Origin of the sequence: Micromonospora sp. MH33 (assembly GCF_003013775.1) — a bacterium.
Taxonomy (GTDB): Bacteria; Actinomycetota; Actinomycetes; order Mycobacteriales; family Micromonosporaceae; genus Micromonospora; species Micromonospora fulviviridis.
The window spans coordinates 1-44,190 of record NZ_MUYZ01000023.1 but is presented as its reverse complement, the minus strand read 5'-3'; the positions used below and the strand labels follow the sequence as shown (position 1 = coordinate 44,190).

The following is a 44,190-nucleotide window of genomic DNA, read 5'->3' as shown; positions in this document are numbered from 1 at the left end:
ACGGGGCCGGGGTGGCGCTGCCCGACGGGGCCGGGGTGGCGCTGGCGGTCGGGGCCGGCGCGGCGGCGGCGCCGCTGCCGTCGGTGGCCTTGAGCACCTTGCGGAAGCGCAGCTCGGCGGCGCTGCCGACGTCGGTCAGGTCCCGGTTCTCACCGGGCAGGGAGATGACGATGTTGCGGTTGCCCTCGGTGATCACCTCGGCCTCGGCCACGCCGTAGGCGTTGACCCGGTTCTCGATGATCTGGCGCGCTTCCTCAAGGTTGGCGGCAGTCGGGGGCTTGCCGTCCACGCTGTTGGTGGCCTCGAGCGTCACGCGGGTGCCGCCGATCAGGTCCAGGCCGAGCCGGGGCTCCAGCCGATCCTTCCAGCCACCGCTGGCGCCGCCCGAGAAGAACACCAAAAGATAGAGGACGACGAAGATGTACCCGAGCACGGCGAGCTGCCGTCCGGGGCGCATCTGTCCCTGAGGTGGTGCCACGGCTGTCCTGTCTCCCTGTACGGTCGCGCCGCTTCGACAGCGGCGGGAATGTCGGGCCGGGGGTGTCCGCCCGACTGCTCCGGCGGGTCGGCGCCGCCGGACGGCACGCCTTCCCGGCACACGACGCGGCGGCGTCGCGCGGGGTTCCTCGCGTGCCGGCGTCGGACGCCGACCCAACTATCCACTTGTGTGAGTGAATCCGCTGCCCCGTCCGGGGCCGGCGGTCACTCCTTGACCGACTCGGCTTCCTCGGTGATCGTCTCGGCCTCCGGGGCCTCGACCCGCTTCACCACACGGGCGATCGCCGGACGCGCGTACCGGGTCTGCACGCCCGGGGCGACCTCGAGCAGGACCGTCTCGTCCTCGACCCCGGTGACCGTGCCGTAGAGCCCGCCGATGGTGACCACCTCGTCGCCCACGCCGAGCGCGGACTGCATCTGCTCGGCCTCACGGCGACGCTTCTGCTGGGGGCGGATCATCATGAAGTACATGACGCCGAAGAGCAGAGCGATCATGAGGATCGGCGTCAGGCCGCCGGCCCCTCCACCACCCGCTGCAAGGTTTTGCACGGTTGTCGACCTTCCCATTGGCCTCCACTCCCACCCCTGCGGGGTGCCGGAGCGGAGGCGGATTCTCACGTCCTGTACAAGCCGCGGCGAAGTCTAATCCCTGCACCTGAGAACACCGAATGCGGCACAGATCACGTTCGGATCACGGCTGATCGGTCTGGGCCGAGAACAGATCGGGCACCGGCGGGGCATCCGCGCCAAATGTACCATTCGGCGGCGTACGCCCCAGATGGTGCCAGGCGGCCGCGGTGGCGACCCGGCCACGCGGCGTACGGGCCAGCAACCCGGCCCGGACCAGGAAGGGCTCGCAGACCTCCTCGACCGTGTCCGGCTGCTCCCCCACCGCCACGGCGAGGGTGGAGAGCCCGACCGGGCCGCCCCGGAAGGAGTCGACCAGGGCGCTGAGCACCGCCCGGTCCAGCCGGTCCAGGCCCAGCGCGTCGACGTCGTAGACGGTGAGGGCGGCCCGGGCGGTCGCCAGGTTGACCACCCCGTCGGCGCGGACCTCGGCGAAGTCGCGCACCCGGCGCAGCAGCCGGTTGGCGATCCGGGGGGTGCCCCGGGACCGCCCGGCGATCTCCGCCGCCCCCTCCTCGGTGATCGGCACGCCGAGGATCCGGGCGGACCGGTGCAGCAACGTCTCCAGGTCGGCCGGAGAGTAGAAGTCGAGGTGCGCCACGAAGCCGAACCGGTCCCGCATCGGACCGGTGAGCAGGCCGGACCGGGTGGTCGCGCCGACCAGGGTGAACGGCTCGACGTCGAGCGGAATGGCGGTGGCCCCCGGGCCCTTGCCGACCACCACGTCGACCCGGAAGTCCTCCATGGCGCTGTAGAGCAGTTCCTCGGCCGGCTTGGCGATCCGGTGGATCTCGTCGATGAAGAGCACGTCGCCCTCGGCGAGGCTGGTCAGGATCGCGGCCAGGTCGCCGGAGCGCTCGATCGCCGGCCCGCTGGTCACCCGGATCCCCGAGCCCAGCTCGGCGGCCACGATGTTGGCCAGGGTGGTCTTTCCCAAGCCAGGCGGCCCGGACAGGAGGATGTGGTCGGGCGGGGAGCCGCGCCGCATGGCGCCCTGAAGCAGCAGGTCGAGCTGGTCGCGGACCCGGTGCTGGGCGATGAACTCCTCCAGCCGCTTCGGCCGGACGCTGGCCTCCGCGTCCCGTTCCGCGTCGCTGACGTACGCCGAGACCAGGTTCTCACTGCTCATGCGCTGGCCTTCAGTTGCGACCGCGGGGCTCGCAGACCCGGCTCACTCCTCGCGCTCATCGGGTGCGGCCCAGGAGGCGGATGGCCTGCTTGAGCAGGACCGGCACGGGCGGGGTCTCGCCGTCGACGGTCTCGGCGACCGCGGCCACCGCCTGCTCGGCCTGGGCGGCGGTCCAGCCGAGCCCGACCAGGGCCTGGCGGACCTGCTCCGGCCAGGCGCCGGCGGTCACCCCGGCCGCGCCGTCCGCCCCGATGGGCACCGGGCCGATCCGGTCGCGCAGTTCGAGCACGAGCCGCTCGGCGCCCTTCTTGCCGATGCCGGGCACCCGGGTCAGCGCGGCGGTGTCGGCGTTGGCGATGGCCTTGCGGACCGCGTCCGGGGTGTGCACGGCGAGCACCGCCTGGGCCAGCCGCGGACCGACCCCGCTGGCGGTCTGGAGCAGTTCGAAGAGCTGCTTGGCGTCGTCGTCGGCGAAGCCGTAGAGGGTGAGCGAGTCCTCCCGGACCACCAGGCTGGTGGCCAGCCGGGCGGGCTGGCCGACCCGCAGCTCGGCGAGGGTGCCGGGGGCGCACTGCACCGCCAGGCCGATGCCGCCCACCTCCACCACCGCGTGGTCCGGACCGGTCGCGGTCACCGTGCCGCGCACGCTGGCGATCATCGCGCTCCTCCTCGTCGTGCCCGCTCGGCCGCGACGGCCAGCTTGGACCGGGTGCCGCCGCGCCAGACGTGGCAGATGGCCAGGGCCAGGGCGTCGGCGGCGTCGGCCGGGCGGGGCGGCTCGGGCAGCCGCAGCAGCCGGGTGACCATGGCGGTCATCTGCGCCTTGTCGGCCTGACCGGAACCGGTCACCGCCGCCTTCACCTCGCTCGGGGTGTAGGTCTGCACGGGCAGCCCGGCGCGCGCCCCGGCGAGCACCGCGATCCCGCTGGCCTGGGCGGTGCCCATCACGGTGCGGACGTTGTGCTGGCTGAACACCCGCTCGACGGCCACGGCGTCGGGCCGGTGCTCGGCGACCAGGTCGGTGAGCGAGCGGTCCAGGTGCAGCAGGCGCAGCGGCAGCTCGTCGGCGGGGTCGGTGTAGACGACGTAGTAGGCGACCAGGGTGCAGGGTCGGCCCGGCACGCCCTCGACCACGCCGACCCCGCACCGGGTCAGCCCCGGGTCGACGCCCAGCACGCGCACGCCGCCTCCTCCCCAGCCGTCAGCAGTACGTGTGTTCGACACCCTACTGGGGCGCCCCGGCACCCGGCCGGGCGGACACGCCGGGAGCCGGCGGGCGGGATCCGCGCCACACACTGAAGCGGTCGAGTATGTGTCGCTGCCCCATGTGCCGCCGGCCACACAGCTCGTAACTTCTTGCGCCATGACGGCAGAACCCGTGGCGGTCCCCCACGTCGTGAACGTCGACCTCTCCGGTCGCGCTGCGCTGGTGACCGGTGGTGGCAGCGGCATCGGACGGGCCTGTGCCCTGCGCCTGGCGGCGGCCGGCGCGGCGGTGCTGGTGGTCGACCGCAACGTGGAGGCGGCCAAGGCGGTGGCCGCGGAGGCGGGCGGCCGGGCGGAGGGCGTCGACCTGGCCGACGTGGAGGCGGTGGACCGGCTCGACGTCGACGTGGACATCGTCGTCAACAACGCCGGCCTCCAGCACGTGGCGCCGGTGCAGGACTTCCCCGTCGAGCGCTTCGAGTACATCCAGCGGGTGATGGTGGAGGCGCCGTTCCTGCTGATCCGCCGGGCGCTGCCGCGGATGTACGCGAACGGGTGGGGCCGAATCGTCAACATCTCCTCGGTGCACGGGCTGCGCGCCTCGCCGTTCAAGGCGGCGTACGTCTCGGCGAAGCACGCCCTGGAGGGGCTGTCGAAGGTGGTGGCGCTGGAGGGCGCACCGCACGGGGTGACCGCCAACTGCATCAACCCGGCCTACGTGCGGACCGCGCTGGTCGAGAGCCAGATCGCCGACCAGGCGGCCAGTCACGGCATCGGCGAGGACGAGGTGGTGGAGAAGATCATGCTGGCCCGGGCGGCGATCAAGCGGCTGATCGAGCCGGAGGAGGTGGCGGAGCTGGTCGCGTACCTGTGCTCGCCGCCCGCCGCGTTCATCACCGGCGCGTCGATCGCCCTCGACGGGGGCTGGACGGCCAACTAGTGGCCTCGCGCACAATGTCGGTCATGTCGTCGCCGGTCGAGTTCCTGGAGCTGCTGGCGCGGGAGGCCGCCGCGGTCGAGTTCGAGGGCCCGCTGGTCGCCGCCCGCGCCGCCGGCCTGCCCGCCGAGCGCATCGCCGAGCTGGAGCAGGCGAAGCTGGTGGCGTTGCGGGTCCGGGCGCTGCTGGAGCGGCGGCGCCGCCGGGAGACCGAGCTCTCCGGCCTGTACGACACGGCCAGCGACCTGGCCGGGCTGCGCGACCTGGACGACGTGCTGCGGGCCATCGTGCACCGGGCGCGGATCCTGCTCGGCACCGACGTGGCGTACATGACGCTCAACGACGACGAGCGCGGCGACACCTACATGCGGGTCACCGACGGCTCGATCTCGGCGCGTTTCCAGCGGTTGCGGCTGGAGATGGGCGACGGCCTGGGCGGCCTCGTGGCGCAGACCGGCACCCCGTACGTCACCTCCAACTACCAGGAGGACGAGCGCTTCAAGCACACCGGGGAGATCGACGGCGGGGTGGGCGAGGAGGGCCTGGTGGCCATCCTGGGCGTCCCGCTGCGGCTGGGGTCGAGCGTGATCGGCGTGCTCTACGCGGCCAACCGCTCCGCCCGGCCGTTCGCCCGGGAGGAGGTGTCGCTGCTGGTCTCCCTGGCCGCGCACGCCGCCGTGGCGATCGACACGGCCCGGCTGCTGGCCGAGACCCGGTCGGCGCTGGAGGAGCTGTCGGCGGCGAACAGCACGATCCGGGCGCACAGCAGCTCGGTGGAGCGCGCCGCCGCGGCCCACGACCGGATGACCGCCCTCGTGGTGCGTGGCGGCGGGATGGAGGACGTGGCGGCGGCCGTCACCGAGGTGCTGGGCGGTGAGCTGCTGGCGCTGGACGCCGAGGGGCGGCAGCTGGCCCGGGTGGGCGAGATCGAGGAGCCGGACCGGGCGGACATCGTCGAGGCGGTGGCCGCGTCCCGCACCGAGGGGCGCAGCGTCCGCCGGGGTCCGCTCTGGTACGCCGCCGTGGTGGCCGGCGCGGAGAACCTCGGCGCGCTGGTGCTGCGACCGGACGGCGAGCTGGTCGACGCCGACCAGCGGATCCTGGAGCGGGCCGCGCTTGTCACGGCGCTGCTGCTGCTGTTCCGCCGTACGGTGGCGGAGGCGGAGGGGCGGGTCCGGGGCGAGCTGCTGGACGACCTGATCGCCCGGCCGCTGCGGGACACCGACGCGCTGCGCAGCCGGGCCCGCCGGCTCGGCGTGGACCTGGACGCCCCGCACGTGCTCGTGGCGGTCGGCGACGACGCGATCGCCGCCACCGGCTCGGCCCGGCAGCGGGTGCTCTCCTGGGCCACCACGTACGCCTCGACCCGGGGCGGGCTGGCGGCGGCGCGCGACGGGCGGGTGGTGCTCATGCTGCCCGGCCAGGATGCGGGCGGGGCGGCCCGGGCGGTGGCCCGGGACCTGTCCCGGGTGACCGGCCGGCCGGTGACCGCCGGGGCGAGCGGGCCGTCGACGGGCCCGGCCTCGCTGGCCGTGACCTTCGCCGAGGCGGAGCGGTGCCTGACGGCGCTGGGCGCGCTGGGCCGGGCCGGGCAGGGGGCGAGCACGGCCGAGCTGGGCTTCGTGGGGCTGCTGCTGGGCGCGGTCGGCGACTCGGGTGACCGGGACGTGGACCGCTTCCTCACCGCCACCGTGGGGCCGGTGGTCGACTACGACGCCCGGCGGGGCACCGCGCTGGTGAGGACGCTGGAGGCGTACTTCGGCGTGGGCGGCAGCCTGGCCCGGGCGGCGGAGCTGCTGCACGTGCACGTCAACACGGTGACCCAGCGGCTGGAGCGGGTCGGGCAGCTGCTCGGCGCGGACTGGCAGAGGCCGGAGCGCGCCCTGGAGGTGCAGCTCGCGCTGCGCCTGCACCGCCTGCGCACCCCGCCGGGCTGATCCGCCCGCGGTTCAGCGGGCGCGGATGCCTTCGAGGACGCCGTCCACGATCCGCTCGGGCAGGATCCGCTCGTCGAGTTCGGGGTGCCAGCGCAGCACCCGCTGGATCAGCATCGGGCCGGTGAGCAGTGCCATGGCCAGCTCGATGTCCAGGTCGGCGCGGAGTTCCCCACTGTCCACCCCGCGGCGCAGCACCTCGCGCATCAGCTTCCGCCGCGGCTCGATCATGTTCTGGTAGAGCTGGAAGTGGTCCGGGCTGCGGTTCACCTCGGGCACCAGACAGGGCATGATCCTGGCGGCGCGCGGGTCGATGTTGTGGCCGACCGCGCCGACCAGCAGCACCAGGTCGTCGCGGACGGAGTGCCCGGCGGGCTGCGGCGGCACCCCCTTGAGCCGGCGCAACGCGTCCATCAGCAACGCGTCCTTGCCGGGCCAGCGGCGGTAGATGGTGGCCTTGCCAACGCCGGCGCGGGCGGCGATCGCCTCGATCGAGAGCGCCTCGAGGGTGCTGCCCTCGGCGAGCAGGTCGAGGGTGGCCTCGATGATCGCTTCGTCCGCGCGGACGCTCCGCGGTCGCCCGGGCGACCGCGGAGCATCAGCCGTAGGGGTCATGTCAGACATTGTCGCCGAACCTACGCGGTCCCGGCCAACTCCCGCTCGGTGGCCGGCCGGGCGTCGGTCTCGATCACCGGGCGGCCGGGCATCCAGCGCAGCACGATGACGAAGCCGAGTAGCGCCACCAGCGCGGACACCCCCGCCGCCCAGTGCATCGCCGAGACGAACGAGCTGTTCGCCGCGTCGATGAGCCGGGGGGCGCCGGCACCGAGCCGGCCGGCGACGGCGTACGCCCCGGAGATCGATTCCTGGGCGGCGTCGCGGACCGGGCCGGGCAGGCCGGACACGGCCGAGGCCACGTCGTTGCGGTAGACCGCGGAGAGCACCGAACCGAGCACCGCCACGCCGAGCGCACCGGCCACCTGGCGGACCGTGTTGCTCACCGCCGAGCCCACGCCGGCCTTCTCCCGGGGCAGCGCCGACATGATCGACTCGGTGGCCGGCGGCATGATGTTGGCCATCCCGGCGCCCTGCACGAAGCCCAGCGCCGAGAAGATCCAGATCGGGGTGTCCGCGTCGATGAGCACGAACGCGCCGAGCGCGGCGGCGGTGAGCAGCAGCCCGACCGCGGCGACCGCCCGGCCGCCGTAGCGACGCACCATGGCGGCGCTGCGCGGCGCGAAGATCAGCTGGGCGGCCGCGAAGGGCAGGAAGAGCAGGCCGCTCTCCAGCGGGCTGTAGCCGCGGACCAGCTGGAGGTAGAACGCGCCGAAGAACATCACGCCCATCGCGGCGAAGAAGACCAGGCCGACCAGCGCCACCGGGGCGGCGAACCGGGGCACCCGGAACAGCCGGACGTCCAGCGACGGGTGGTCGCTGCGCAGCTCGTGGGCGACGAACCAGCCGAGCACCGCGAGCCCACCGACGATCGCCAGCCACACCCGCGGCCGGTCGAAGCCGTGCTCGCCGCCGTCGATGATGCCGTAGGTGAGGGCGACCAGGCCGACCACGGAGAGCAGTACGCCGAGCATGTCCACCCGGCCCGGCCGGGGGTCGCGGGACTCCGGAACGAGGGTGGCCACGAGCACCACGCCGAGCACCACGACCGGCACGTTGATCAGGAAGACCGAGCCCCACCAGTAGTGCTCCAGCAGGGCGCCGCCGAGCACCGGGCCGATGGCCACCGCCAGGCCGACGGCGCCGGCCCAGATGCCGATCGCCTTGGCCCGTTCCCGGGGGTCGAACACGTTGGAGATGATCGACAGGGTCACCGGCATGATGGCCGCGCCGCCGACGCCCATCAGGGCGCGGGTGGCGATCAGCTGGCCCGGGTCCTGGGCGTACGCGGAGAGCAGCGAGGCCAGCCCGAACAGGGCCAGGCCGACCATCAGGAAGCGCTTGCGACCGAGGCGGTCGCCGAGGACGCCGAAGGTGAACAGCAGCCCGGCGAAGACCAGCGTGTAGGAGTTGATCGCCCACTCCAGCTCACCCTGGCTGGCCCCGAGGCCGTGCACCGGGTCGGCGAGGGTACGCAGGGCGACGTTGAGGATGGTGTTGTCGAGGACGACCACGAGGAGGCTGATCACCAGCACCCCCAGGATCGCCCACCTCCTCGGGTGTCCGGTGTTCTCGTGCGGTTCCACTCGGGTTTCTCCCCCCGACTCACCCGCGTCAAATACGATACGGGACAGACTCGTAACGCTGCCGAGCGTAGGTGAGAGTGTTTCGATACGGAACCGGTTCGTATCGTTTGTGCTCCAGGTCACGCCGACGGCCGGGCCAGGCAGGCAGCCCGCTCGCGCAGCGCCGTCCTCCGGCGGGCAGCGGCCGGCATCGGTTGGTCAGCGACAGACGAACCCCGGGTAGCACTCCACTACCCGGGGTTCGTCGGGACGCCGCGGTCCGGATGCGCCGCCGGATCGGCGGCGGCCTCGTCAGCTGGCCTCGCGTACCTGACGCATGGACGCGCCGAGCTGCCGCTTCATCCATCGGGCGACGGGTCGCTCGATCAGCCGGTGGATCAACCACGCGGCGATGAGCAGGCACACGACCAGAGCGGTGATCAGCAGCCACGGCGGCAGGAAGCCCTGAACCCGCTCGATGACGGCGAGCCCGACCGTCTGGTGGATGAGGTAGAGCGGGTAGGTCAGCGCTCCGGCTGTCGCGACCCAGCCCGCCTTCACCCAGGCGAAGCGGTTCAGCGCGACCGCCGCCATCACGAGGAAGAAGAGCGTCACGATGACGGCCGTCGGCGCGTAGGCGACGTCGCGGGCCTGGGCGAGGTTGGGCAGCCGGGTGAGCGCGATCAGCCAGGAGAGGCCCACGACCGACCACAACAGCAGGCTCGGGCCGAAGCGGTGGATGAGGTAGAGGGCGATGCCGGCGATGAAGTAGCTGGAGTGGCTGGCCGCCACGACGTTGGTGAGCCACGGGTTGCCGAGCTTCGGAACGATCAGCGAGGCGACCGTCCAGATGGCGCAGAAGGCCACCACGCCCCGGTAGGACAGGCCGCGCGCGACGAGGACGGCGAAGAAGATGTAGAAGGCCATCTCGACGGTGAGCGTCCAGTACGACAGGTCGAGGTGCCGGATGCCGAGAAAGTCCTGCATCATCGTCAGGTTGCCCAGCACCTCGCGGGCCTGGACGCGGGGGCCCCTGGGCACGGCCACGAGCACGCCGGCCGTGAGCAGGACCGCGAACCAGTAGGCGGGGTAGAGCCGCACGACCCGGGAGACGAAGAAGTCCCCGACGGAACGGCCCCAGGCGCTCATGCAGATGACGAAGCCACTGATGATGAAGAAGAGCTGCACGCCGAGGAAGCCGTACTTGGCGGCGGAGTGCACCGGGCCGAAGGTGGTCGCGGCGGAGGCATCCCAGACGCCGATCTTGTCGCCCACGAGGTGGTACACGACAACCATGAGGGCCGCGCCGAGCCGCAGCCCGTCGAGAATCAGCAGGCGCGGCCGTCGGGCGGGAGCGGTCCCGGCGGCCGGCGCCGGCGCGCCGGCCTGTCGTGGCAGTTCCGGGCGTTGGCCGGGCTGAACCGGTCTGGTCGTCGGCGCGGCGACCGCGCGCTCGTCCATCGCCTGCGTCATCGACGCCTCCTGGTGGTCGTGACGGTCGAGTCGGTGTCGGTCGGGGAAGGTGGTCATGGGGCAGCGGCGACGCTGACGGCCGGCATTGCCGTCAGCTTTCGCTCGGAGCGCCAGTACAGCCACACCGCGGCGAGCGCGAAGAGTACCAGCATGGTCGGCACGTAGGGGTCGACGGCGAGCCGCCGGGCCAGGCCGTCCAGGTGGCCCGCCTGCCAGATCAGCCCTCTCGGGATGGTGTCGCCGTTCCGCGCGGGGCCCGGCCACATGAGGAAGGGCAGGATCGCGGCCACCGCCACGACGCCGGTGAGCACCCGCGCCCGGGCGGGTGAGCGGCGCACGACGTCGACGAGGACGAGCATCATCGGGCCGATCCAGATCCAGTAATGCGACCAGCTCACCGGCGAGATGAGAAGCATGGTGAAGCCCACGACGACCATCGCCATGGCCTCCTCGCCGTGCCGCTGCAGCGCGGTCGCGAGGGCGAGACCGGCGACCAGGACGATCACCACGGACAGCATCCACCAGATCGTGTTCTGCTCGTCCGTCTCGAGCAGGCGTGCGGTGAAGCCCTGGAGAGACTGGTTGCCTCCGTAGCGGGGGCCGGAAACCATCAGTACCCGGTGCGAGTCGAACGCCCGCCCGGTCAGCCAGTAGTCGTACGAACCGCCCGGCTGGATGATCGCGCCCAGCAGCGTGAGCCCGACGAAGGTGCCCGTCGCGACGATGGCGGCCCGGATCCGCCGCGTGAGCAGCAGGTAGAGCACGAAGAGGCCGGGCAGCAGCTTGGTCGCGGTCGCGGCACCGATGCCGATGCCCTTGAACCGGCTACGGTCGGACAGCGCGAGGTCGGCCACGACCAGCAGCATGACCAGGATGTTGATCTGGCCGAGGCCGAGGTTGCGCTGCAGCGGCTCGGTCCAGACCAGCACCGCGCCGATGGCGGCGACGAGACCGAGGCGGCCGCGGGCGCCCTCGTAGCCGAGCATCCTGGTGGTGAACCACAGGGCCACGAGCATCGCCGCGATACCCAGAGTGGTCATGAGATGGAGGGCCACCCGCTCGTCGAACCAGGTCAGCGGGACCAGGAACGGCAGGGTGATCGGCGGGTAGGTGTAGGGAAGGCCCAACCCGGTGTACCCGAGCTGGTAGACGGGCTGCCCGTCCAGGAAGGCGTGGGTGGCCCCGAGGTACATCATGAAGTCCGTCCCGCCGAACGGATAGGCACGCACGAACGCGACGTACGCCGCGAGCGAGGCGGCCAGCACGGCCACGCCAGGGACGAGGAGCCAGTTCGGTAGGGCGGTGCGTGGGCGGGCGGCATGATCGGCCGCCACGCCGGCGGCGAACCGGCGGATGCGCTGGATGACCATAGTGGGCCGAATCTTAGCCCGGATCGCCCGCACTGGAGGTAACGGCCCCTTGCGCATTCAGTGGCTTACAGTAGTCGGTAGATCGCTCCGTGTTACCGCTTGCCCGAGGAGGTCGCCGGCGACGTCCGGGCAGCGAACGGTCGGTACTGCCGGGAACCCGGGGGCGGCCGTGACCGGCGCGGCGAGGTCACGCCTGACCGACCGGACGGGCACCGTCGCCCCCGAGATGTCCCAGCGGGAGCTATCCGCGGCGGCCCGCTCCCCGGCGGCGGAGCAGGTGGGCGACCGTGCCCCAGATGCCCCGCCGGAACAGCAGCACGACGAGGAGGAAGATGCCGCCGGTGACCAGGCCGATGGCCTCGAAGCCGGAGAACGACAACCAGTCCTCCAGCCGGACCACCAGGGCCGCCCCGAGCACGCCGCCCCAGAGGGTGCCGATGCCGCCGAGCACCACCACGATGACCGCCTTGCCGGAGGTGGTCCAGTGCAGCACGTCCAGCGAGACGAACCGGTGGCCGACCGCGAAGAGCCCGCCGCCGAGCCCGGCCAGGAAGCCGGAGAGGACGAATGCGGTCAGCTTGTAGCGGTGCACCGGGTAGCCCAGCGCGCGGGCCCGGGCCGGGTTGTCCCGGATGCCGACCAGCACCCGGCCGAACGGCGAGTGCACGATCCGCCAGGCGGCGAGCAGGCCGAGCAGCACGATCGGCAGGATCGCGTAGTAGAAGTAGTAGTCGTCGGTGAGGTCGGCGCCGAAGAACTCCCGGGGCACACCCTGGAGGCCGTTCTCGCCCTGGGTGACCGTGCGCCACTCGTTGGCCACGTAGTAGACCATCTGCGCGAAGGCCAGGGTGACCATGGCGAAGTAGATGCCGGTGCGCTTGACCGCGAGGTAACCGATCGGCAGCGCGAGCAACGCCGCGGCCAGGGCGCCGGCCAGCACGGCCGCCGGGAAGGGCAGGCCGGCGTGGATCGCGACCAGCCCGGTCACGTACGCCGAGGTGCCCCAGAAGGCGGCGTGCCCGAAGGACATCAGCCCGGTGAAGCCGAGCAGCAGGTCCACCGAGACGGCGAAGAGCGCCCAGCAGAGGATGTCCACGGCCACCGCCGGGTAGAGCCCGTTCGGTAGCCAGAGCGCCACGACCAGGCCGGCGGCGAGCAGCGCGTACCGGACCCAGCCGGGCGCCCGGGCGACGGTGAGCAGCCCCGACGGCGGGGCGGGCCGGGCCGACTCCTCGGCGGGGATGTCGACGGCGCTGGTCATGCCGGTGCCTCCTCACGGCCGAACAGGCCGGCCGGCCGCCAGAGCAGCACCGCGGCCATCACCACGAACACGACGGTCTGGGACACGATCGGGAAGTCCGACAGGTACGCCTCGCCCCAGGCCTGGATCAGGCCGATGCCGAAGCCCGCGGCGACCGAGCCGAAGATCGAGCCGAGCCCGCCGATCACCACGACCGCGAAGACCACGATGATCAAATCGGCGCCCATCAGCGGATTCACCGCCCGCATCGGGGCGGCGAGCACCCCGGCCAGCCCGGCCAGGGCGATGCCGAAGCCGAACACCGGGGTGACCCACTTCCCCACGTCGATGCCGAAGGCCCGGGTCAGCTCGGGACGCTCGGTGGCGGCCCGGACCACCATGCCGACCCGGGTCCGGCCGAGCACCCACCAGACCGCGACGCAGAGCAGCACGGTGAAGCCGAGGATGAAGACCCGGTAGGTGGGGAAGTCGAAGAGACCGAAGTCGACCGTCCCGCTCAGCTCGGCCGGGGTGGCGTACGGGCTGGACTGCACGCCGTACCGGGACTTCACCAGGTCCTGCAGGATCAGCGTGAGGCCGAAGGTGAGCAGGAAGTTGTAGAGCGGGTCGAGCCGGGTCAGCCGGTGGATCACCGCCCGCTCCAGCACCATGCCGAGCAGGCCCAGCGCCAGCGGCATGATCACCAACGCGGCCCAGAACGGCACGCCCGCCTCGGCGAGCAGCACGTACGCCCCGAAGGCGCCGAGCATGTAGAAGGCGCCGTGAGCGAAGTTCACCACCCGGAGCATGCCGAAGATGACCGCCAGCCCGAGGGCGAGCAGGGCGTAGAACGCCCCGCCCACCAGCCCGTTGAACGTGTTCTGCAGGAAACCTGACATCAGCTCGTCGTCACCTCGCCTTCTTCCGTTCGCGACTGCGGGGCTCGCAAAACCGGCTCACTCCTCGCGCTCACATCTTGCAGTCGGCCGACGGGGCGCGGAACGCCTCGGCCGCCGGGATGGTCTTGAGGATCTTCACGTAGTCCCACGGCTCGCTGACCTCGGCCTGCGGCTTCACCTGGGCCAGGTACGCGTCGTGGATGACCCGGTGGTCCTCGGCGCGGATCTTGCCGTTGCGCAGGAAGAGGTCGTTGACCTCCTTACCCTCCAGGCCCTTGACCACGGTGTCCGCGTCGTCGGTGCCGGCGGCCTGCACGGCCTCCAGGTACTGCATGGCGGCGGAGTAGTTGGCCGCGTGCGCGAAGGACGGCCGGGTGCCGGTCTCCTTCTGGAACCTGTCGGCCCACTCCCGGTTCTGCTGGTCGAAGTTCCAGTACCAGGCGTCGGTGTAGGTGGTGCCGGCGAGCGCGGCCGGGGTGAGCGAGTGGATGTCGGTGATGAACATCAGGCCCACGGCCAGCCCGACGCCCTTGTCCCGCAGCTTGAACTCGTTGTACTGCTTGACCACGTTGACCAGCTCGGCGCCGGCCTGCATGGTGCCGAGCACCTGCGGCTTCGGGTTCAGCGTGGGGGCCTTGAGCAGGAACGAGGAGTAGTCGCCGCTGGTGTTCGGGAACGGCGCGCCGTCCTTGCCGACCACCTTCCCGCCGGCGGCGGTGATGGCGGCGGAGAAGCTCTTCTCCATGTCCTGCCCGAAGGCGTAGTTCGGGTAGAGGATGTACCAGTTCTTGCCGACCTGCTCGGTGGTCACCGTGCCGGTGCCGTGGGCCAGCATGTAGGTGTCGTACGCGTAGTGGAACGTGTACTTGTTGCAGCTCTTGCCGGTCAGGTCCGTGGTCGCCGCGCCGATGTTGAAGTAGAGCTTCTTCTTCTCCTTGGCCACGTCGGCGACCTTGAGGGCGGCCGAGGAGGTCGGCACGTCCAGGATGGCGTCGACGCCCTTGCGGTCGTACATCTCCTGGGCCTTGCTGTTGGCCACGTCCGGCTTGTTCTGGTGGTCGGCGGTCTCCACGCTGATGTTCTTGGTGACGGCCTTGTCGCCGTACTTGGCCTTGAAGTCGGCGATGGCCATCTCCACGGCCTTGACCGAGTTCCGCCCGGACAGCTCCGAGTAGGCCCCCGACTGGTCGTTGAGGACGCCCAGCACGATCTTGTCGCCGGTCAGCTTCTGGTCGCCGCCGGACTGCGGGCCACCGCCGCCGCAGCCGGCGACCACCAGCACCGCCGCCGAGGCGGCGGCCACACCCACGCTCCTGCGCATGTCGAATCCTTCCGTACCGCGCGGTCCGCGCGGGTCAGCCGTCGTTGTCAGATTCCGAGGTACGCCAGCAGCTCGCGCTCCCGCGAGCGCACCTCGGAGTTGTCCATCGCCTCCGCGATCCGTCCCTCGGCCAGCAGGTAGTGCCGGTCGGCTACGCCGGTGGCGAAGTGCAGGTTCTGCTCGACCAGCAGCACGGTGACGCCGTGCTTCTTGGCCTCCCGCAGCAGGTCGCCCACCTGCTGCACGAGCAGCGGCGACAGGCCCTCGGTGGGCTCGTCGCAGAGCAGCAGCCGGGCGCCCATCCGCAGCACCCGGGCCAGGGCGAGCATCTGCTGCTCGCCGCCGGAGAGCATGGTGGCCGCCGAGTCCCGCCGGCTGTAGAGGGCGGGGAACGCCTCGTACACCCGCTCCAGCGGCCACGGGTCCGGGCCGACGCGGGGCGGCAGGGTCAGGTTCTCGGTGACGGTCAGGGTGGCGTACGCGCCCCGGTCGTCGGGGACCCAGCCGAGCCCGAGCCGAGCCCGCTTGTACGCGGGCAGCCTGGTGACGTCCCGGTCGGCGAAGCTGACCGTGCCGCGCTGGCCCGGGTGCAGCCCCATCACCGACCGCAACAGGGTGGACTTGCCGGCGCCGTTGCGCCCGACCAGGGTGACCACCTCGCCGGCGGCCACCTCCAGGCTCACGTCCCGCAGCACCTGGGCCTCGCCGTACCAGGCGGAGAGGTTCTCAATGCGCAGCATCCGCGGCTCCCAGGTAGGCGGTGATGACCCGCTCGTCGGCGCGGACCTGCTCGTACGGCCCCTCGACCAGGACCTTGCCGGCCTGCAGGACGGTGACCGTGTCGGCGAGCCGGCCCACCACGCTCATGTTGTGTTCGACCATGACCACGGTCCGGCCCTCCCGGACCCTGGCGATCAGGTCGACGGTGCGGTCCACGTCCTCCAGCCCCATCCCGGCGGTGGGCTCGTCGAGCAGCAGCACCTTCGGGTCGAGGGCGAGCGCGATGGCCAGTTCCAGGGCGCGCTTGCGCCCGTACGCGAGGGCCTCGGCTGGGGCCTCGGCCAGCTCGGCGAGGCCGACCATGGCGAGCAGTTCGTCGGCCCGGTCCCGGTAGCGGCGCATCAGCTTCGCCGAGCGCCAGAACCGCCAGCCCAGCCCGCTCGGCGACTGGAGGGCCAGTTCGACGTGCTCCCGCGCGCCCAGCTGCGGGAAGAGGCTGGTGATCTGGAAGGAGCGGGCCACGCCGAGCCGGGCGACCCGCTCCGGGGGCAGGCCGGTCACGTCCCGGCCGGCCAGCTCGATCCGGCCGGCGCTGGGCGGCAGGAATCCGGTGAGCAGGTTGAACAGGGTGGTCTTGCCGGCGCCGTTCGGCCCCACCAGGGCGTGCACGGTCTCCGGCGCCACGTCGAGGTCGACCCCGTCGACCGCCCGGAAGCCCCGGAAGTCCCGGGTCAGCCCACGGGCCGACAGGATCGCTTGGCCGGCCATCGCCTCACCCTCCGCACGTCCGTCCCGCGCCGGCCAGGTCGGTGACCGGGGTCACAGGGCCGTCGCGTGCAGGAAACCTACGGCGCACCGGCAGAGTCGAGCCATGTCGATCCTCCACACATTCGGCCGGGAGGGGACGGGCTCGCCCGCCATAGGGGGCGGGCCCGTCCGCGGGCAACCCGACGGATCGGCGGCCGTCGACATGTGGTGCGGCACCGTCACCGGGCGGTCGCGTACTCCGGCAGGTCGAGCCCGTCGGCCTTGCTGAAGAAGAGCCGGGTGGCCAGTCCGCGCAGCGGACGGGAGGTCATGGCCCGCATCGACGCGTCGCGCATCCGGATCGCCGTCCGGCTGGCCGGCAGGAAGCCGCCGATGCCGCCGCCCGGCAGCTCCTGGCCGCGGGTCACGTGCGGCCGCAGCAGCTCCTCGTAACGGCGGTACGCCACCGCGTGGTCGCCCCGCGCCGCGGCCAGCTCCCCGGCCAGCAGGTACGCCCCGACCAGCGCCAGGCTGGTGCCCTGCCCGGTGAGCGGGGACGGGCACCAGGCCGCGTCGCCCAGCAGCGCCACCCGCCCGGCGCTCCAGCGCTCCATCCGTACCTGGCCGTACCGGTCGAAGTAGAAGTCGCCGGCGTCCGGGGCGGCGGCCAGCAGCTCGGCGGCGCGCCAACCGACGCCGGCGAAGCGCTCGGCGAGCAGCCGCTGCTGGGCGGCCCGGTCCCGGCGGTCCACGTCGAGTTCCGGGGAGCGGAAGCTGAAGAACGCGGCGGCCCGGCCGTCCCGGGTGGGGCGGGTGCCGACCACCCGGCCGCCGGGCGCGTTGTGCAGCAGGAACCAGCCGGTCCCGTCCCGGTAGGGGGTGGAGAAGTAGGCCAGGTACGCGCCGAGCGGCCGCACGTACGCCGACTCCGGCCCGAACGCCAGCGCCCGGGTGCGGGAGTGCGAGCCGTCCGCCCCGACCACCAGGTCGACGGTGCGCGGGGCGGAGCGGGCGAAGGTGAGCCGCACCCCGTCCCCGGTCTGCGTCAGCGTCTCGATCGAGTCGTCGAAGACGTACTCGACGTCGTCCCGGGTCGCGTCGTACAGCAGCCGGGCCAGGTCGCCGCGCTCGATCTCGATGTCGGCGACGATCCCCTCCCCGTCGAAGGCGTGCACCGGCAGCCGGGCGCGCACCCCGCCCCGCTCGTCGACGTACGCCATGCCCTGCTCCCGGAGGGTCTCGGCCCGGATCCGGGCGGTCAGGCCCATCCGGTCGACCACCTCCCGGGCGGTCCCCCGCACGTCGACCGCCTGCCCGCCGGGGCGCAGCCCGGGGGCGTTTTCCACCACGGTCACGGCGAAGCCGTACCGGCGCAGCCAGAAGGCGAGGGCGGGGCCGGCCACGCCGGCGCCGGAGATGAGCACGGTCCTGTCGTTCATGGTGTTCTCCCGAGTTCGCGCGTACACCGTCCATCCGGTGTGGGGAGGACGCTAAGGTCGGCGCGCCCCGGACGCTGCCAGCGACCTAGTACGGTGCCCGGTCCGGCCGGGCCGGCGGCCCCGGTGTACTAGTACGCTTCGCGGCGGAGGTGGCCGGGATGACGCAACGCGGTCGGGGTCAGGAGCCGCCGTACCGGCGGATCGCCGCGGAGATCCGCCGCCGGATCAACCTGGGCGAGCTGCGTCCCGGCGACCGGGTGCCCTCGGCCCGTCAGCTCACCCGGGAGCACGGCGTGGCCATCGCCACCGCGACCCGGGTGCTCGCCCTGCTCCGCGCCGAGGGGCTGGTGCTGACCCGCCCGGGCGCCGGCACCGTGGTCGCGGAGCCACGGCAGGAGCCTGGGCGGGCGGAGCCGGAGCTGAGCCGGGAGCGGGTGCTGCGCACCGCGCTGGCGCTGGCCGACGAGGGCGGACTGGCCGCGGTGTCCATGCGGCAGATCGCCGCCGAGCTGGGCGTGGCCACCATGTCGCTCTACCGGCACGTGCGCGGCCGGGACGAGCTGATCCTGGCGATGGCCGACGCGGCGCTGGCCGACGCCCCGCTGCCGACCACGGAGCCGCCCGGCTGGCGGGCCCGGTTGGATCTGCTCGCCCGGGCGCAGTGGGCCGCCTACCGCCGGCACCGCTGGGTGCCGCACGTCATCTCGATCGCCCGACCGCAGCCGCTACCGCACGGCATGGCGCACACCGACCGCGCGCTGCGGGCCACCGCCGGCCTGGGCCTGGACCCGCAGGTGCGCTGGCACGTCGCGGTCACCCTGATGGCGTACGTGAAGGGCATCGCCACGAACCTGGAGATGGGCGCGCAGGCGGTGCAGGACACCGGCCTCAGCCACGAGCAGTGGGTGGATCGGCAGCAGGCCACCTTCCAGCAGCTGATGGCCGGTGGCGGGCTGGCCACCATGGACGCCCTCACCGCCGGCGGCGTCGAGCTGGACCTGGAGAGCGTCTTCGACTTCGGCCTGCGCCGGCTGCTCGACGGGTTCGCCGCGCTGATCGAGGGCCGGCCCGGGGTCAGTCCGGGAAGGTGACCACCCAGCGGGCGCCCTCGCCCCGGGCCAGCCGGTCCAGCGCCGCGGGCGCCTCCGCAAGCGGGACGGTGCCGCTGACCAGCGGAGCCAGGTCCAGGCTGCCGTCGGCGAGCGCGCCGGCCAGCTCCGGCACCTCCCGGTCCGGGTCGGAGGAGCCGTAGACCGAGGACCGCAGGGTGCGCGCCGAGTGGAAGATGTCCAGCGCCGACAGGCTGAGCAGGTCGTCCTTGGCGCCCATGCCGACCACGGTGACCGCTCCCCCGCGCCGGGTGCAGCGCCAGGCGGCCCGGATGGTGACGGACCGGCCGACGCACTCGAAGGCGTGGTCGACGCCGCGTCCCTCGGTGCGCGCCCGAACCTCCTTGGCGAGGGTGTCGTCGGAGCGGAGGAAGTCGGTGGCCCCGGCGGCGAGGGCGAGGTCCCGCTTCGCCTCGGCCACGTCGACGGCGAGGATCGGGCCCGCGCCGGCCCGCCGGGCGGCGGTGAGCACGGCGAGGCCGACCCCGCCCAGGCCGATCACCGCGACCGACTCGCCGGGTGCGACCCGGGCGGTGTTGCGGACCGCGCCGGTGCCGGTGAGCACCGCGCAGCCGAGCAGCGCGGCCTGCTCGGGCGGCAGGCCGGGCGGGACCGCGATGGCGGCCCGCTCGGGCACCACCACCTCCTCGGCGAGCGCGCCGAGGCCCAGGGTGACCTGGAGGGGGCCGCCGTCGGCGGTCTCCCCCCGGGCCACCGAGGGCCCGGTGTTGGCGGCGCAGAGCCAGGGCTCGCCGTGCCGGCAGTGCCAGCAGGCGCGGCAGGCGGGCGCCCAGTTGAGCACCACGGGCGTGCCGACGGCCAGCCGGGTGCCGGGGCCGGCCTCGGCCACCACGCCGGTCGCCTCGTGCCCGAGCACCAGCGGGTACGCGGGCGCCACCGTGCCGTCCACCATGGCCAGGTCGGAGTGGCAGATGCCGGCCGCCCGGATCCGGACCCGCAGCTCGCCGGGGCCGGGGTCGGGCAGGCGTACCTCCTCGACGGCCGGGGTGGCGCCCCGGCCGCGGACCACGAGCGCCCTCACCGCTGGATCGCCTTCAGCTCGGTGAACTCCTCGACGCCGTACCCGCCCAGTTCACGGCCGAGGCCGGACTGCTTGTAGCCGCCGAACGGGGCGAGCGGGTTGAACGCGCCGCCGTTGACGTCCACCTGGCCGGTACGCAGCCGCCGGGCCACGGCGAGCGCCGCCTCCTCGTCGGCGGACCAGACCGCGCCGGCCAGCCCGTACCGGGAGTTGTTGGCGATGGCGACCGCCTCGTCGGTGTCGGCGAACGGGATGACCGCGAGCACCGGGCCGAAGACCTCCTCCTGGGCGAGGGCGCTGTCCGGGTGCACGTCGGCCAGGACGGTCGGGGCGACGAAGTGGCCGCGCGGCGGCAGCGGCGCGTCCGGGCCGCCGGCGACGAGCCGGGCGCCGTCGGCGAGGGCCCGGTCGACGTGCCCACGGACCCGCTCGGCCTGGGCGGCGGAGACCAGCGGGCCGAGCCGGGTGGCCGGGTCGAACGGGTCGCCCGGCCGGTAGCCGGCGACGGCCGCCGCGACCAGGTCCAGCGCCTCGGCGTAGCGGTAGCGGTGGACCAGCATCCGGGTCCAGGCGGTGCAGGTCTGGCCCGAGTTGAGCAGCGCGTTGCCGACCCCGACCTTGACGGCGGTGGGCAGGTCGGCGTCGGCGAGGATCACGTTGGCCGACTTGCCGCCGAGTTCCAGGGCGACCCGGGCGATCCGGTCGGCGGCCAGGTGGGCGATCCGCCGGCCGGTGGCGGTGGAGCCGGTGAACGAGACCAGGTCGACGTCGGGGTGGGCGGCCAGCGCCTCGCCGACCACCGGCCCGGTGCCGGGCACCAGGTTGACCACCCCGGGCGGCAGCCCGGCCTCGGTGACCGCGTCGAAGAGCAGGTACGCGGTGAGCGGGGTCAGCTCGCTGGGCTTGAGCACCACCGTGCAGCCGGCGGCGAGGGCCGGGGCGACCTTGGCGACCACCTGGTGCAGCGGGTAGTTCCACGGGGTGATCGCGCCGACCACGCCGACCGGCTCGCGGACGACGAGGGAGTTGCCAATGGTCTCCTCGGCGGGCGGGCGGGCCGCGAGGTCGACCATGCCGCGCAGCACCGTCAGCGGCAGCCCGGCCTGAATCCGGGTGGCGAGCTTGAACGGGGTGCCCAGTTCGAGGGCCACGGTGCGGGCGATCTCGTCGGCCCGGGCGGCGAGGGCGGCGTGCAGCCGGTCGAGGTGGGCGGCCCGTTCGGCGGGGGCGGTGGCGGCCCAGCCGGGGAAGGCGGCCCGGGCGGCGGCCACGGCCCGGTCCACGTCGGCCGGGGTGCCGGCGGGGACCTGCCCGATGACCTCCCCGGTGGCCGGGTTCTCGACCGGGATCGTGCCGCCGTCCGCCGGCTCGACCCAGTCCCCGGCGACGTGCAGATGGCGGCGGACCAGCAGGGCGGGGGGCGCGTCGGCGAGATCCATGGCGTCCCTTCGGGGGCGGGAAACTAGCAGTGGGAGTTTTGACGCTACCCCGGACCGCTGCCGCGTTCCAGAGGGGCCACGGTCCGGGCGTACTCGGCGGCGAGGCCGTGCAGCAACGCGTCCAGGCCGAGGGTGAACGCGCCCTCGTCGACGCTGCGCTGGTGGCCGCGCAGCCGGTGGGCCTGGTTGAGGTGCGGGTGCGCCGCGTACAACTCCGGGTCCTCCACGAAGCCGCGGGCGAACGAGCCGAGCGCCGACCCGGCCACGAAGTAGCGCAGCGCGGCGCCGATGTGGGTGGCCCGGGCCGGCGGCCAGCCCGCCCGGACCAGCGCGCCGTAGACGGCGTCGGCCATGGCCAGCGCGGCCGGCCGGCGTCCGGGCCCCTGCGCCAGGTAGGGGACGATGTTCGGGTGCGCGGCCAGCGCCTCCCGGTAGGACCGGGCCCAGTGGCGCAGCCCCTCGACCCAGTCGTACCGGTCGAAGACGCTGACGTCGACGGTCGCCGTGACGCTGTCCGCCACCGCGTCGAGGATCTCGTCCTTGGTGGCGAAGTGGTTGTAGAGCGAGGGGCCCTGCACGCCGAGCGCGGCGGCCAGCCGGCGGGTGGAGAGCGCGCCGAGGCCGTCGGCGTCGATCAGCGCGAGCGCGGTCTCGACGATCCGGTCGCGGTTGAGCAGGGCCTGGCGGGGACGCGGCACCTCAGCCCACCCGCGCCGGGCCGACGCCTCCGCCGAGCACCCCTCGTCGGTCGAATCCCGCCACTCCGCCTCCCCCGTCGGAAACACCTGCTCACGCACCCTAGCCGGGGCACGGCGACGGAGCCTCACCGCGACGGCCGGAGGAGGGGTCTGGACGGATGAAAACTTACACCGCTAGTTTAAGAGCGACCGCCGCGGCATTGCGGCGGTCCACCGCCACGCCGACCGAGGGAGCATCGTGGACTTCGCACTGTCCGACGAGGAACGGGCCGTCCGGGACACCGTGCGCGCCTTCGTCACCCGCGAGGTGCTGCCGCTGGAGCAGGAGGTGCTGCGCCGCGAGCGTGCCCACCAGCCCGGCCTGGACCGCTCCGAGCTGCGCGAGTTGCAGCTCAAGGCGAAGAAGTTCGGCTTCTGGGGCCTGGCCACCCCCGAGGAGTACGGCGGGATGGACCTGCCCGCGGTGCTCCAGTCGCTGATCTGGACCGAGCTGGGCCGCTCCTTCGTGCCGTTCCGCTTCGGTGGCGAGGCGGACAACATCCTGTTCCACGCCACCGAGGAGCAGAAGCGTGAGTTCCTCCTCCCGACCATCGAGGGAGAACGGATCTCCTGCTTCGCGATCACCGAACCGGGCGCCGGCTCGGACGCCGCGAACATCAAGCTGCGCGCCCGCCGCGACGGCGACGACTGGGTCCTCGACGGCGAGAAGACGTTCATCACCAACGGCAACGACGCCGACTTCGCCATCGTGGTGGCGGTGACCGACCCGGCGAAGGGCGCCCGCAACGGCGGCGCGACCGCGTTCCTGGTCGACCGGGCGATGGGCTGGCGGTCGGAGTTCATCCAGACCATGGGCGAGGGCGGGCCCGCATCGCTGATCTTCGACGGCGTACACGTGCCGCACCGCAACATCCTCGGGGAGGTCGGCCAGGGCTTCACGCTGGGCATGGAGTGGATCGGCAAGGGCCGGTACACCATCCCCTCGCACGCCATCGGCATCGCCGAGCGGGCCCTGCAGATGGCCATCGACCATGCCAACACCCGGGAGACCTTCGGCGCGAAGATCGGCACCAACCAGGCGATCCAGTGGATGATCGCCGACTCGGAGACCGAGCTGGAGGCGGCCCGCTGGCTGGTGCTGAGGTCGGCGTGGACGGTCGACCAGGGCCTCGACCCGCGGCACGCCTCCTCGATGGGCAAACTCTACGGCGCCGGCATGGTCAACCGGGTGGTCGACCGGGTGCTCCAGATCCACGGCGGCATGGGCTACACCCGGGAACTGCCGATCGAGCGCTGGTACCGGCAGGTCCGGCTGTACCGGATCTTCGAGGGCACCGACGAGATGCAGCGGCTGATCATCTCCCGCGACCTGTTGCGCGGCTACACGAAGATCGGCGGCCACCTGGCCTGAGGCGGTGGTGGCTCCCGCCCGGTCCCGGGGTGGGAGCCCCGCCGCCTCAGCCCGTCAGCGCCGCCAGGGCCAGGTCGACGTCCTCCTCGGTCGTGTAGAGGTGGAACGCGGCGCGGACCCGTCCGGCGCGGACCGCCGCCCGCACCCCGGCCCGGGCCAGCTTCTCCTGCGCGCCCGGCACCTCGACGGCGACGATCGCGCTGTCGCCGGGCGGCCGGCCCAGCCCGGCGAGGAACCGGTTGGCCAGCGCCACGTCGTAGGCGTGCACGGCCGGCAGCCCGATCTCGGCGAGCAGTTCCAGGGCGGGCGCCGCACCGACGTAGCTGAACCAGGCCGGCGAGATGTCGAAGCGCCGGGCGTCGTCGGCCAGCCGCAGCGGCGGGCCGTAGTAGGAGGCGTGCGGGTCGGCGCCCGCGTACCAGCCGGCGGCGTCGGGACGCAGCCGCTCGCGCAGCGCCGGGGCCAGGTAGCCGAAGGCCGCGCCGCGCGGCGCCATCAACCACTTGTACGCGGCCACCGCCACCACGTCGGCCAGCCCGGCGTCGAAGGGCAGCCAGCCGGCGGCCTGGGTGGCGTCCACCGCGACGAGGGCGCCGTGCGCCCGGGCCGCCGCGACGATCGTCTCGTACGGGGCGACCGCGCCGTCGGCGGACTGCACGAGGCTGAACGCGACCAGGTCGGTGTCGGCGTCGATCGCGTCGACCAGGCCGGCGAGCGGCACGGTGCGGACCCGGACGCCCCGCTCCTGCTGCACCAGCCAGGGGAACAGGTTGGAGGTGAACTCCACCTCGGGGACGACCACCGTGGCGCCGGCCGGCAGCGCGGCGGCCACCGGGGCGAGCAGTTGCGAGGCGGTGCTGCCGATCGTCACGTCCGTCGGGGCCACCCCGACCAGCCGGGCGAACCCGGCGCGGGCCCGCTCGGCGGCGACACCCCAGCCCTCCCAGGAGATCCGGCCCACCCGCCAGTCCGCCAGGGCGTCCTGCAACGCCTGCCAGGCCGGCTCGGGCGGCAGCCCGTAACTGGCGGTGTTCAACCAGCCGGGCTCCGGCTGCCACAGCTTCTGCGCCTGCTCCACGTCCATGCCACCGACGCTAACGATCACCGCCGGCCACCGGGCCGGCCAATTCCCGCCTCGTGGTCCCCGCCGGCACGCCGACCGGGCCCGCCGGACGGGGGGTCCGGCGGGCCCGGTTGCGCGGTCGGGTCAGGCCGGCGCGTCGGCCGGGGTGGCCGGTCGCGGCGCCGGGACCGGCTCGGGGGCCTCGTCGGCCGGCTCGTCGTCGTCGAGCATGGTGGCCTCGTCGAACGGGCGCTGGCCGCTGAGCACGGCGTGGGCCTGTGCCCGGTCGAACTCGCCGGTCCAGGTGCCGACCAGCACGGTGGCCACCGCGTTGCCGGCGAAGTTGGTCAACGCCCGGGCCTCGGACATGAACCGGTCGATGCCGACGATCAACCCGACGCCGTCGACCAGGTCCGGCCGGTGCGACTGGAGGCCACCGGCCAGGGTGGCGAGGCCGGCGCCGGTCACCCCGGCCGCGCCCTTCGAGGCGATGATCATGAAGGCCAGCAGGCCGATCTGCTCGCCGACCGCCATCGGCTTGCCCAGCGCGTCGGCGATGAACAGCGCGGCCATGGTCAGGTAGATGGCGGTGCCGTCGAGGTTGAAGGAGTAGCCCGTGGGCACGGTGATGCCGACGACCGGCTTGCTGACGCCGAAGTGCTCCATCTTGGCGATCAGCCGGGGCAGCGCCGACTCCGACGACGAGGTGGACAGGATCAGCAGGAACTCCCGGCCCAGGTAACGCAGGAGGGAGAAGATCGAGACGCCCGACACCAGCCGCAGCAGCGCGCCGAGCACCACGATCACGAAGATCAGGCAGGTGGCGTAGAAGCCGAGCATGATCTGGGCCAGGCTGGTCAGCGCGTCCACGCCGGTCGCGCCGACCACCGCGGCGATCGCGCCGAAGGCGCCGATCGGGGCGGCCCACATGATCATCGCCAGCACCTTGAAGACGAGGCGCTGGATCACCTCCACGGCACGCAGCACCGGCTCGCCGCGCCGTCCCATGGCCTGGACCGCGAAGCCGACCAGCAGGGCCACGAGCAGGGTCTGGAGCACCGAGCCCTCGGTCAGCGCGGAGAACAGCGAGGTCGGGATGATGCCGAGCAGGAACTCGACGGTGTCGCCGCTCTCGCCACCGGCGGCGGACTTGCCCGCGTCGGCCACCTCCGGGCCGAGGTGCAGGCCCGAGCCGGGGTGGATGATGTTGCCGACCACCAGGCCGATGGCCAGCGCCACCGTCGACATGAGCAGGAAGTAGCCGAGCGCGAGGCCGCCGACCTTGCCGACCCTGGCCGCCTGCCGGACGGACCCGACGCCGAGGACGATCGTGCAGAAGATGACCGGGCTGATCATCATCTTGATCAGGTTCACGAAGCCGGTGCCCAGCGGCTTCAACTCCTTGCCGACCTCGGGCGCGGCGAGGCCGACCACGATGCCGGCGAGGACGGCCGCGATGACCGCCAGGTAGAGGTACCGGGTCCGGTCCCGGCGGGCGGGCCGGGCGGCCGCGGGGGTGGGTGTGGTGGTGGTGTCCATGCCGACAATGTGACGCCGGTCTCAGCGCAGGGCACGCTTGCGTTCATTCTGTTCACCTCCGCGACTCGCGGCCGAAAACGGACCGGTCGGGTGGGCCAGACTTGCGGGACGACCCGGGTGGGAGGAGGGGATCGGTGGCCCGACGGCAGTGGAGCATCGCGGGGCAGCTCTTCGCCCTCCAGGCGGTGGTGGTGACGCTGCTCGTGCTGGCCGGCGCGGCCGGCGCCGTCTGGCTGGCCCGCAGCGACTCCCAACAGGCCGCGAAGGACGAGGTACTGGCCGTGGCGCAGGCCGTCGCCGGCTCCCCCAACGTCCGCGCGGCACTCACCACCGCCGACCCGCCGGCCACCCTCCAGCCGTACGCGGAGGCCACCCGGGTGGCCACCGGAACGGACTTCGTGGTGGTGATGGCCCCGGACCGGACCCGCTACTCGCACCCGAGCCCGGAGCTCATCGGGCAGCCGTTCATCGGCGACATCGGCCCGGCGCTCTCCGGCGAGCCGTTCACCATCACCAACGTCGGCACGCTCGGCGAGTCGGTGCGCGCGGTCGTCCCGGTGTACGACGACGAGCACCGGATCATCGGGCTGGTCTCGGTGGGCATCACCACCCGGGCGATCAACCGGAAGCTGCTCGCGCAGGTGCCGGTCCTGCTCGGCGCCGCCGCGCCCGCCCTGGCCCTCGCGGCCACCGGTTCCTGGCTGCTCAGCCGCCGGCTCCGCCGGCAGACCCACGGCCTCGGGCCGGGCGAGATGACCCGGATGTACGAGTACTACGACGCGGTCCTGCACTCCGTCCGCGAGGGGCTGCTGGTGCTGACCCGGGACCGCCGGGTGGCGCTGGTCAACGACGAGGGCCGCCGCCTGCTGGGGCTGGCCGACGACGCGGCCGTGACCGACCGGCCGGTCAGCGGGATCGACCTGCCGCCGGCGGTGGCCGAGCTGCTCGGCTCCGGTCGGGACGCGCACGACGAGCCGGTCCTGGCCGGCGACCGGGTGCTCGTGGCCAACCAGCGAACCACCCGCTTCGAGGGAGCGGTGCTCGGCACCGTGCTGACCCTGCGCGACCAGACCGAGCTGCGCAACCTGGCCAGCGAGCTGGACTCGGTCCGCGCCCTGACCGAGGCGCTGCAGGCGCAGACCCACGAGTCGGCGAACCGGCTGCACACCGTGCTCACCCTGGTGGAGCTGGGCCGCACCGACGAGGCGGTCCGCCTGGCCACCCGCGACCTGGCGCTCGCCCAGCAGCTCACCGACCGGGTGGTCGGGGCGGTGACCGAGCCGGCGCTGGCCGCCCTGCTGCTCGGCAAGTCGGCGCAGGCCGGCGAGCGCGGCGTGGACCTGGTGATCGAGCCGGACTGCCGGCTCGACGACAGCCCGCTGCCCACCACCGACCTGCTCACCGTGGTCGGCAACCTGGTCGACAACGCCCTTGAGGCGGTCGCCGGCGCCCCGGCGCCGCGCCGGGTCCGGGTCTTCGTCGGCGCGGTCGGCGACGAGTTGGTGGTCCGGGTCGGCGACAGCGGCCCCGGACTGGACCCGGACCGGGTGGCGGACGCGTTCCGGCGCGGCTGGTCCACCAAGAGCGCCGGCCGGGGGCTCGGTCTGGCGCTGGTCGGGCAGGTGGTCCGCCGGCACGGCGGCGCCGCGGAGGTGGCCCGCACCGACGACGGGGAGACCCTGTTCACCGTCCGGCTGCCGGTCCCGGGAGTGGCCCGATGAACGACGTCCGGGTGCTTGTGGTCGAGGACGAACCGCTGCTGGCCGAGGCGCACAAGGCGTACACCGAACGGGTGCCCGGCTTCGTGGTGGTCGGGGTGGCGCACACCGCGCGGGACGCGATGGCGGCGCTGCGCCAGCGCGGCGGCACGGACGTCGACCTGGTCCTGCTCGACTTCCGCCTGCCCGACCTGCACGGCCTGGACGTGTGCCGGGCCCTGCGGGCGGCGGGCAGCAGCGTCGACGTGCTGGCGGTGACCTCGGCGCGGGACCTCGCCGTGGTCCGCACCGCGGTGTCCCTGGGGGTGACCCACTACCTGCTCAAGCCGTTCACCTTCGCCGCGTTCCGCGACAAGCTGGAGCGGTACGCCGAGTACCGGCGGCAGGCCCTCGCCGACGGCGAGGTGGCCGCCCAGCACGAGGTGGACCGGATGTTCGCCACCCTGCGCGGGGCGACCCGGCACACCCTGCCCAAGGGCCTGGACGAGCAGACCCTGCACACCGTGCTGGCCGCCCTCGGCGACGGCGGGCTCTCCGCGACCGAGGTCAGCCGGCGCACCGGGATCTCCCGGGTGACCGCCCGGCGCTACCTGGAGTACCTGGTCTCCGCCGACCGGGCGGTCCGCGCGCCTCGCTACGGCACCCCCGGACGGCCGGAGGTCGAGTACCGGCCGGTGTGAGCCGACTGCCGCGACCGGCTCGGCCGGGACCCGGGCAGCCCTACCGGATGTTGGCGGTGTGCCCGAGCGAGTAGCGGCCGGGCTGCGGCCAGATGGTCAGGCCGTGCGGTCCCCGGCCGACCGGTATGCGGGCCAGCAGCTTGCCGGTCTCCGTGCTCAGCACGTACACCTCGTCGTGGTAGCGCCCGGAGAGCCAGAGCTGCTTGCCGTCCGCGGAGAGGCCGCCCATGTCCGGACTGCCGCCGCCGGGGATCCGCCAGGTCGTCCTGGTCTTCAGGCCGGCCAGATCGAGTACGGTCACGCTGCCCTCGTCCCGGTTGGTGACGTAGGCGAGCTTCGCGTCGCGGCTGAAGTAGATGCCGTGGGCGCCCCGGCCGGTGCGGATGAACCGGGTCTGTCGGGTGGCCCCGCCGTCGAAGACGTACACGCCGTGGGCGCGCATGTCCGCGACCAGGAAGTGCTGGCCGTCGGGGGTGAGCCGGGTGTCCTGGGGCATACCGTCGGCCGTCTCGGTGAGCCGGAACTCGCGCAGCTTGCGGAGGCTGGCGGTGTCCAGCACCAGCATCCGGTTGGCGAACTCACAGCTGAACAGCATTGTCCTGCCGTCGGCGGAGTAGTCCATGTGGTTGATGCCGCCGCACTCGGGGAACCGGACCGACCTCACCCGCTGCCAGGTCTTCACGTCGTAGAAGTCCAGCCGCTGGTACGCCTCGGCGACCACGATCGCCTGCTTGCCGTCGGGCGTGAAGTAGAGGTTGTAGACGTCTTCGAGCTTCCGGAACGAGCCCGGCTTGCCGGTCCGCGCGTCGATCGGGACCAGGCCGCCCCGGGGGATCTGACTGGATGCCACGTAGAGGGTGCGCAGGTCGTAGGAGGGCACCACGTGCTGCGGCTCGGGACCGCCCGGGAACTTGTCCACCACCTTGTAGGTTGCGGGGTCGATCACCCAGACGTCGTTGCTCTTGGTGTTCGGCACGTAGACCAGCGCCCGGTCGCCGCGGACCTGGGCGGCGAGCTGGCCGGGGCCCGCCGCCGCGTACACGTTTCCGGCCGCGGGGTACGTCGGCATGCCCGCCACCAGCGGCCCGAGCGTCCCCACCGGCGAGGCGGCGGCGGACGGGCTGGTCAGCGCCTCCGTGGTGGGTGCCCGGTCGGTGCAGGCGACGAGCCCGGCCGACAGGAACAGGACCGGCACGGCGGCCAGCAAATGACTACGGGACATTGGCCCACGATAACGGACAAATACCCACCAGATCGGGGAGAGTCGCCAGCCCTTCGGCACCCGGCGGTCGACGGCGTCGGAGTCAATACGATCTTGGCGGGCGCCGCCGGTCAGCTCACGTTGGCCGGGCCGAGGACGCTCTTCAGGTCGCCCATCAGCGCGGTGGTGGCGGCCACCCGGAACGGGCCGAGGCGCAGCGTGGTGACCTTGCCGCCGTTGAGCAGCTTGACGTGCACCTCGGTGTCGCCCGGGTGCAGCACCAGGGTCTCCTTGAGCTTCTCCACCAGCGGCGGCGTGCAGCGGTGCACCGGGATGGTGAGGGTGACCGGCTTGTTCGCCGGGTTGCTGCTGATGTCCGGCATGGACATGTCCATCGCCATGATCCGCGGCGTGTCGTCGCGGCGGTCGACCCGCCCCTTCACCACCACGATGGCGTCCTCGGCGATGTACTGCCCGATCACCTCGTAGGTGTTGGGGAAGAAGAGCGTCTCCACCCCGCCGGCCAGGTCCTCCAGGGTGGCCGAGGCCCAGGCCCGGCCCTGCTTGGTGACCCGGCGCTGCACGCCGGACAGGATGCCGGCCAGGGTGACCACCGCGCCGTCGGGCACGGTGCCCTCCTCGGAGAGGGCGGCGATGGTGGTGTCCGCCGCCGCGCCGAGCACGTGCTCCAGCCCGAAGAGCGGGTGGTCGGAGACGTAGAGGCCGAGCATCTCGCGCTCGAAGGCGAGCTTGTCCCGCTTGTCCCACTCGCTCTCGCCGATGACCGGCATGACCGTGGTGCTGCCGGCGCCGGTGTCCGCGTCGCCGAAGCCGGCGCCGAACAGGTCGTACTGGCCGACGGCCTCCTTGCGCTTGACGTCGGCGTACGCGTCGATGGCGTCGGCGTGCACGGCGAGCAGGCCCTTACGGGTGTGCTTCAGCGAGTCGAAGGCGCCCGCCTTGATCAGCGATTCGATGGTCTTCTTGTTGCAGGCCACCGCGTCCACCTTGGACAGGAAGTCGTAGAAGTCGGCGTACTCGCCCTTCTCCTCCCGGCACCGCATGATCGCCGCCACCACGTTCGCGCCGACGTTGCGGACCGCGGCCAGGCCGAACCGGATGTCCTCGCCGACCGGGGTGAACGGCCCGGCCGAGGTGTTGACGTCCGGCGGGAGGACCTGGATGCGCATCCGGCGGCACTCGGAGAGGTAGAGCGCCATCTTGTCCTTGTCGTCGCCGACGGAGGTGAGCAGCGCCGCCATGTACTCGGCCGGGTAGTGCGCCTTGAGGTACGCGGTCCAGTACGACACCAGGCCGTACGCGGCGGAGTGCGCCTTGTTGAACGCGTAGCCGGCGAACGGGACGAGGACGTCCCACACCGCCTGGATGGCCTCGTCGGAGTAGCCGCGCTCGCGGCAGCCGTCCCGGAACGGGACGAACTCCTTGTCGAGGATCTCCTTCTTCTTCTTGCCCATGGCCCGGCGCAGCAGGTCGGCCTGGCCGAGGGTGTAGCCGGCGAGGATCTGCGCGGCGCGCTGCACCTGCTCCTGGTAGACGATGAGGCCGTAGGTGGGGGCGAGGATCTCCCGCAGCGGCTCCTCCAGCTCCGGGTGGATCGGCGTGATCTCCTGGAGGCCGTTCTTGCGCAGCGCGTAGTTGGTGTGCGAGTCCACGCCCATCGGGCCGGGCCGGTAGAGCGCCAGCACGGCGGAGATGTCCTCGAAGTTGTCCGGCTTCATGAGCCGCAGCAGCGAGCGCATCGGGCCGCCGTCGAGCTGGAACACGCCCAGGGTGTCGCCGCGGGCGAGCAGTTCGTAGGCCGGCTTGTCGTCCAGCGGCAGGCCCAGCAGGTCCAGCTCCCGGCCGTGGTTGAGCTGGATGTTCTTGACCGCGTCGTCGATGATCGTGAGGTTGCGCAGGCCGAGGAAGTCCATCTTCAGCAGCCCGAGCGACTCACAGGTCGGGTAGTCGAACTGCGTGATGATGACGCCGTCGGCGTCCCGCCGCATCAGCGGGATGTGCTCGATGATCGGCTCGGCGGACATGATGACGCCGGCGGCGTGCACACCGGTCTGCCGGATCAGGCCCTCGATGCCCTTCGCGGTCTCGATGACCTTCTTGACGTCCGGGTCGGACTCGTAGAGGCCGCGGATCTCGCCGGCCTCGGCGTAGCGCGGGTGCTTCGGGTCGAAGATGCCGGAGAGGGGGATGTCCTTGCCCATCACCGCCGGCGGCATCGCCTTGGTGATCCGGTCGCCCACCGCGTACGGGTAGCCGAGCACCCGCGCCGAGTCCTTGATGGCGGCCTTCGCCTTGATGGTGCCGAAGGTGGCGATCTGCGCGACCTTGTCCTCGCCCCACTTGTCGGTGACGTACCGGATCACCTCACCGCGCCGGCGCTCGTCGAAGTCGATGTCGACATCCGGCATCGAGATGCGCTCGGGGTTGAGGAACCGCTCGAAGATCAGGCCGTGCGGGATCGGGTCCAGGTCGGTGATGCCCAGGGCGTACGCGACCAGCGAGCCGGCCGCCGAGCCACGGCCCGGGCCCACCGCGATGCCCTGGCTCTTCGCCCACTGGATGAAGTCGGCGACCACGAGGAAGTAGGACGGGAATCCCATCTGGATGATGACGCCCAGCTCGTACTCCGCCTGGGCGATGTGCCCCTCCGGGATGCCGTTCGGGAAGCGGCGCTCCAGCCCCTTGAACGTCTCCTTGCGGAACCAGGACTCCTCGGTCTCGCCCTCCGGGATCGGGAACCGCGGCATCAGGTTGTGGAACTCGAACATCCCGGCCGGGTCGACCTTCTCGGCGACCAGCAGCGTGTTGCGGCAGCCCTGCTGCCACAGCTCGGACGAGTCGACCGCGCGCATCTGCTCGGCCGACTTGACGAAGTAGCCGCCGCCCTCGAAGCGGAACCGGTTGGGGTCGGCGACGTTGCTGCCGGTCTGCACGCAGAGCAGCACGTCGTGCGCCTCAGCCTGCGCCTCGTGCGTGTAGTGCGAGTCGTTGGTCACCACCGGCGGGATGTCGAGCTTGCGGGCGATCTCGGTGAGCCCGTCCCGGACCCGGCGCTCGATGTCGAGGCCGTGGTCCATGATCTCCAGGAAGTAGTTGTCCTTGCCGAAGATGTCCTGGTAGGCGGCGGCGACCTTGAGCGCCTCGTCGAACTGGCCCAGCCGCAGCCGGGTCTGCACCGCGCCGGAGGGGCAGCCGGTGGTGGCCATGATGCCCTCGGCGTGCTCGGCGATCAGCTCCATGTCCATCCGCGGCCACTTGACGTAGTGGCCCTCCATGGAGGCGCGCGAGTTGAGCTTGAACAGGTTGTGCAGGCCGTCCCGGTTCGCCGCCCACATCGTCATGTGGGTGATCGCGCCGTTACCGGAGACGTCGTCGCTCTTCTGCTCCGGGCGGCCCCACTTGACCCGCTGCTTGTGGAAGCGCGACTCCGGCGCCACGTACGCCTCCACGCCGAGGATCGGCTTGACCCCGGCGGCCATGGCCTGCTTGTAGAAGTCGTTCGCGCCGTGCATGTTGCCGTGGTCGGTGATCGCCACCGCCGGCATGCCGAGCCGCGCGGCCTCGGCGAAGAGGTCCTTGAGCCGGGCCGCCCCGTCGAGCATCGAGTACTCGGTGTGTACGTGCAGATGCGCGAACGAATCGCCCATGCGTGGCGCCCCCCGGGGTGTGGATCAAGGCTGCGTCGGAGTCGACCGACCCACCCTACCGAGGCGATCTGGCCGGCTCCACCGTCCGCGCCGAGGGTGGCCCGGGTCTCTCCGCCCCGATGGTGCGGGCGCACACGATGCTGTACGTCTTGCGCATAGTGTGTGGCACACACTATCGTGTGACGCATGGTGAGCGACGAGGTCCTCCGGACCCATCTCCAGGAGCTACGGCGCGGCACCGTGGTGGTGGCCAGCCTGGTCGCCCTGCGCCGGCCCGACTACGGCTACGCGTTGCTGCAACGGCTGGCCGCGCACGGCTTTCCGGTCGACGCCAACACCCTCTATCCCCTGCTCCGACGGCTGGAGGAGCAGGGGCTGCTGACCAGCGAGTGGAACACCGAGGAGAGCCGGCCGCGCAAGTTCTACCGCATCAGTGACGACGGCGAATCGGTGCTGGGCCGCCTCCTCGACGACCTGACCGCGGTGCAGACGTCCGTCACCCAGCTGATCGAAGGAGTGGGACGATGAGCTCCCTGACCGACCGTTACCTCGCGGCCACCCTGCGGGCCGTGCCGCAGCAGCGCCGGACGGAGCTCGCCGACGAGCTGCGCGCCTCCATCGAGGACATGATCGAGGACCGGACCGCCGGTGGGCAGGACCGCGGCGCCGCCGAACGGGAGGTGCTCACCGAGCTGGGCAACCCCGAGCAGCTCGCCGCCCGCTACACCGACCGCCGCCTCCAGCTCATCGGCCCGCGCTACTTCCTGGTCTGGTGGCGCGTCCTGCGGGTGCTGCTCACCTTCATCCCGGCGATCGTCGGCGTGGTGACCGGCGTGGTCAAGGCGACGGTCGGCGGCGAACCGGGCGCGGCGATCGGCGCCGGCGTCGCGAGCGGGTTCCAGACGGCGGTGCAGATCGCCTTCTGGGTCACCCTGTGCTTCGCCGTGCTGGAGCGCACCGGCACCTCGCTGAACCTGCCCGAGTGGACGGTCGACCAACTGCCCGAGGAGACCCGGGAGCGGCAGGTCACCCTGGTCGACAGCTGCGCCTCGATCGTGTTCCTGCTCGTCACCATCGCGTTCCTGCCCTGGCAGCACTTCCAGCCCTGGCTGTCCGGGGACGGCTCCCGGCTGCCGATGATCGACCCGGCGCTCTGGAGCTTCTGGCTGCCAGCGCTGATCGTGGTGCTGGTCGCCAGCATGGGCCTGGAGATCGCGAAGTACCGGGCCGGCCGCTGGACCTGGCCGCTGGTCGCGGTCAACGCCGTGCTCGAACTGGCGTTCGCGGTGCCGCTGATCTGGCTGCTGCTCACCGACCGGCTGCTCAACCCGGCCCTGATCGAGCGGTTCGCCTGGCTCCGCGAGGGCGGCGCGGACGACGTGACCCGGATCGCCGCCGTGGTCACCGCCGCGGTCGTGGTCTGGGCCGTGATCGACAGCGCGGTCAAGGCCCGCAAGGCCGCCGACTGAACACCGCCGGCCCGGCGCGCCCTCCCGACCGGGGGGCGCGCCGGACCGGCGTGCGGCCGGGTTCAGGCCCGTGCCGCCAGCGCCCGCCACTCCCGGGCGAGCAGGGCGTACACGGCCTCGTCGGTCCACTCGCCCTTGACGTACTCGTTCTCCCGCAGGTGCGCCTCCCGGCGCATGCCGAGGCGCTCCAGCACCCGCGCCGAGGCGGTGTTGCGGGCGTCCAGCCGGCCGACGATCCGGTGCAGCCCGAGGCCGCCGAAGCCGAGCCGCAGCATCTCCCGGGCCGCCTCCGTGACGTACCCCCGGCCGGTGTGGTCCGGGTGGGCGACATAGCCGATCTCGCCCTGCCGGTGCTCGCCGCTGGTCCAGCTGAGCAGCACGTCGCCGACGAACTCGCCGGTCTCCGCCAGGACGACGGCCAGGTTGAGCACCTCACCCGGCGCGCGCAGCGCCGTGCGCCGCACCATCCGGTCCACCGCCGCCCGGGCGGCCGCGTCGTCGTAGGGCTCGTGGTAGAGGAACCGGCAGACCTCCGGCCGGCCGCGGTAGTCGCGGAGCACGGCCAGGTCGTCGGGGGTGAAGGCGCGCAGCAGCAGGCGGTCGGTGCGCAGCGGCAGGTCGGGGACGAGCATGCCGGCAGGGTACGGGCGCGGCGGCCGGCCGGTCAGCCGAGTTTCCGCGGCGAGCGGCGCGCATCGTGGGTCGAGGTCGACCCGGCCGAGGTCATGACCTCCTCGGCGACGTCCAGCGGGACGGAATCACCGCCGCCCGAGCACACGGGTCCTGGACGGTGAGCCGTACAAGAGTCTCGACTCGTTCGTGCGCGCTCAGCCGGCCATCGCGGAGCGCGCGGCGAGGGACTGACCGCCGGCGGGCGGTCCCCGGGAGGTGCAAGGAATGCACAGCGCCGCCGGGCCGACGCGGTGGTCGGCTCGGCGGCGCGTCGGGCGACCTCAGCCGACCGCGGCCATGACCTCGTCGGAGACGTCGAAGTTGGCGTAGACGTTCTGCACGTCGTCGCAGTCCTCGAGCACGTCGATCAGCTTGAAGATCTTGCGCGCGCCCTCCTCGTCCAGCGGCACGTTGACGCTGGGGATGAGGGAGGACTCGGCCGACTCGTACTCGATGCCGGCGTCCTGCAGGGCGGTGCGCACGGGGATCAGGTCGGTCGGCTCGGAGACCACCTCGAACGCCTCGCCGAGGTCGTTGACCTCCTCGGCGCCCGCGTCGAGCACGGCCATCATCACGTCGTCCTCGCTGGTGCCGGCCTTGGGGACGATCACCACCCCCTTGCGGGAGAACATATACGACACCGAGCCGGCGTCAGCGAACGAGCCGCCGTTGCGGGTGAGCGCGGTGCGCACCTCGGTGGCGGCGCGGTTGCGGTTGTCGGTGAGGCACTCGATGAGCAGCGCGACGCCGTTCGGGCCGTAGCCCTCGTACATGATCGTCTGGTAGTCGGCGCCGCCGGCCTCCAGCCCGGAGCCGCGCTTGACCGCACGGTCGATGTTGTCGTTCGGGACGGAGTTCTTCTTCGCCTTCTGGATGGCGTCGTAGAGGGTCGGGTTACCGGCGGGGTCCCCGCCGCCGGTCCGGGCCGCCACCTCGACGTTCTTGATCAGCTTGGCGAACATCTTGCCGCGCTTGGCGTCGATGACGGCCTTCTTGTGCTTGGTGGTCGCCCACTTTGAGTGGCCGGACATCTCATACCTCCGTCTGTTGACTCACGCCTGCGTCGACTGTCCGCGCCCGCGCCGGACCGGGACCGCCGGGCGGTCGGCTGGGGGCGGCGGCGGGCGGTGAGCCCTGCCGAACCGCCCGCAATCCTACCGAGGTTGCGTCCCCGCATGTCACACCCGCACCCGGGGCGGGCCGGCGGAGCGGCGAAACGGGCCCACGGGCGGTCAGGCGGCGGCGCGGACCAGGTCCACGAAGTAGCGGTGCAGCCGCAGGTCGCCGGTGAGTTCCGGATGGAACGAGGTGGCCACGAGGTGGCCCTGCCGGACCGCGACGATCCGGCCGGCGGCCGGTCCCTCGGTGACCCGGCCGAGCACCTCGACGCCCGCGCCGACCCGCTCGACCCACGGGGCCCGGATGAAGATCGCGTGGAACGGCTCGCCCCCGACGCCGGCGATCTCCACCGGCGCCTCGAACGAGTCGACCTGGCGGCCGAACGCGTTGCGCCGGACGGTCATCTCGATGCCGGCGAAGCCGCGCTGGTCGGGGCGGCCGTCGAGCACCTCGGCGGCCAGCATGATCATGCCGGCGCAGGACCCGTAGACCGGCATGCCGCCGGCGATCCGCTTGTCGATCGGCTCGCGCATCTCGAAGATGTCGGTGAGCTTGCTGATGGTGGTCGACTCGCCGCCCGGGATCACCAGGCCGTCGACCGCGTCCAGCTCGGCCGGCCGGCGCACCGGACGGGCGTCCGCGCCGGCCCCGGCCAGGGCGGCGACGTGCTCGCGCACGTCGCCCTGGAGGGCGAGCACACCGATGACGGGTGCGGTCACTCCTCGCTCCTCTCGCTCGTCGGACGGGGCCCGGGCCGGGCCCCGTCCGGTCACCGTCACCAGCCGCGCTCGGCCAGCCGGTGCGGCTGCGGGATCTCGTCGACGTTGATGCCGACCATCGCCTCGCCCAGGCCGCGGGAGACCTTGGCCAGCACGTCGGGGTCGTCGTGGAAGGTGGTGGCCTTCACGATCGCGGCGGCACGCTGGGCCGGGTTGCCCGACTTGAAGATGCCCGAGCCGACGAAGACGCCCTCGGCGCCGAGCTGCATCATCATGGCCGCGTCCGCCGGGGTGGCGATGCCGCCCGCGGTGAACAGCACGACCGGCAGCTTGCCGGTCTCGGCGATCTCCTTGACCAGCTCGTACGGCGCCTGCAGCTCCTTGGCGGCGACGAACAGCTCGTCGGCCGGCAGCGACTGGAGCCGGCGGATCTCCTTGCGGATCTTGCGCATGTGGGTGGTGGCGTTCGAGACGTCACCGGTGCCGGCCTCGCCCTTCGAACGGATCATGGCGGCGCCCTCGGTGATCCGGCGCAGCGCCTCGCCCAGGTTGGTCGCGCCGCAGACGAAGGGAACGGTGAACGCCCACTTGTCGATGTGGTTCTCGTAGTCGGCCGGGGTCAGCACCTCGGACTCGTCGACGTAGTCCACGCCGAGGGACTGGAGGACCTGCGCCTCGACGAAGTGGCCGATCCGGGCCTTGGCCATGACCGGGATGGAGACGGCGTTGATGATGCCGTCGATCATGTCCGGGTCGCTCATCCGGGAGACGCCGCCCTGGGCGCGGATGTCGGCGGGCACCCGCTCCAGCGCCATGACGGCGACGGCGCCGGCGTCCTCGGCGATCTTGGCCTGCTCGGGGGTGACCACGTCCATGATCACGCCGCCCTTGAGCATCTCGGCCATGCCCCGCTTGACGCGGGCGGTGCCGACGACGGGGTTGGCGTTGGTGTTCGGGGAGGTGGATTCGGGCACGGGTCATCGCTCCTTGGACGTGCGCGGGGGTGGCTGCGCAAAGGCTACGACGGGGTCAACGCCGGTCCGACAGCCAATCAGACCCCCGGTGGCCTGCTCTGTGGTCGGCGTCACGGGGGTCGGGCCACCGCCCGCTCAGCCGGTGGTGACGTCGGCGCGCGGGGTGACCGTGGGGTCGTCGACGTCGAAGTAGCGCGGCCACTCCCGGCCGCGTCCCATCCGGAACAGGCGTACCAGCGGGCGGCTGCGGGCCGACCGGGCGTCCCGGACCAGGTCGGTGTGCACCTGCCGGGCCAGGGCCAGCCGCCGGCTGGCCGCGATCACCGCCTCGCAGGCCGGGTCGGCCGGGTCCAGCTCAACCGTGCGCAGCTGTCGGGTGAGGTCGTTCTCCGCGGCCTCCCGCTCCTCGGGGACGGCGTCCAGGGCGATCCGGGCCGCCGCGTAGAGCTCCACGCCGTAGCGCTGCTCGGCCAGCACCGCGGCGGCGGCCGCGCGGCGCAGCAGGTGCGCGTCGAGCGCCCGGGCCGCCGACTCCGCGCGCGCCTGCAGCCGCTCGACCCGACCGGCGGTCCAGATCAGGTACGCCGAGACCAGCCCGAGCACCAGGACCCCGCCCACCACCCACCACATGCCCGGCATCGTAGTGCTGCTCCTCATCCCGCCCGGCCCGCGCGGGCACCGGTCGACGCGCTCGTCACAGCGGCCCCACCGGCCACCGGGTTCAGCCCAGCCCCGCCCATTCCTGGTCCATGACCCGGCCGTCGGTGGCCTCGATCGCGGCTGCGTATACCTCCAGAACCCGGCGGGCAACCACGGGCCAGTCGAAATTCGCCACCACCTGGTCGCCGCAGGCGGTCAGCGCGGCGCGCTGCTCGGCGTCGTCGAGCAGCTCGGCCAGGGCGGTACGCAGCGCCGCGGCATCACCGGTCGGGAAGAGCCGGCCGGCCCGCCCGCCGTCCAGCACCCGGCGGAACGCGTCCAGGTCGCTGGACACGACAGTGGTGCCGGCGGCCAGCGCCTCGGTGAGGATCATCCCGAAGGACTCCCCGCCGGTGTTCGGCGCGACGTACAGGTGCAGGCTGCGCAGCATGCGAGCTTTGTCCGCCTCGGTGACCAGGCCCAGGAAGGTGACCCGGTCCCGCAGGCCCGCCGGGAACTGCCCGTAGAGGTCGTCGGCGTCGCCCGGCCCGGCCACCAGCAGGCGCAGCCCGGGGCGGTGCGGGGCGAGCGCCACGAAGGCGTCCCGCAGGATCGGGAAACCCTTGCGGGGCTCGGTGAACCGGCCCAGGAAGCCGAGCGTCCCCCCGGAGCCCGGCGCGCACTCCCCCGGCCAGCCGGGCAGCGGCTCGACGCCGGCGAACTTCGCCACCGCCACCCCGTTGGGGATCTCCACGGCGCCGCCATCCATGTGCTCGACCTGCACCTTGCGGGCCAGCGCGCTCACCGCGATCCGGGCGGTGATCCGTTCGAGGAGGATCTGGAGCGCACCCTGCGCGGCGGAGAGCACCCGGGACCGGGTCATCGCGGTGTGGAAGGTGGCCACCACCGGCCCCCGGGCGCAGAGCACGGCGAGCATCGACAGGCTCGGGGTGAGCGGCTCGTGCACGTGCAGCACGTCGAAGTCGCCCCGGTTGATCCAGCGCCGTACCCGGGCCGTGGAGACCGGACCGAACGCGATCCGGGCCACCGAGCCGTTGTACGGCAGCGGCACCGCCCGGCCGGCCGACACCACGTACGGCGGCAGCGGCGAGTCCTCGTCGGCCGGGGCCAGCACGCTCACCTCGTGACCGAGCCCGAGCAGCGCCTCGGCCAGGTCCATGACGTGGTTCTGCACCCCGCCCGGGACGTCGAAGGAGTACGGGCACACGATGCCGATCCGCATTGCGCCCGCTCCCTCAGATCGTCCCGGTGGTGGCCGCCGGCGGCGCCGCCGAGGCGGTGGAGCCGTCCGTGCGCTGGTCCAGCCACATCCGCTGCAACATGTGCCAGTCTTCCGGATGCCGGGCGATGCCCGCCGCAAGACCGTCGGCAATCCGCTGGGTCACCGCGCGTACCCGGGCGTCCAGCGGGGCGCTGTCCGGATGGGGCAGCTCCAGCGGGCCCTCGAGGGCGGCGCGGGCGCGGTCCGGCTCGTACCAGAGCGAGGCCACGTAGAGCGGCGCGCCGGTGCGCAGCGCCAGCAGGGCCGGGCCGGCCGGCATCCGGGTCCGGCCGCCGAAGAACTCCACCTCGACGCCCCGGGCGGAGAGGTCCCGGTCGGCGAGCAGCGGCACCACGGCCCCGGCCCGCAGCCGGTCCACCAGCACGTCGAACGCCGGCCGGTCGCCGCCGGAGGTGGGCAGGATCTCCATGCCGAGGCCCTGCCGGAAGGCGAGGAAGCGCTCGTAGACGCCCTCGGGCTTGAGCCGCTCGGCGACCGTGGTGATCGGCCAGCCGCTGGCGGCCACCCAGGCGCCGGCGGCGTCCCAGTTGCCGGCGTGCGGCAGCGCGACCACCGCGCCCCGGCCGGCCGCCACGTCGGCGCCGAGCTTCTCGTGGCCGTCGAGGTGGAACCCGGCGAGGATCTGCTGCCGGCTCAGGCTCGGCAGCCGGAACGCCTCCAGCCAGTACCGGGCGTACGACCGCAGGCCGGCGCGGACCAGCCGGTCCAGCTCCGCCTCGGGCAGCTCCGGGCCGACCACCCGGCGCAGGTTGGCGCGCAGCCGAGACGTACCCTTGCCGCCCCTGCGGTGGGCGCGGTCGGCGCCCGCCCGGAAGGCGGCGGCGACCACGGGCCGGGGCAGCGCGCGGACCAGGCGCCAGCCGGCGACGTAGCCCGCCTCGGTGAGGTTCACTCCCGGCCGACCAGCTGCGCCTGCCGGTACACGTGGGCCATCCGCTGGCCGACCGTGAAGATCGAGACGGCGGCGAGCAGCCAGAGCGCGATCTCCAGGGCCGGGTCGAGGCCGAGGCCGGTGAGCAGGCCGCCCACCCCGACGATCAGCAGCCGCTCGGTGCGCTCGGCGATGCCCACGTTGCAGGTCATCCCGAGTCCCTCGGCGCGGGCCTTGACGTAGGAGACCAGCCCGCCGGCGGCCAGGCAGAGCAGCGCGGCGGCCACCCCGGAGTACTGGTGCTCGGTGGCCAGCCAGTACGCGACCGCGCCGAAGACCGCGCTGTCGGCGACGCGGTCCATGCTCGAGTCGAGGAAGGCCCCGAACCGGGTGGAGCCGCCGCTCATCCGGGCCATCGTGCCGTCGAGCAGGTCGGTGAGCGCGAAGACCGTGACGATCAGCGCACCGGCGACCAGATGACCGCGGGCGCCGAAGCCGAGCGCGCCGACGAGCACGCCGACGGTGCCGGTCACGGTGACCGCGTTGGGGGACACACCGGCGCGGAGCAGTCCGCGCGCGACCGGCTCCACGACGCGGGTCATCCCCGCGCGGGCCGTCACTTGGAAGATCTTCGCCATGGCGGTCCCACGATAACGGCCGGCAGCGGTCGGGGACACAGCCGGTCGTCCCGACCCGCCAGGCGCTCTTGTGCCGGCCCGGTTACGGGTGTGAGATCGAGCGTGGAAGGTGAGCCAGTTCACCGGATCACCGGTCCGCGTACCCGTCGTCCAGGAGATCACCGGAAGATATCGCCGCGGTGCCCGCCCGGGGCCGCTTCCCCGTCGCGCGCGGCGGTCGCCACCACCACCGGTTGAGGGAGGTGCGCCGCGATGGCGCAGAAGAATCAGGAGAAGGGTGTCACCGGCGGCGCGCCGGTGGTGACCGAGCCCGGCAGGGTTCGCAACGTGGTGCTCGTCGGGCACTCCGGGGCGGGCAAGACGACCCTGGTCGAGGCGCTGCTCGCGACCAGCGGCACGATCGGCCGGGCCGGCAGCGTCACCGACGGCACCACGGTCTGCGACCACGACCCCGCCGCCGTCCGCCAGCAGCGCTCGGTCAGCCTGGCCTGCGCCCCGCTGCTGCACCGCGACGTCAAGGTCAACCTTCTGGACACCCCCGGGTACGGCGACTTCGTCGGCGAGCTGCGCGCCGGGCTGCGGGCCGCCGACGCGGCGCTGTTCGTGGTCTCCGCCGTCGACGGCATGGACGCGGCCACCGCCGCGCTCTGGGAGGAGTGCGCCGCGGTGGAGATGCCCCGTGCCGTGGCGGTGACCCGGCTGGACCACCCGCGCGCCGACTTCGACGAGGCCGTGGCGCTCTGCCAGCGGGTCTTCGGCGACAACGTGCTCCCGCTCTACCTGCCGATGCTCGGCGACGACGGCGAGTCGGTCGCCGGCCTCATGGGGCTGATCACCCGGCGGGTCTTCGACTACTCCCAGGGCCTGCCGGCTGCGGTGCGCGAGCCCGACCCGGAGCACCTGCCCGCCATCCTGGAGTCCCGCAACGAGCTGATCGAGGGGATCATCGCGGAGAGCGAGGACGAGACCCTCATGGACCGCTACCTCGGCGGCGAGGAGATCGACACCGAGGTGCTCATCACCGACCTGGAGAAGGCGGTCGCCCGCGGCCACTTCTACCCGGTGGTGCCGGTCTGCGCGGAGACCGGCGTCGGCCTCGACGCGCTGCTGGACGGCCTGGTGGCGGCGTTCCCGTCGCCGCTGGAGCACGAGCTGCCCGCGGTCACCGGGGTGGACGGCTCGCCCCGGCCGCCGCTGGCCTGCGACCCCGACGGCCCGCTGATCGCCGAGGTGGTCAAGACGACCGTGGACCGGCACGTCGGCCGGGTCTCCCTGGTCCGGGTCTTCTCCGGCACGCTCCGCCCCGACCAGGTGATCCACGTGTCCGGGCACGGCATGGCCGAGCGCGGTCACCCCGACCACGACGCCGACGAGCGGGTCGGCCACATCTACAGCCCGCTCGGCGCGACGCTGCGCGAGGTGCCCGCCGCGGTGGCCGGTGACATCTGCGCGGTCACCAAGTCGGGCAGCGCGGAGACCGGCGACACGATCTCCGCCAAGGAGGAGCCGCTGCTCATCGCCCCGTGGGAGATGCCGGAGCCGCTGCTGCCGGTGGCCATCGTGGCGAAGAGCCGGGCCGACGAGGACGCCCTGGCCCGCAACCTCGCCCGGCTGGTCGCCGGCGACCCGACGCTGCGGCTGGACCGCAACGCCGAGACCCACCAGCTGTTGCTCTGGTGCATGGGCGAGGCGCACGCCGACGTGGTGCTCGACCGGCTGCGCGCCGGCGGGGTGGAGCTGGAGACCGAGCCGGTCCGGGTGGCGCTGCGCGAGACGTTCACGGCCGGTGCCAAGGGGCACGGCCGGCACGTCAAGCAGTCCGGCGGCCACGGCCAGTACGCGGTCTGCGACATCGAGGTCACGCCGCTGCCCCGGGGCGCCGGCTTCGAGTTCGTGGACAAGGTGGTCGGCGGCGCCGTGCCGCACAACTACATCCCGTCGGTGGAGAAGGGCGTCCGGGCGCAGATGGAGCGGGGCCTGGTCGGCGGCTACCCGGTGGTGGACCTGCGGGTGACCCTCTTCGACGGCAAGGCGCACAGCGTGGACTCCTCCGACGCGGCGTTCCAGACCGCGGGCGCGCTCGCCCTGCGGGACGCCGCCGAGAAGGGGCAGCCGACGCTGCTGGAGCCGGTCGACGAGGTGACCATCCGGGTGCCCGACCCGTCGGTGGGCGCCGTGATGGGCGACCTGTCCGGCCGGCGCGGCCGGGTACTCGGCACCGAGCCGGACCCGGACGCCGAGGGCCGCACCCTGGTGCGCGCCGAGGTCCCCGCCACCGAACTGCTGCGCTACGCCGTCGAGCTGCGCTCGATGACCGCCGGCACCGGCACCTTCCGCCGCGAGTTCGCCCGTTACGACCCGATGCCCGCCCACCTCGCCGAGCAGGTCCGCAAGGAGGCCGGCGGCCGCTCCTGACGGCGGCTGCGCCCCGGCCCTCCGCCGCGTGGGGTGGGTCAGGGGCGGGCGGCCGGGACGGGCGGCATCGGCCAGTGCGGGCG

At 73.0% G+C, this 44,190-nt stretch carries 38 protein-coding genes and 1 pseudogene; 9 read left to right on the top strand and 30 right to left on the bottom strand.

The window, feature by feature from the left end; translation table 11 throughout:
* The 5 genes and pseudogenes from B0E53_RS06600 to ruvC all read right to left on the bottom strand — a co-directional run.
* A pseudogene (locus B0E53_RS06600) lies at positions 1 to 478 on the bottom strand (protein translocase subunit SecD); the annotation flags it as partial.
* Between the two features lie 224 nt (positions 479 to 702).
* Complete coding sequence (yajC, locus tag B0E53_RS06595; protein ID WP_107075178.1) at positions 703 to 1,065, bottom strand: preprotein translocase subunit YajC; 363 nt, start codon at positions 1,063 to 1,065, stop codon at positions 703 to 705.
* Between the two features lie 124 nt (positions 1,066 to 1,189).
* Positions 1,190 to 2,254, bottom strand: a complete 1,065-nt coding sequence (ruvB, locus tag B0E53_RS06590) for a Holliday junction branch migration DNA helicase RuvB (protein WP_107075177.1) — start codon at positions 2,252 to 2,254, stop codon at positions 1,190 to 1,192.
* Positions 2,255 to 2,309: 55 nt separating this feature from the next.
* Complete coding sequence (ruvA, locus tag B0E53_RS06585) at positions 2,310 to 2,912, bottom strand: Holliday junction branch migration protein RuvA (protein WP_091309873.1); 603 nt, start codon at positions 2,910 to 2,912, stop codon at positions 2,310 to 2,312.
* A complete protein-coding gene (gene ruvC / locus B0E53_RS06580) occupies positions 2,909 to 3,436 on the bottom strand; it encodes a crossover junction endodeoxyribonuclease RuvC (protein ID WP_107075176.1) in 528 nt (175 codons plus the stop codon). Before ruvC ends, ruvA begins: the two co-directional genes overlap by 4 nt.
* A 181-nt stretch (positions 3,437 to 3,617) precedes the next feature.
* On the opposite strand from ruvC, the gene B0E53_RS06575 reads away from it, so the two are divergent.
* Together B0E53_RS06575 and B0E53_RS06570 are read left to right on the top strand one after the other, a co-directional pair.
* Complete coding sequence (locus tag B0E53_RS06575; RefSeq protein WP_107075175.1) at positions 3,618 to 4,400, top strand: 3-hydroxybutyrate dehydrogenase; 783 nt, start codon at positions 3,618 to 3,620, stop codon at positions 4,398 to 4,400.
* Between the two features lie 14 nt (positions 4,401 to 4,414).
* Complete coding sequence (locus tag B0E53_RS06570) at positions 4,415 to 6,334, top strand: helix-turn-helix domain-containing protein (RefSeq protein WP_107075174.1); 1,920 nt, start codon at positions 4,415 to 4,417, stop codon at positions 6,332 to 6,334.
* Positions 6,335 to 6,346: 12 nt separating this feature from the next.
* Here B0E53_RS06570 and B0E53_RS06565 read toward each other — a convergent pair whose 3' ends face one another.
* From B0E53_RS06565 to B0E53_RS06520, 10 genes are all read right to left on the bottom strand, one after another.
* Positions 6,347 to 6,955: a TetR/AcrR family transcriptional regulator gene (locus B0E53_RS06565; protein WP_107075173.1), complete on the bottom strand. Its 609-nt coding sequence runs from the start codon at positions 6,953 to 6,955 to the stop codon at positions 6,347 to 6,349.
* Positions 6,956 to 6,966: 11 nt separating this feature from the next.
* Positions 6,967 to 8,532, bottom strand: coding sequence for an MFS transporter (locus tag B0E53_RS06560; RefSeq protein WP_107075172.1), 1,566 nt, complete (start codon positions 8,530 to 8,532; stop codon positions 6,967 to 6,969).
* Between the two features lie 291 nt (positions 8,533 to 8,823).
* Positions 8,824 to 9,984 (bottom strand): acyltransferase, encoded by a 1,161-nt coding sequence (locus tag B0E53_RS06555; protein WP_168215241.1) that lies wholly within the window; start codon positions 9,982 to 9,984, stop codon positions 8,824 to 8,826.
* A 53-nt stretch (positions 9,985 to 10,037) separates the two neighbouring features.
* Entirely contained in the window at positions 10,038 to 11,354 is a 1,317-nt protein-coding gene (locus B0E53_RS06550; RefSeq protein ID WP_168215240.1) for a glycosyltransferase 87 family protein, read from the bottom strand.
* Positions 11,355 to 11,595: 241 nt separating this feature from the next.
* Positions 11,596 to 12,615 carry a branched-chain amino acid ABC transporter permease gene (locus tag B0E53_RS06545; RefSeq protein WP_107075169.1) on the bottom strand — a complete coding sequence of 340 codons (1,020 nt, stop codon included), beginning with the start codon at positions 12,613 to 12,615 and terminating at the stop codon, positions 11,596 to 11,598.
* Complete coding sequence (locus tag B0E53_RS06540) at positions 12,612 to 13,493, bottom strand: branched-chain amino acid ABC transporter permease (RefSeq protein ID WP_091309901.1); 882 nt, start codon at positions 13,491 to 13,493, stop codon at positions 12,612 to 12,614. Before B0E53_RS06540 ends, B0E53_RS06545 begins: the two co-directional genes overlap by 4 nt.
* Before the next feature lie 70 nt (positions 13,494 to 13,563).
* Positions 13,564 to 14,814, bottom strand: coding sequence for an ABC transporter substrate-binding protein (locus B0E53_RS06535; protein ID WP_107075168.1), 1,251 nt, complete (start codon positions 14,812 to 14,814; stop codon positions 13,564 to 13,566).
* A 47-nt stretch (positions 14,815 to 14,861) separates the two neighbouring features.
* Positions 14,862 to 15,554, bottom strand: coding sequence for an ABC transporter ATP-binding protein (locus B0E53_RS06530; RefSeq protein ID WP_107075167.1), 693 nt, complete (start codon positions 15,552 to 15,554; stop codon positions 14,862 to 14,864).
* Positions 15,541 to 16,302, bottom strand: a complete 762-nt coding sequence (locus B0E53_RS06525; protein WP_107075166.1) for an ABC transporter ATP-binding protein — start codon at positions 16,300 to 16,302, stop codon at positions 15,541 to 15,543. Before B0E53_RS06525 ends, B0E53_RS06530 begins: the two co-directional genes overlap by 14 nt.
* Positions 16,303 to 16,520: 218 nt before the next feature.
* A complete protein-coding gene (locus B0E53_RS06520; protein ID WP_107075165.1) occupies positions 16,521 to 17,720 on the bottom strand; it encodes an FAD-dependent monooxygenase in 1,200 nt (399 codons plus the stop codon).
* Positions 17,721 to 17,878: 158 nt separating this feature from the next.
* Here B0E53_RS06520 and B0E53_RS06515 point away from each other — a divergent pair, with 158 nt between their 5' ends.
* Positions 17,879 to 18,811, top strand: coding sequence for a TetR/AcrR family transcriptional regulator C-terminal domain-containing protein (locus B0E53_RS06515; RefSeq protein WP_107075164.1), 933 nt, complete (start codon positions 17,879 to 17,881; stop codon positions 18,809 to 18,811).
* Here B0E53_RS06515 and B0E53_RS06510 read toward each other — a convergent pair.
* From B0E53_RS06510 to B0E53_RS06500, 3 genes are read right to left on the bottom strand one after another with little or no spacing between them, the layout of a single operon-like run.
* Positions 18,795 to 19,871 carry a zinc-binding dehydrogenase gene (locus tag B0E53_RS06510; RefSeq protein WP_246835269.1) on the bottom strand — a complete coding sequence of 359 codons (1,077 nt, stop codon included), beginning with the start codon at positions 19,869 to 19,871 and terminating at the stop codon, positions 18,795 to 18,797. The genes B0E53_RS06515 and B0E53_RS06510 overlap by 17 nt on opposite strands.
* Positions 19,868 to 21,310, bottom strand: coding sequence for an aldehyde dehydrogenase family protein (locus B0E53_RS06505; protein WP_107075163.1), 1,443 nt, complete (start codon positions 21,308 to 21,310; stop codon positions 19,868 to 19,870). Before B0E53_RS06505 ends, B0E53_RS06510 begins: the two co-directional genes overlap by 4 nt.
* Positions 21,311 to 21,354: 44 nt before the next feature.
* Positions 21,355 to 22,008 carry a TetR/AcrR family transcriptional regulator C-terminal domain-containing protein gene (locus B0E53_RS06500; protein ID WP_107075162.1) on the bottom strand — a complete coding sequence of 218 codons (654 nt, stop codon included), beginning with the start codon at positions 22,006 to 22,008 and terminating at the stop codon, positions 21,355 to 21,357.
* Positions 22,009 to 22,246: 238 nt separating this feature from the next.
* On the opposite strand from B0E53_RS06500, the gene B0E53_RS06495 reads away from it, so the two are divergent.
* Complete coding sequence (locus B0E53_RS06495) at positions 22,247 to 23,419, top strand: acyl-CoA dehydrogenase family protein (protein WP_107075161.1); 1,173 nt, start codon at positions 22,247 to 22,249, stop codon at positions 23,417 to 23,419.
* A 46-nt stretch (positions 23,420 to 23,465) separates the two neighbouring features.
* On the opposite strand, the gene B0E53_RS06490 is transcribed toward B0E53_RS06495, so the two are convergent.
* Complete coding sequence (locus B0E53_RS06490) at positions 23,466 to 24,503, bottom strand: aminotransferase class V-fold PLP-dependent enzyme (RefSeq protein ID WP_107075160.1); 1,038 nt, start codon at positions 24,501 to 24,503, stop codon at positions 23,466 to 23,468.
* 123 nt (positions 24,504 to 24,626) lie between these two features.
* Positions 24,627 to 26,021, bottom strand: a complete 1,395-nt coding sequence (locus tag B0E53_RS06485) for a cation:dicarboxylase symporter family transporter (protein WP_107075159.1) — start codon at positions 26,019 to 26,021, stop codon at positions 24,627 to 24,629.
* A 134-nt stretch (positions 26,022 to 26,155) separates the two neighbouring features.
* Between B0E53_RS06485 and B0E53_RS06480 the strand changes: the two genes are divergently transcribed.
* Both B0E53_RS06480 and B0E53_RS06475 read left to right on the top strand, forming a co-directional pair.
* Positions 26,156 to 27,742, top strand: coding sequence for a sensor histidine kinase (locus B0E53_RS06480; RefSeq protein ID WP_107075158.1), 1,587 nt, complete (start codon positions 26,156 to 26,158; stop codon positions 27,740 to 27,742).
* Positions 27,739 to 28,419, top strand: coding sequence for a response regulator (locus tag B0E53_RS06475; RefSeq protein ID WP_107075157.1), 681 nt, complete (start codon positions 27,739 to 27,741; stop codon positions 28,417 to 28,419). The genes B0E53_RS06480 and B0E53_RS06475 overlap by 4 nt, the downstream gene beginning before the upstream one ends.
* A 40-nt stretch (positions 28,420 to 28,459) precedes the next feature.
* Here B0E53_RS06475 and B0E53_RS06470 read toward each other — a convergent pair whose 3' ends face one another.
* Both B0E53_RS06470 and dnaE read right to left on the bottom strand, forming a co-directional pair.
* A complete protein-coding gene (locus B0E53_RS06470; protein ID WP_107075156.1) occupies positions 28,460 to 29,641 on the bottom strand; it encodes a cytochrome D1 domain-containing protein in 1,182 nt (393 codons plus the stop codon).
* A gap of 110 nt (positions 29,642 to 29,751) precedes the next feature.
* Positions 29,752 to 33,288, bottom strand: coding sequence for a DNA polymerase III subunit alpha (gene dnaE / locus B0E53_RS06465; RefSeq protein WP_107075155.1), 3,537 nt, complete (start codon positions 33,286 to 33,288; stop codon positions 29,752 to 29,754).
* Between the two features lie 186 nt (positions 33,289 to 33,474).
* Between dnaE and B0E53_RS06460 the strand changes: the two genes are divergently transcribed.
* Both B0E53_RS06460 and B0E53_RS06455 read left to right on the top strand, forming a co-directional pair.
* Positions 33,475 to 33,816: a PadR family transcriptional regulator gene (locus tag B0E53_RS06460; RefSeq protein WP_107075154.1), complete on the top strand. Its 342-nt coding sequence runs from the start codon at positions 33,475 to 33,477 to the stop codon at positions 33,814 to 33,816.
* Complete coding sequence (locus B0E53_RS06455; protein ID WP_107075153.1) at positions 33,813 to 34,757, top strand: permease prefix domain 1-containing protein; 945 nt, start codon at positions 33,813 to 33,815, stop codon at positions 34,755 to 34,757. Before B0E53_RS06460 ends, B0E53_RS06455 begins: the two co-directional genes overlap by 4 nt.
* Positions 34,758 to 34,819: 62 nt before the next feature.
* Here B0E53_RS06455 and B0E53_RS06450 read toward each other — a convergent pair whose 3' ends face one another.
* From B0E53_RS06450 to pgsA, 8 genes are all read right to left on the bottom strand, one after another.
* A complete protein-coding gene (locus tag B0E53_RS06450; protein WP_107075152.1) occupies positions 34,820 to 35,389 on the bottom strand; it encodes a GNAT family protein in 570 nt (189 codons plus the stop codon).
* Between the two features lie 321 nt (positions 35,390 to 35,710).
* Positions 35,711 to 36,460 (bottom strand): YebC/PmpR family DNA-binding transcriptional regulator, encoded by a 750-nt coding sequence (locus B0E53_RS06445; protein ID WP_091310004.1) that lies wholly within the window; start codon positions 36,458 to 36,460, stop codon positions 35,711 to 35,713.
* 201 nt (positions 36,461 to 36,661) lie between these two features.
* Positions 36,662 to 37,267, bottom strand: coding sequence for a pyridoxal 5'-phosphate synthase glutaminase subunit PdxT (gene pdxT, locus B0E53_RS06440; protein ID WP_107075151.1), 606 nt, complete (start codon positions 37,265 to 37,267; stop codon positions 36,662 to 36,664).
* Positions 37,268 to 37,323: 56 nt separating this feature from the next.
* Positions 37,324 to 38,241, bottom strand: coding sequence for a pyridoxal 5'-phosphate synthase lyase subunit PdxS (pdxS, locus tag B0E53_RS06435; protein ID WP_107075150.1), 918 nt, complete (start codon positions 38,239 to 38,241; stop codon positions 37,324 to 37,326).
* A gap of 135 nt (positions 38,242 to 38,376) precedes the next feature.
* Positions 38,377 to 38,880: a hypothetical protein gene (locus tag B0E53_RS06430; RefSeq protein WP_107075149.1), complete on the bottom strand. Its 504-nt coding sequence runs from the start codon at positions 38,878 to 38,880 to the stop codon at positions 38,377 to 38,379.
* A gap of 82 nt (positions 38,881 to 38,962) precedes the next feature.
* Positions 38,963 to 40,123 (bottom strand): glycosyltransferase family 4 protein, encoded by a 1,161-nt coding sequence (locus B0E53_RS06425; protein WP_107075148.1) that lies wholly within the window; start codon positions 40,121 to 40,123, stop codon positions 38,963 to 38,965.
* Between the two features lie 13 nt (positions 40,124 to 40,136).
* The gene (locus B0E53_RS06420; RefSeq protein ID WP_107075147.1) at positions 40,137 to 41,075 is read right to left on the bottom strand and encodes a phosphatidylinositol mannoside acyltransferase; all 939 of its coding nucleotides are present in this window, start codon (positions 41,073 to 41,075) and stop codon (positions 40,137 to 40,139) included.
* Positions 41,072 to 41,692, bottom strand: coding sequence for a phosphatidylinositol phosphate synthase (pgsA, locus tag B0E53_RS06415; RefSeq protein ID WP_107075146.1), 621 nt, complete (start codon positions 41,690 to 41,692; stop codon positions 41,072 to 41,074). The genes B0E53_RS06420 and pgsA overlap by 4 nt, the downstream gene beginning before the upstream one ends.
* A gap of 252 nt (positions 41,693 to 41,944) precedes the next feature.
* Here pgsA and B0E53_RS06410 point away from each other — a divergent pair, with 252 nt between their 5' ends.
* A complete protein-coding gene (locus B0E53_RS06410; protein ID WP_107075145.1) occupies positions 41,945 to 44,107 on the top strand; it encodes an elongation factor G-like protein EF-G2 in 2,163 nt (720 codons plus the stop codon).
* Positions 44,108 to 44,190: the final 83 nt, after the last annotated feature.

Excerpts from the sequence above, each read along its gene's own strand:
- yajC (WP_107075178.1), bottom strand. The coding sequence starts at position 1,065 with ATGGGAAGGTCGACAACCGTGCAAAACCTTGCAGCGGGTGGTGGAGGG.
- ruvB (WP_107075177.1), bottom strand. The coding sequence starts at position 2,254 with ATGAGCAGTGAGAACCTGGTCTCGGCGTACGTCAGCGACGCGGAACGG.
- ruvA (WP_091309873.1), bottom strand. The coding sequence starts at position 2,912 with ATGATCGCCAGCGTGCGCGGCACGGTGACCGCGACCGGTCCGGACCAC.
- B0E53_RS06575 (WP_107075175.1), top strand. The coding sequence starts at position 3,618 with ATGACGGCAGAACCCGTGGCGGTCCCCCACGTCGTGAACGTCGACCTC.
- B0E53_RS06570 (WP_107075174.1), top strand. The coding sequence starts at position 4,415 with ATGTCGGTCATGTCGTCGCCGGTCGAGTTCCTGGAGCTGCTGGCGCGG.
- B0E53_RS06565 (WP_107075173.1), bottom strand. The coding sequence starts at position 6,955 with ATGTCTGACATGACCCCTACGGCTGATGCTCCGCGGTCGCCCGGGCGA.
- B0E53_RS06555 (WP_168215241.1), bottom strand. The coding sequence starts at position 9,984 with ATGACGCAGGCGATGGACGAGCGCGCGGTCGCCGCGCCGACGACCAGA.
- B0E53_RS06550 (WP_168215240.1), bottom strand. The coding sequence starts at position 11,354 with ATGGTCATCCAGCGCATCCGCCGGTTCGCCGCCGGCGTGGCGGCCGAT.
- B0E53_RS06545 (WP_107075169.1), bottom strand. The coding sequence starts at position 12,615 with ATGACCAGCGCCGTCGACATCCCCGCCGAGGAGTCGGCCCGGCCCGCC.
- B0E53_RS06540 (WP_091309901.1), bottom strand. The coding sequence starts at position 13,493 with ATGTCAGGTTTCCTGCAGAACACGTTCAACGGGCTGGTGGGCGGGGCG.
- B0E53_RS06535 (WP_107075168.1), bottom strand. The coding sequence starts at position 14,814 with ATGCGCAGGAGCGTGGGTGTGGCCGCCGCCTCGGCGGCGGTGCTGGTG.
- B0E53_RS06530 (WP_107075167.1), bottom strand. The coding sequence starts at position 15,554 with ATGCTGCGCATTGAGAACCTCTCCGCCTGGTACGGCGAGGCCCAGGTG.
- B0E53_RS06525 (WP_107075166.1), bottom strand. The coding sequence starts at position 16,302 with ATGGCCGGCCAAGCGATCCTGTCGGCCCGTGGGCTGACCCGGGACTTC.
- B0E53_RS06520 (WP_107075165.1), bottom strand. The coding sequence starts at position 17,720 with ATGAACGACAGGACCGTGCTCATCTCCGGCGCCGGCGTGGCCGGCCCC.
- B0E53_RS06515 (WP_107075164.1), top strand. The coding sequence starts at position 17,879 with ATGACGCAACGCGGTCGGGGTCAGGAGCCGCCGTACCGGCGGATCGCC.
- B0E53_RS06505 (WP_107075163.1), bottom strand. The coding sequence starts at position 21,310 with ATGGATCTCGCCGACGCGCCCCCCGCCCTGCTGGTCCGCCGCCATCTG.
- B0E53_RS06490 (WP_107075160.1), bottom strand. The coding sequence starts at position 24,503 with ATGGACGTGGAGCAGGCGCAGAAGCTGTGGCAGCCGGAGCCCGGCTGG.
- B0E53_RS06485 (WP_107075159.1), bottom strand. The coding sequence starts at position 26,021 with ATGGACACCACCACCACACCCACCCCCGCGGCCGCCCGGCCCGCCCGC.
- B0E53_RS06475 (WP_107075157.1), top strand. The coding sequence starts at position 27,739 with ATGAACGACGTCCGGGTGCTTGTGGTCGAGGACGAACCGCTGCTGGCC.
- B0E53_RS06470 (WP_107075156.1), bottom strand. The coding sequence starts at position 29,641 with ATGTCCCGTAGTCATTTGCTGGCCGCCGTGCCGGTCCTGTTCCTGTCG.
- dnaE (WP_107075155.1), bottom strand. The coding sequence starts at position 33,288 with ATGGGCGATTCGTTCGCGCATCTGCACGTACACACCGAGTACTCGATG.
- B0E53_RS06460 (WP_107075154.1), top strand. The coding sequence starts at position 33,475 with ATGGTGAGCGACGAGGTCCTCCGGACCCATCTCCAGGAGCTACGGCGC.
- B0E53_RS06455 (WP_107075153.1), top strand. The coding sequence starts at position 33,813 with ATGAGCTCCCTGACCGACCGTTACCTCGCGGCCACCCTGCGGGCCGTG.
- B0E53_RS06450 (WP_107075152.1), bottom strand. The coding sequence starts at position 35,389 with ATGCTCGTCCCCGACCTGCCGCTGCGCACCGACCGCCTGCTGCTGCGC.
- B0E53_RS06445 (WP_091310004.1), bottom strand. The coding sequence starts at position 36,460 with ATGTCCGGCCACTCAAAGTGGGCGACCACCAAGCACAAGAAGGCCGTC.
- B0E53_RS06430 (WP_107075149.1), bottom strand. The coding sequence starts at position 38,880 with ATGCCGGGCATGTGGTGGGTGGTGGGCGGGGTCCTGGTGCTCGGGCTG.
- B0E53_RS06425 (WP_107075148.1), bottom strand. The coding sequence starts at position 40,123 with ATGCGGATCGGCATCGTGTGCCCGTACTCCTTCGACGTCCCGGGCGGG.
- pgsA (WP_107075146.1), bottom strand. The coding sequence starts at position 41,692 with ATGGCGAAGATCTTCCAAGTGACGGCCCGCGCGGGGATGACCCGCGTC.
- B0E53_RS06410 (WP_107075145.1), top strand. The coding sequence starts at position 41,945 with ATGGCGCAGAAGAATCAGGAGAAGGGTGTCACCGGCGGCGCGCCGGTG.